The 46,141-nt window shown below is 64.9% G+C and carries 42 protein-coding genes and 1 pseudogene; 18 read left to right on the plus strand and 25 right to left on the minus strand.

Annotation, left to right across the window (positions count from 1 at the left end; all coding sequences use genetic code 11):
- Positions 1-17: 17 nt before the first annotated feature.
- Complete coding sequence (locus AC07UK_RS35720) at positions 18-260, minus strand: hypothetical protein (RefSeq protein WP_494687961.1); 243 nt, start codon at positions 258-260, stop codon at positions 18-20.
- Between the two features lie 3 nt (positions 261-263).
- Complete coding sequence (locus tag AC07UK_RS35725) at positions 264-1,352, minus strand: MBL fold metallo-hydrolase (protein ID WP_494687962.1); 1,089 nt, start codon at positions 1,350-1,352, stop codon at positions 264-266.
- A gap of 510 nt (positions 1,353-1,862) precedes the next feature.
- Here AC07UK_RS35725 and AC07UK_RS35730 point away from each other — a divergent pair.
- Positions 1,863-3,035 (plus strand): porin, encoded by a 1,173-nt coding sequence (locus tag AC07UK_RS35730; RefSeq protein WP_494687963.1) that lies wholly within the window; start codon positions 1,863-1,865, stop codon positions 3,033-3,035.
- A 375-nt stretch (positions 3,036-3,410) separates the two neighbouring features.
- Positions 3,411-5,147 (plus strand): gamma-glutamyltransferase, encoded by a 1,737-nt coding sequence (gene ggt, locus AC07UK_RS35735; RefSeq protein WP_436224247.1) that lies wholly within the window; start codon positions 3,411-3,413, stop codon positions 5,145-5,147.
- Between the two features lie 312 nt (positions 5,148-5,459).
- Here ggt and AC07UK_RS35740 read toward each other — a convergent pair whose 3' ends face one another.
- Positions 5,460-6,122, minus strand: coding sequence for a DUF4397 domain-containing protein (locus AC07UK_RS35740; protein WP_494687964.1), 663 nt, complete (start codon positions 6,120-6,122; stop codon positions 5,460-5,462).
- Between the two features lie 265 nt (positions 6,123-6,387).
- Between AC07UK_RS35740 and AC07UK_RS35745 the strand changes: the two genes are divergently transcribed.
- The 3 genes from AC07UK_RS35745 to AC07UK_RS35755 all read left to right on the plus strand — a co-directional run bounded on the left by AC07UK_RS35745 (position 6,388) and on the right by AC07UK_RS35755 (position 9,795).
- The gene (locus tag AC07UK_RS35745) at positions 6,388-7,581 is read left to right on the plus strand and encodes an acyltransferase family protein (RefSeq protein ID WP_436224249.1); all 1,194 of its coding nucleotides are present in this window, start codon (positions 6,388-6,390) and stop codon (positions 7,579-7,581) included.
- A gap of 645 nt (positions 7,582-8,226) precedes the next feature.
- Positions 8,227-9,207 carry a CAP domain-containing protein gene (locus AC07UK_RS35750; RefSeq protein ID WP_436224250.1) on the plus strand — a complete coding sequence of 327 codons (981 nt, stop codon included), beginning with the start codon at positions 8,227-8,229 and terminating at the stop codon, positions 9,205-9,207.
- Positions 9,208-9,330: 123 nt separating this feature from the next.
- Positions 9,331-9,795: a YaiI/YqxD family protein gene (locus AC07UK_RS35755; RefSeq protein WP_436224251.1), complete on the plus strand. Its 465-nt coding sequence runs from the start codon at positions 9,331-9,333 to the stop codon at positions 9,793-9,795.
- 87 nt (positions 9,796-9,882) lie between these two features.
- On the opposite strand, the gene AC07UK_RS35760 is transcribed toward AC07UK_RS35755, so the two are convergent.
- Positions 9,883-10,809 (minus strand): LysR substrate-binding domain-containing protein, encoded by a 927-nt coding sequence (locus AC07UK_RS35760; protein WP_494687965.1) that lies wholly within the window; start codon positions 10,807-10,809, stop codon positions 9,883-9,885.
- Between the two features lie 134 nt (positions 10,810-10,943).
- Between AC07UK_RS35760 and AC07UK_RS35765 the strand changes: the two genes are divergently transcribed.
- Complete coding sequence (locus AC07UK_RS35765) at positions 10,944-12,374, plus strand: FAD-binding oxidoreductase (RefSeq protein ID WP_494687966.1); 1,431 nt, start codon at positions 10,944-10,946, stop codon at positions 12,372-12,374.
- A gap of 1 nt (position 12,375) precedes the next feature.
- On the opposite strand, the gene AC07UK_RS35770 is transcribed toward AC07UK_RS35765, so the two are convergent.
- Both AC07UK_RS35770 and senA read right to left on the minus strand, forming a co-directional pair.
- Positions 12,376-12,765, minus strand: a complete 390-nt coding sequence (locus AC07UK_RS35770; RefSeq protein ID WP_436224254.1) for a cupin domain-containing protein — start codon at positions 12,763-12,765, stop codon at positions 12,376-12,378.
- 262 nt (positions 12,766-13,027) lie between these two features.
- On the minus strand, positions 13,028-14,242 hold the full coding sequence (gene senA, locus AC07UK_RS35775) for a selenoneine synthase SenA (protein WP_494687967.1): 1,215 nt from the start codon (positions 14,240-14,242) through the stop codon (positions 13,028-13,030).
- Between senA and senB the strand changes: the two genes are divergently transcribed.
- The 6 genes from senB to phnE are packed head-to-tail and all read left to right on the plus strand — an operon-like array spanning position 14,229 to position 19,591.
- Positions 14,229-15,224 (plus strand): selenoneine biosynthesis selenosugar synthase SenB, encoded by a 996-nt coding sequence (gene senB / locus AC07UK_RS35780; protein ID WP_494687968.1) that lies wholly within the window; start codon positions 14,229-14,231, stop codon positions 15,222-15,224. The genes senA and senB overlap by 14 nt on opposite strands.
- Before the next feature lie 13 nt (positions 15,225-15,237).
- Positions 15,238-16,293 (plus strand): selenide, water dikinase SelD, encoded by a 1,056-nt coding sequence (gene selD / locus AC07UK_RS35785; protein WP_436224255.1) that lies wholly within the window; start codon positions 15,238-15,240, stop codon positions 16,291-16,293.
- A complete protein-coding gene (locus tag AC07UK_RS35790) occupies positions 16,277-17,128 on the plus strand; it encodes a putative selenate ABC transporter substrate-binding protein (RefSeq protein WP_436224256.1) in 852 nt (283 codons plus the stop codon). Before selD ends, AC07UK_RS35790 begins: the two co-directional genes overlap by 17 nt.
- A 10-nt stretch (positions 17,129-17,138) precedes the next feature.
- Positions 17,139-17,981: a phosphonate ABC transporter ATP-binding protein gene (locus AC07UK_RS35795; protein WP_436224257.1), complete on the plus strand. Its 843-nt coding sequence runs from the start codon at positions 17,139-17,141 to the stop codon at positions 17,979-17,981.
- Complete coding sequence (locus AC07UK_RS35800) at positions 17,978-18,799, plus strand: PhnE/PtxC family ABC transporter permease (protein WP_436224258.1); 822 nt, start codon at positions 17,978-17,980, stop codon at positions 18,797-18,799. The genes AC07UK_RS35795 and AC07UK_RS35800 overlap by 4 nt, the downstream gene beginning before the upstream one ends.
- Before the next feature lie 3 nt (positions 18,800-18,802).
- Positions 18,803-19,591 carry a phosphonate ABC transporter, permease protein PhnE gene (phnE, locus tag AC07UK_RS35805; RefSeq protein ID WP_436224259.1) on the plus strand — a complete coding sequence of 263 codons (789 nt, stop codon included), beginning with the start codon at positions 18,803-18,805 and terminating at the stop codon, positions 19,589-19,591.
- 163 nt (positions 19,592-19,754) lie between these two features.
- Here the strand turns inward: phnE and ilvD are convergent, their stop codons facing one another.
- On the minus strand, positions 19,755-21,614 hold the full coding sequence (gene ilvD, locus AC07UK_RS35810; protein WP_436224260.1) for a dihydroxy-acid dehydratase: 1,860 nt from the start codon (positions 21,612-21,614) through the stop codon (positions 19,755-19,757).
- Positions 21,615-21,838: 224 nt separating this feature from the next.
- Between ilvD and AC07UK_RS35815 the strand changes: the two genes are divergently transcribed.
- Both AC07UK_RS35815 and AC07UK_RS35820 read left to right on the plus strand, forming a co-directional pair.
- On the plus strand, positions 21,839-22,174 hold the full coding sequence (locus tag AC07UK_RS35815; protein ID WP_436224261.1) for a DUF3175 domain-containing protein: 336 nt from the start codon (positions 21,839-21,841) through the stop codon (positions 22,172-22,174).
- Between the two features lie 85 nt (positions 22,175-22,259).
- A complete protein-coding gene (locus AC07UK_RS35820) occupies positions 22,260-23,282 on the plus strand; it encodes a class I fructose-bisphosphate aldolase (RefSeq protein WP_436224262.1) in 1,023 nt (340 codons plus the stop codon).
- Positions 23,283-23,296: 14 nt separating this feature from the next.
- On the opposite strand, the gene AC07UK_RS35825 is transcribed toward AC07UK_RS35820, so the two are convergent.
- A complete protein-coding gene (locus tag AC07UK_RS35825; RefSeq protein ID WP_494687969.1) occupies positions 23,297-24,193 on the minus strand; it encodes a LysR family transcriptional regulator in 897 nt (298 codons plus the stop codon).
- A 114-nt stretch (positions 24,194-24,307) separates the two neighbouring features.
- On the opposite strand from AC07UK_RS35825, the gene AC07UK_RS35830 reads away from it, so the two are divergent.
- Complete coding sequence (locus tag AC07UK_RS35830) at positions 24,308-25,252, plus strand: NAD-dependent epimerase/dehydratase family protein (RefSeq protein ID WP_436224264.1); 945 nt, start codon at positions 24,308-24,310, stop codon at positions 25,250-25,252.
- A 60-nt stretch (positions 25,253-25,312) separates the two neighbouring features.
- Here AC07UK_RS35830 and AC07UK_RS35835 read toward each other — a convergent pair whose 3' ends face one another.
- The 9 genes from AC07UK_RS35835 to AC07UK_RS35875 all read right to left on the minus strand — a co-directional run bounded on the left by AC07UK_RS35835 (position 25,313) and on the right by AC07UK_RS35875 (position 33,869).
- Positions 25,313-26,311, minus strand: coding sequence for a Gfo/Idh/MocA family protein (locus AC07UK_RS35835; RefSeq protein WP_494687970.1), 999 nt, complete (start codon positions 26,309-26,311; stop codon positions 25,313-25,315).
- A 91-nt stretch (positions 26,312-26,402) separates the two neighbouring features.
- Entirely contained in the window at positions 26,403-26,735 is a 333-nt protein-coding gene (locus AC07UK_RS35840) for a Dabb family protein (RefSeq protein ID WP_114135191.1), read from the minus strand.
- 56 nt (positions 26,736-26,791) lie between these two features.
- Positions 26,792-27,094 carry a YciI family protein gene (locus tag AC07UK_RS35845; RefSeq protein WP_436224267.1) on the minus strand — a complete coding sequence of 101 codons (303 nt, stop codon included), beginning with the start codon at positions 27,092-27,094 and terminating at the stop codon, positions 26,792-26,794.
- 13 nt (positions 27,095-27,107) lie between these two features.
- Positions 27,108-27,989 carry an intradiol ring-cleavage dioxygenase gene (locus AC07UK_RS35850; RefSeq protein ID WP_436224268.1) on the minus strand — a complete coding sequence of 294 codons (882 nt, stop codon included), beginning with the start codon at positions 27,987-27,989 and terminating at the stop codon, positions 27,108-27,110.
- A gap of 30 nt (positions 27,990-28,019) precedes the next feature.
- On the minus strand, positions 28,020-28,988 hold the full coding sequence (locus AC07UK_RS35855; protein WP_114135188.1) for a sugar ABC transporter substrate-binding protein: 969 nt from the start codon (positions 28,986-28,988) through the stop codon (positions 28,020-28,022).
- A 64-nt stretch (positions 28,989-29,052) separates the two neighbouring features.
- Positions 29,053-30,018, minus strand: coding sequence for an ABC transporter permease (locus AC07UK_RS35860; RefSeq protein WP_114135187.1), 966 nt, complete (start codon positions 30,016-30,018; stop codon positions 29,053-29,055).
- Positions 30,015-31,004 carry an ABC transporter permease gene (locus AC07UK_RS35865; protein ID WP_436224269.1) on the minus strand — a complete coding sequence of 330 codons (990 nt, stop codon included), beginning with the start codon at positions 31,002-31,004 and terminating at the stop codon, positions 30,015-30,017. The genes AC07UK_RS35860 and AC07UK_RS35865 overlap by 4 nt, the downstream gene beginning before the upstream one ends.
- A gap of 1 nt (position 31,005) precedes the next feature.
- Positions 31,006-32,514: a sugar ABC transporter ATP-binding protein gene (locus AC07UK_RS35870; protein WP_436224270.1), complete on the minus strand. Its 1,509-nt coding sequence runs from the start codon at positions 32,512-32,514 to the stop codon at positions 31,006-31,008.
- Positions 32,515-32,528: 14 nt separating this feature from the next.
- Positions 32,529-33,869: an amidohydrolase family protein gene (locus tag AC07UK_RS35875; protein ID WP_494687971.1), complete on the minus strand. Its 1,341-nt coding sequence runs from the start codon at positions 33,867-33,869 to the stop codon at positions 32,529-32,531.
- 216 nt (positions 33,870-34,085) lie between these two features.
- Between AC07UK_RS35875 and AC07UK_RS35880 the strand changes: the two genes are divergently transcribed.
- Positions 34,086-35,000: a LysR family transcriptional regulator gene (locus tag AC07UK_RS35880; protein WP_436224272.1), complete on the plus strand. Its 915-nt coding sequence runs from the start codon at positions 34,086-34,088 to the stop codon at positions 34,998-35,000.
- 39 nt (positions 35,001-35,039) lie between these two features.
- On the opposite strand, the gene AC07UK_RS35885 is transcribed toward AC07UK_RS35880, so the two are convergent.
- From AC07UK_RS35885 to AC07UK_RS35910, 6 genes are all read right to left on the minus strand, one after another.
- The gene (locus AC07UK_RS35885) at positions 35,040-35,912 is read right to left on the minus strand and encodes an NAD(P)-dependent oxidoreductase (RefSeq protein WP_436224273.1); all 873 of its coding nucleotides are present in this window, start codon (positions 35,910-35,912) and stop codon (positions 35,040-35,042) included.
- A gap of 43 nt (positions 35,913-35,955) precedes the next feature.
- Positions 35,956-37,029, minus strand: a complete 1,074-nt coding sequence (locus AC07UK_RS35890) for a maleylacetate reductase (protein ID WP_436224274.1) — start codon at positions 37,027-37,029, stop codon at positions 35,956-35,958.
- A 339-nt stretch (positions 37,030-37,368) separates the two neighbouring features.
- Positions 37,369-38,781 carry a TolC family protein gene (locus AC07UK_RS35895; protein WP_436224275.1) on the minus strand — a complete coding sequence of 471 codons (1,413 nt, stop codon included), beginning with the start codon at positions 38,779-38,781 and terminating at the stop codon, positions 37,369-37,371.
- A gap of 44 nt (positions 38,782-38,825) precedes the next feature.
- Positions 38,826-40,004: an HlyD family secretion protein gene (locus AC07UK_RS35900; protein WP_436224276.1), complete on the minus strand. Its 1,179-nt coding sequence runs from the start codon at positions 40,002-40,004 to the stop codon at positions 38,826-38,828.
- The gene (locus AC07UK_RS35905; protein WP_494687972.1) at positions 40,005-40,499 is read right to left on the minus strand and encodes a DUF3302 domain-containing protein; all 495 of its coding nucleotides are present in this window, start codon (positions 40,497-40,499) and stop codon (positions 40,005-40,007) included.
- 52 nt (positions 40,500-40,551) lie between these two features.
- Complete coding sequence (locus tag AC07UK_RS35910) at positions 40,552-40,881, minus strand: hypothetical protein (RefSeq protein ID WP_436224278.1); 330 nt, start codon at positions 40,879-40,881, stop codon at positions 40,552-40,554.
- Positions 40,882-41,149: 268 nt separating this feature from the next.
- On the opposite strand from AC07UK_RS35910, the gene AC07UK_RS35915 reads away from it, so the two are divergent.
- Complete coding sequence (locus AC07UK_RS35915) at positions 41,150-41,596, plus strand: hypothetical protein (RefSeq protein ID WP_494687973.1); 447 nt, start codon at positions 41,150-41,152, stop codon at positions 41,594-41,596.
- A gap of 195 nt (positions 41,597-41,791) precedes the next feature.
- Here the strand turns inward: AC07UK_RS35915 and AC07UK_RS35920 are convergent, their stop codons facing one another.
- Positions 41,792-44,710: an ATP-binding protein gene (locus AC07UK_RS35920; protein WP_494687974.1), complete on the minus strand. Its 2,919-nt coding sequence runs from the start codon at positions 44,708-44,710 to the stop codon at positions 41,792-41,794.
- Positions 44,710-45,360 (minus strand): response regulator, encoded by a 651-nt coding sequence (locus AC07UK_RS35925; RefSeq protein ID WP_436224281.1) that lies wholly within the window; start codon positions 45,358-45,360, stop codon positions 44,710-44,712. Before AC07UK_RS35925 ends, AC07UK_RS35920 begins: the two co-directional genes overlap by 1 nt.
- 485 nt (positions 45,361-45,845) lie before the next feature.
- Here AC07UK_RS35925 and AC07UK_RS35930 point away from each other — a divergent pair.
- A pseudogene (locus AC07UK_RS35930) lies at positions 45,846-45,994 on the plus strand (DUF1697 domain-containing protein); the annotation flags it as partial.
- Positions 45,995-46,141 lie beyond the last annotated feature (147 nt).

Raw genomic sequence — 46,141 nt, forward strand, 5'->3', positions numbered from 1 at the left:
GTCAACTTCACCCGAAGTTAACACCGTCCAATCCCGTTTACAACCTTTCCTATCGAGATGTGGGTAAAGGCAAGCGCGAATGGAGGGGAGCGGACGGTACGCGGCGGCGCCACCGATTCCGCCTCGCGCAGGTCCAGCGCACAACGGGCGAGTTCCAGCAGCAGACGGTGCCGGTCATGGATCGATGCGCCCGCCGGCGGGCGCTCCAGCTGCCGCACCAGCGCGTCGCGCCGCTGGAGCAAGGTCGATTGGTTGTGCATGGCTCAAGCGGCCGGGCCGGACTGCCTGGCGCAGTACCACGCCACACCCGCCTCATCGATGCGCACGTCGAGTTCGCCGCGCGCATGCAGGTAGTTCAGGTGGGCCAGCGCTTCACCTGTGGCGAGCGCATACTGCAGCGCGTCGTCGCCGGTCACCGGGACGGCAAACAGCACGGCGAACAGGTCGACGACGCGCCGCGGTTCGCGCAGCGCTTCACGCAGGCGGGCCAGGTTGCGCCAGAGCGATTGTTCGAAGCGGTCGATGCGCGCATGCAGCCCCTCGAACGGATCGTTGTGGGCCGGGAGAACCAGCACGTCTTGCGGCACTATCCGCCGGATGCGCGACAAGGACGCCTGCCAGCCGGCCAGCGGGTTCGCGTCAGGCTCCATCGGATGCACCGAGACATTGGGCGAAATGCGCGGCAGGACCTGGTCGCCGGCAATCATCACGAGCAGATCGGGCGAGTACAGGCAGGCATGCTCCGGCGTATGGCCTTGCCCCGTGATGATCTGCCAGTCGTGGGTGCCGATGCGAAGCACCGCGCCATCCTCGATGCGGCGGTAGCTGCGCGGCAGGCGCGAGATCATTCTGCCCGCGCGGCCAAAGCGGTTGCGGTAGCCGTCGAGGGCCGCTTCGTCCCAACCGGCGCGCCGGCAGAATGCAAGGCCTTCGGGCGGCACTTCCTGGCTGGTCTCGGCGACAGTGGCAAGGCTGTACAGGTACTCCAGGCGCGTCATCCAGAGGCGGCACTCGAACCGCTCCACCAGCCAGCCGGCCATGCCAACGTGATCGGGATGCTGGTGCGTGACGATGACGCGCGTCACCGGCTGGCCGGCCAGCGGCCCTGCCAGCAGCGCTTCCCAGGCGTCGACGCATTGCGGCGAAAACACGCCGGTATCGACGATCGCCCAGCCATCGCCGTCCTCGATGGCCCAGACATTGATGTGCGCCAGCACGTTGGGCAAGGGCAGCCGCATCCACAGTACGCCGGGTGCGATCTCATAGGCTTGACCGGGTGCGGGTGCGTCTCCACACGGATAGTGCAGCCTCGCAACCGGCTGGGCGAGTTGCTCGGAATCTGGACGATACATAGGTGTACTCCCGCAGTCGAACCTGCGTCAGCCGGCTGGCGGGGCCAAACGGATTCCAGGAAAAATAAGCTGGCACGTTTCGCGGACATGGCCACAGCCGTCCTTCTGTGCTCGGAGTGAAAGGTAGCGCAGCGCCGGTCGCCACACCCCTCCCTTTCAGGCAGGGGGTTGTAAGCAATGCACTGCGCGGCGCCGCATCCGCCGCTTCCGACCACCGATGTTGTGCCGCGTTGACATCGGTGTATTCCCTCACGCCCGCTGCCGGCATTCCTGCGTGCGCCGCCACAGGTCGCCGCTTGCGGGGGCATGTCCTGCCATCTTGCGCGCCCCTGCCCCTTCCCCCTCCCTTTTTGATAGGCGAACAGGGGTGGCCGCCCTCTCTACTGTCGAAGCGCGCCAGCCACTCGACGGCCGGTCAGGCCCGACACGGCAGCGTCATGGCCGGCCCGTGACTGGCGCAAACATGGGTCGGCATGACACATTGATAACGACAAGAGGAGACTTCCAAGCATGAAGAAATCGCTTATCGCCCTGGCAGCGCTCAGCGCAGCGGCAGGGACGGCGAATGCCCAGACGAGCGTGACGCTCTATGGGGTGATTGACACTGGTATCGAATACGTCAACCGGGTTGCCACGGCACCAAAGACGCTTTCCCCGACCCTGGCCGGCGAGGCCCCTGTCGGCAAACGCTTTGGCTTGTCGGGCAACGGCGGCTTGTCTGCCTCGCGCTGGGGCCTGCGCGGCGTGGAAGACCTGGGCGGCGGCCTGAAGGCCTACTTCACGCTGGAAAGCCAGTTCACTCCCGATACCGGCCAGTTCGCTGGCAATACCGGCCTCTTCAACCGCCAGGCCTACGTTGGCCTGGGCAATGCGTACGGCAAGATCACCTTCGGCAAGCAGTATTCAAGCCTTGCCGAAGGCATGCTGAACTTTTCTCCGACCCGCGCCGCGCCCGCCTATGAGCCGGGCGTCTGGTGGCTGGGCATCAACTACCGGCCGGCCAACACCATCAAGTACAAGGGCGAATTCGGCGCGGTGTCCGCCTCAGCCCACTATTCATTCGGCACCGGCGTCGGCCTGACATCGCTGAGCCCGAGCGGCGTGCTCTACAACGGAGGCACCGGTGAAACCCCGGGCGCCCCGCGCGACAACACGGCCTGGGGAGCTTCCGTGGCCTACCTGGACAACCAGTTCGGCCTGGGCATCGGCTATGACCAGTGGAATCCCGCATCGACGGTCGGCAATCCTGGCAAGGTCCGCAAGGCCGGCATCGCTGGCAGCTACAGCGTTGGAGCAACCAAGCTGATCGCCGGCTACCGCTGGGGTGACCAGACCTACGCCAACGGCCGTAACGCCATGCGCGACGACTACTGGTTCGCCGGCGTGAGCTACCGCGTCAATGCGGCGCTTGACCTGCAACTGGCCTACTTCTATTCCAACATCAAGCAGATTGCGCTGAGCGACGGCAGCACATCGGTCAACCCTGCCAATCCGCAGCAGGTCAGCTTCGTGGCCGACTACGCATTTAGCAAGCGTACCGACGTCTACCTGACGACCGCGTGGGCGCATAACGGCAGCCTGGCCAATGACGGTCCCTTCACCGGCTACCTGTTCAACTACGCGCACGCGCCCGGACAGAAGAACATGATCGGCGCGATGGTCGGGATTCGCCACATCTTCTGAGCGCTACGCGCCACAGGCCAGCCGAAGCGAGTGCCGCAAGCCTGCTGGCCTCGCTTCGGCCAGGCGCGCCGGTCCGCCGCCGATCGTTGGAACGGTCTGCGATGCAGTTCGGCGGAGTGCATGTAAACACTGAGGGCCGGCCCGGCCGGCCAGGCCATCATCATCAGATGTCGAACCGAATCTGTCCCCTTGGAGCGGAGGGAACCTTTATGAGAAGATTGTGCGCCACAAGCGCCGCGAAAGTTAACCGGGTGCCGTGTTGCGCCCGGTGCTTCTCACACTTGCCAAAACCAAACCATAGGCAAGGTTGTTCATTGGCGTCTTGAGCGATGTCGTTAGCAGGGTTCGCTTACGCAGCATTCATCAGGAGACTCCATGAATCCGAAGTCAGGATTGCGGTGGTACACCGCGATTGCATCCCTTTGTCTGACGACGAGCTTCGCGCCGTCGTCGTACGCCGCCTCCGTGGCGCCGGTCGCCGCCGAGAACGGCATGGTCGTCACCGCGCAGCACCTGGCTACCAGAGTTGGAGTCGATGTACTCAAGCGCGGTGGCAACGCTGTCGACGCCGCGGTGGCGGTGGGTTACGCGCTGGCCGTGGTGTATCCGGCCGCGGGCAACCTCGGTGGCGGCGGATTCATGACCATCCATCTGGCTGACGGCCGCAAGACATTCCTTGACTTCCGGGAGGTCGCGCCAAAGGGTGCCACCGCGAACATGTACCTGGACAAGGACGGCAACGTCATCAAGGGCGCCTCCACCAAGGGACATCTGGCCGTGGGCGTGCCCGGCACCGTGTCTGGCATGGAGTACGCTCGCCGGAAGTATGGAACGATGAAGCGCGCGGACCTGATCGCCCCTTCCATCAAGTTCGCCGAGAACGGCTTCACGCTCGAGCAGGGCGACGTGGATATGCTGCTCACCGCAACCAAGGACTTCCAGGAAGACCCTGCCTCCGGCGCAATCTTCCTGAACAAGGGGCAACCGTTCCAGGTGGGCCAGAAGCTGGTTCAACGCGACCTGGCCAAGACGCTGCGCGCGATCAGCAATGGGGGAACCGAAGGCTTCTACCAGGGCTGGGTGGGGAAGGCGATCGTCGCCTCCAGCCAGGCTGGGAAGGGCCTGATCACGCAGGCAGATCTTGATGCCTACAAGACGCGCGAACTGGCGCCGGTCGAGTGCGACTACCGCGGCTATCACGTCGTGTCGGCACCGCCGCCGAGCTCGGGCGGCGTGGTCATCTGCGAGATGTTGAACATTCTGGAAGGCTACCCGCTCAAGGACCTGGGCTACCACTCCGCGCAGGCCGTGCACTACCAGATCGAAGCCATGCGCCACGCCTATGTGGATCGCAACAGCTACCTGGGCGATCCGGATTTCGTGAAAAACCCGCTGGACCGCCTCCTGGACAAGAACTACGCCGCCAGGATTCGCGCGGCGATCGACCCGAAGAAGGCAGGCGTTTCGAAGGAGATCAAGCCCGGCGTGGAGCCGCATGAAGGCAGCAACACCACGCATTACTCGATTGCCGACAAGAACGGCAACGCCGTTTCCGTCACGTATACGCTCAACGACTGGTTTGGCGCGAAGGTCACTGCGGCTACGACAGGTGTGGTCCTGAACGATGAGATGGACGACTTTACCGCCAAGGTCGGCGTGCCGAACCTGTATGGCCTTGTCCAGGGCGAGGCCAACTCCATTGCCCCAGGCAAGCGCCCGCTGTCCTCGATGAGTCCGACCATCGTCACCAAGGACGGCAAGCCGGTGATGGTGGTGGGCACGCCAGGCGGCAGTCGTATCATCACGGCTGTACTGCAGACCATGGTCAACGCCATCGACTACAACATGAACGTGCAGGAAGCCGTGGACATGCCGCGCTTCCATCAGCAATGGCTGCCGGACCTGACCAATGTGGAGGACTACGCATTGTCCCCTGATACGCGCAAGATCCTGGAGGACATGGGCCATCGCTTCGGCCCGCCACAGCCTGCCAACCACCTGGCGACGATCATCGTCGGCGCACCGGCTCTCGGTGGCAAGCCGGTCGGCAACAACCGCTTCTATGGCGCCAACGACCCGCGCCGCAACACCGGGCTGGCGGCTGGTTATTGATTCGGCATTGCACGTTGGTTGCCCGCTTTGGCGGGTAAGAGAGATGCAAACGGCGCGAGACCAGTCGGCTCACGCCGTTTGCTTTTCAGCGCCGCTCATCGCTGGAATCCGTTGATGCCACGCTAAGGGTGCTTTCCTATAGCGGCCATTGCCATTTGACGCCGCGGCGTCAAATGGCCGAGAAGGGTCGGTCAGAGACGGCCGCAGCCTCGCGGCGAGCGCGACCGGGATTGCCCCATATTTCGAACAACGATGGAGTCCACGTTCACTGTGGAGTGGGGAATTTCTGACCGACCAGAGGCAGGCAGTCTTCTAGCCATCCGTCAGGACTTTGAGTGCGAGGGGATTTGTCGCCGCAGTCCGGATTGATCCAATCGCCACCACGCTGTAGTTGAACGCGGCATTGGCGGTCAATGTCGTCTGGATCATTGTCGTCGACGTCCCCGCAACATTGACCTTGACGTCATACGTACCGGTCGCCAGGTTCACATAGCCACTATTCGCCCCGAACAGCATGTTGGCGAACACCACCTGGCCGTTGACCAGCACATCGACGGGCCCGGCATCAGGCGCCGCATGGATCACACGCACAGCCGCCTGTCCTGCCGGTGGCGCCAGGGTCTGGTCCGTGACAGTTAGTCCCTGGATACTGGTCGCGAAATTCGCTGCGATGATTGTATAAGCCGCCGCGTTCGCCAGATCCTGCGATACATGGATTAGCGTCGTCGCCGTACCGGCCACGTTGAATGTGATCCGGTGCGTACCCGTGGGGAAGATTAAGTAAGCGGAAGCAGCCGAATAAGGCACGTTCGAGAGTACTCGCGCGCCGTCGAAGAGAACATCGAGGTTCGGTGCATCTGGAGAAACATGAAGCACACGAACGCGCGCCGTGCTGTCGTCGCGCTCGTCGGTAACGCAACTGCCGAGCTGTGCAACAAGCAAGACGGATAACAGAAGACCGATAAGGCGCCGCATCCTCGCCTCCTCGCAAGGTCGCCACTCTTCAAGATAGTGCGACGATCACCCTATCGTCATTGAAAGTTGCGCGTATCTTTTAAGCCACTTCCGGCCTTTCTCTCGCCGCTTCAACCGGTCACTAGTAAGTGGTGACTCATAGCCCCATCCAGTGTGTGCGCGCCCGCACGGATGCCGGCGTGGCCATGGCTTAAGACTTTCCAATATCCCGGTGTGCCTCGGGCAAACCTGTCGGCAGATGTTGCATCGCACCACAAGAGCGTCAATGTTCACGGGGGAGATGATGCGTCAATTCAAGTCACTCACCAGCCTGCGACTGTTTCTCGCGCTGTGGGTGCTGTGCCTGCACTGGTTTCACGACTACGATGGCGACGGCACATACTTCGACATTGGCTTCACCAGCACCTTCTTCGACCACGGCTATCTCGGCGTGGACGGGTTCTTCATCCTAAGTGGGTTCATCCTCGCTTACAACTACGACCCTCCTCCCGGCGAACGGCTGGACTGGAAGAATTTCATCGTGGCGCGAATCGCCCGGATTTATCCGGTCTATGTCGCCTGCCTTATTTCGTTCGCGGCTTCCTTGATCGTTCGCGACTTCGCCTTTCACAAGCAGATGTTGGGCACCGGCGGCTACACAGCTTCAAATTTCTGGTGGGAACTGTTCCTTTTGAGCGCATGGCGGTATGCCGGGCCACCCGGATGGAACGACGTTGGTTGGTCGGTCAGCGCCGAGTGGTTTGCCTATGTCTGGTTCCCAGTTTTCCTGTTGGCAGCGCCTCGTCTAAGCAAGACTCGCATCGTGCTGGTGGCGACCCTCGCGCTGGCGGCATTGGCCGTGGTAGAGGCGACCTCGCCCAATCATCTCTCACTCAGCGGTGGCATAGCCCGTTTGATTCCCGAATTCATGTTGGGTGTGCTGCTATGTCGCCTGCGAGAAGCAATGGTCCACTACCGTGGCTTGGTGGGGGGCGCTCTACTGTCCATAATCGTCTGCGCCCTTGGTGTGAAGTCTGGCATCGATACTCTATTTGTCGCCGGTGCTGCTGGACTCGTTTTCTCGCTTTCCTATGAAACGGACGCACTCAATCGGGTGCTCTCATTGGGGCCGCTGGTATTTCTTGGCGAGGTTTCGTACTGCATCTACATCGTGCAGCGAATCCCCCAATATCTGTTCTCCTTCGCGAGGTCTCGGCTGCCCGACCTTGCCGCGATGCCAGGTGCCGTGCAGGCTTTGATCCTGTTGGCGCTGACGGTTGGCGCCTCCATATGTCTTCACTACGTGATCGAAAAGCCGATGCGGTCCCGGATCAACCGCCAATTCGGTTCGAGGCGCAGGCGGGATGAGTCACTGGCTACACCTGACGAAAAACGATCAGACACCCAGCCGGAGGTGCTCAATGCGGGATTCGCCGGGCGAAAGGAGATCGCAAGGCGTTCGGCAGACCGTCTGCTCTGACAAGCGAACAGCGTTCTGTCGTGGCCAAGGTCCATTTGCGCTTCCTCGACTATTGGCAATGGCCTGTACTATCCAACGGTCGCCGAACCTTGCATCGTCGACTCTCTGCGGAAGACACAAACTCTGATCTTCTCGGCTTCTCCAGCCCCAGCGCCTTCGCTTTGGTTCAGAAAACACTTTGGCATGACCGTGTCGGGGGGCAAGCCTCGCAAGTCGCGGAAAATCCACCGTCGAACCGCGGCTGACCCACTAGTCTCAGACGTTGAGCCGGTTGCATTCCGGATGCCTGCTCATCGTCCCAAAGCAGCCATCCAAAGCACGCGAGTCGAACGGCCGAGAAGTGTTGACATGCGACCTTCGTTCTGCCCGCAGGTCGGCAATGCACCTATTTTGTGTCGCCGGCCAAGCAGGGTCGAACACTAATACTCAGATCGCTCTTCGTGAGCCACCGGCGGCGCCCCCCACTCACTCGCCCCAAGCTTGCTGCCCCCAAGGCGCGCATGCTCCTGTCCACCAATCTTCGCAATATCGCGTTAAGCCTCCGGAAGCGGATTTGCCAGGGTCACCCGCAGATCGCTGGCTCCGCTTATACAGACCTAAAATAACCGGAAAAACGTGAAAAATTGCCCCTTCGCAGTCGCCGCGATGTCTACTTTCGTCGCGATCTGCTGCAGCATTGGTAACGCGGGTGCCACCCCTCCAACGATCGCCTCGATCACGCCACGCACACCGACCATCAGGAAGGAGCCGTCTTCTTTTGGTCCCACCGCGATCGCGCCCAGATCCACCTACTCCAGAACCGACCCGCGCCTCGAATTTTTCAATGCTCTCAACTCCCTGCGCGTCGCAATGGGTGTAGGCGCGTTGCGGCAAGACGCCGCCCTGGACGCTGCGGCCGAAAACCACCTTGAGTATATGAAGTTCAATGCGGTGATGAGCCACACGGAGATCCCTGGGAATCCTGGTTTCACAAGCGCCGATCCGTACCAGCAAGTGCTTGCTGTCGGCGGCTCGCACAAGCAATGGGTTGGGCAGAATGCATATAGTGGCGAGATTGCCCGCTGCCTTGGTTCGATGGTGAACTCGGTTTACCACCTGCAAGGGATTACCAGCAACCAGGAAACCATCGGCCTGGCCATGCATGACAACTACTGCGTGGCGAACTTTGGTGTGATGACCGCAGCCGGGGCCGGCGGCTATGGCCTCGCCCAATGGGGCGGGCAACAACTGCCTCCCGGCACTGGCGCCCACTACCCGGCCGACAATGCCAACGTCCGCGGCTTGTTCATTCCAGGTGACGAGATCCCGAATCCAGCGCCCGATCTGGCCAGAGCCGGTCCCCCGATCATGTTCCGCGTCAATGTTGAAAAGCCATTTGACGTGCTGACGGTCTCGAACTTCATCCTGACGGGACCTGGCGGCAACTCCGTGCCCGCCCGCATCCTGGTGCCTGCTGAATCCAAGGCCGGCTCGGTTGCTTCTGCTATTGAGGACGCGAGCTTGTATCGAGGCGTGGTATTTCTGCTCCCCACGCAGCCCATCGCTGCCGGCACATACACAGCGACTTTCGCCGGTGCAAGAAATGGTGTGGCGATCAACAAGTCATGGCGCTTTACAGCGTACTGATCAGCATCTTCCGCGTCTAGGGAGGCCGCGAATACATCAAACGGACATGGTCCGGGATACTGACCACTTCAACACGTGCAGGCAGTAATATGAGCGTTCCCTCCCTCCATTGGAAGTACCGTGATGCAAGTACTGGTTGACGCAGACGCCTGCCCGGTTGTCGTCAAGGAAATGTTGTATCGGGCCGCACAACGTGTCGAAGTGTGCGTCACGCTGGTTGCCAACCAGTACATGCGCACGCCGCCTTCGCGCTTTATCAAGGCACTGCAAGTGCCTGCGGGCTTCGACGTCGCCGATGACCGTATCGTCGAGCTGGTCAGCAGCGGGGACCTCGTGATTACCGCGGACATCGTTCTTGCCGCCGCCGCCCTTGACAAGGGCGCCTATGTGCTCGACCCGCGAGGAAGCTGGTTCAGCCGTGAGAACATCCAGGAGCGCCTGACGATGCGCGAGGTAATGGAACAACTCCGCAGCTCGGGCGTGGATACCGGCGGACCGGCAGCGTACGCCCAGCAGGACAGCAAGGCGTTCGCTGGCCAATTGGACCGCTTCCTGGCACGCCATGCGCCGCCGGGTTCCGTCGCCTGAGGCGTGCTAGCCACAGCAACGCAGTAGTGGGCCGACCTTGGGACTCAAGGTGGCACCATTGGGTACGGCTGGCAGTGCGAATCGGCGCTACATCAGCCCGGTCTTCAACGCCGTCGACCGGATCCAGCCCGCGAAGGCGTCAATTGACGCCTGCCTTGGATGATGTGCGGTTGCCACCAGGTAGAAGCCATAGCCTGGCAAGGAAAGGGGATGTGCCTTGACCAAGGTCCCCGTGCGCAGTTCATTGCCGACCACAACGTCACTGCATATTGCGATTCCCTGTCCGGCAACCACTGCGTCAATGGCATGCAGTTCCTCGCGGAAGCTCAGGCCACACTTGACGGTGAGGTTCATCAACATGGGGTCGATCATGCCCGCGGTAGCCAGCCATTTGTGCCACGTGGGGGCGTCCGGATCCCGGTTCATCCAGTCGAAATGGATCAGCGGAAAGCGCAGCAGATCCGCGGCGCGCTGAACGGGCCGGCCATCCGTGGCGAGCAATTCCGGCCGGCAGATGGGGAAGAAGGCGTCCCGGCAGATCTCCTGCACGAAATGATCGGCCGGCGAAGTTCGCGCGTAGCGGATCGCGATATCGGACTCGCCTGCCCGCAAGTCCAGGACAGCATCGGTGCCGATGATTTCCAACGCGATCCCGGGGTGCAATGCACGCCACTCGGGTAGCCGGGGAACCAGCCATCGGCTCGCGAACGCGTTCGAGCTCGTCACGCGCAGCGGGAGTTGACGGTCGGTCGCCGCGATCGATGCCACGGCGCTCGCCAGTGCATCGAAGCCATTGCGCAGCGCCGGAAACAGCTGCGCGCCTGCGCCAGTCAGGGCCAGCGGGCGGGGACGCCGCTGGAACAGCGTCTGGCCGCAGGTTTCCTCCAGCAACCGGATCTGATGGCTGATGGCAGTCGGCGTCACACCGAGCTCCGCCGCAGCAGCCTTGAAGCTCCTGTGCCGGGCCGCGGCCTCGAAAGCGCGCAGCGAACGTAGCGGTGGCAGTTTGCGCATGAACTGAGTGTAGATGAGCAGAGCTCATCTGCCAGATGAGTTCTTCGAGCTTGCTTCGTTTCCTGCTTGCATCAAGCATGTATGCGGAAGCCGCGGTGCAGAGGTCGCTGTGCCGGACATGGAAAGGGGGCAGCATGGATACGCGTCTCATCCCCGGGAGTGCCGGAAGCGGGCCGGAGCACGCCGGCTTGAGCCTGGAACGATTCCGCCAGAGCCTGAACGGCGAAGCGATCCTGCGCGGAGAAGACGGATACGACAGGGCACGCCAGGTCTGGAACGGCGCGATCGACAAGCGGCCGGCGATGATCGTCTTTTGCGCCGATGCCGCCGATGTCAGCCGTGCCGTGACGTTTGCCCGGTCAGGCGGCTATCTGGTGGCGGTGCGCAGCGGAGGCCATAACGTCGCCGGCTTGTCCGTCTGCGACGATGGCATCGTGATCGATCTGGCGCGCCTGAAACGGATCGAAATCGATCCGGTACACCGCATCGCACGTGCGGGTGCAGGCCTGAGCCTGGGCGAATTCGACAGCGCAACCCAGTCGCACGGGCTGGCGACGACGATGGGGGTCAACAGCGATACGGGCATCGCCGGGCTGACGCTTGGCGGCGGCTTCGGCAGGCTAGGCCGCAAGCATGGCCTGGCCTGCGATAACCTGATCGCGGCCGAGATCGTGCTGGCCGATGGTCGCATGCTCAGAGCCAGTGCCACCGAGAACACGGACCTGTTATGGGGCCTTCGCGGCGGCGGCGGGAACTTCGGCATTGTGACGGCATTCGAGTATCGGCTTCATCCTGTCGGGCCGATGCTTCTGACCGGATCCGTGCTGCATCGCTACGACCAGGCGCGGGACGCCTTGCGGTTCTACCATGCGTTTGCGAGCCAGGCGCCGGACGAACTCAGCGTCGACGCAGCCCTCGTGACCAAGCCCTCTGGCGAGCGCTTCCTGAGCCTCTCGGCATGCTATGTCGGACCGATCACGGAAGGTGAGCGAGTGCTCGCGCCGCTCAGGGACTATGGAGCCCCAGCGGAGTTCCGGTTTGAGGCGACCCCTTACCTGCAGATCCAGTGCGCCGGCGACTCCATCTTTCCCCGCGGGCGCCGCTACTACTGGAAGGCACAGTTCCTGCGCGAGCTCGCGGACCCGGCCATCGATACGCTGCTCGATGCCTACGCGAACGCGCCTGGCGGCATGCCACTGCTGGTCTTGCAGCAGGTTGGCGGGGCGATTGCCCGGGTCCCGAGAACGGAGACACCCTACGTCAACCGCGATGCGCTCTACGACTGCTTCCCCATCTCGATCTGGGACGATCCGGCAGACGATGAAGCGAATGTACGGTGGGCGCGCGAAACGTGGGACGCTATCCGGCCGTTCTCGACGGGCGGGGTTTATGCGAATAATCTGGGCGAGGAGGGAGAGGGCAGGGTACGGGCCGCCTATGGGGAAAACTACCAAAGGCTCGTCGAGATCAAGAACAAATACGACCCGGCCAACTTCTTTCGTCTGAACCAGAATGTCCGGCCCGGGCCGGTGCGCGGGCTCAACATCGAATCCACCGACATCTGACTCACGGCGCCGGCGATGCCAGCGGCTTCCCCTTCTCGACCACGTACACGCCAAGCACCCGCGTCGCCGTGCTACCGCTGTTGTGGGCGTCATGCACCACGCCGGCAGGCACTACGAACGATTCACCGGCCTTGACCGTGCGTGGCGACTGGCCGTCGATCAGGAGTTGCGCCTCGCCTTCCATGACGTAGCTGATCTCGTCTCCGGGATGCGTATGACGCCCGGCATAGGCGCCTGGCGCCACCTCCACGCGCGCGACCACGGCTTCGCGACCTGGCACGGATACGTCGGCCCGTCCGACCAAGGTGCGGGTCAGGCCCGAACTCTGCGCCAGCGCGCTACCTGCCATCAGTGCCACGGTGCCGAACATGGCCAAATGCTTGTAGTGCATGATGTCTCCTCGAGAGTTATTTCGGATTTTCGGAGATGGCTATCCCATCTAGTCCCAGCGGACTTTCATATACAGCGATTCGCGAACGTGATGCATGTCTTGGTCCCTGCGTCGGCCTGGCAGCGGCGAAGGCGTCAATTGCGGAGAGTCTTTTCGCCAAGGCCCTCATGGTATGTACGAAACCGAACGGAATTGGCGACGCAACGTGAGCCCGTAGCGCTCAGCGCAAGCATTGATATCACCGTGGAGACGCCCTCCCTCCTCAACCGCAGCAGCGGAATCCGACAAAGAGGTCCCCGCGGTGCGGCAGGTAGAAGTTCCGGTAGCGAGGATGCTGCATGCGGGCATGGGTGGCGAACGATCCGCCGCGAACGGAGCGATGCGTGTGAAACCAGGGGGCGGAATATTCCTGGTAGGGGTCGGGCGAGAACCCTGCATAGGGCACGAAAGGATCAGCCGTCCATTCCCACACGGCGCTACCCCAGCGGATCAGGTCATGCGTTGCCGCATACTCCCATTCGGCTTCCGTGGGCAAGCGCTTGCCGGCCCAGCGGCAATAGGCTTCCGCCTCGTAGGCATTGATATGACACACCGGCTGTTCGGGCGGCAGCGGCACCCACTGCCCGAACCAGCGCAACGCCCATTGCCCCGCGGTGCCGCCGGCTGTCCGGCGCCAGCGCAGCGGATGCGCCAGCCCGCTCTGTTGCAGCCATGCGCGTCCGTCGTCGGACCACCATTGACGGTCGCGGTAGCCGCCTGCGGCCACGAATTCCGCAAATGCGGCATTGCTGACGCAAGTGCGATCGATGCGGAACGGGGCGATGTGGACCGGGTAGGACCACTTCTCATTGTCGAAGACGAACCCGTCGCCTCCGACGGGTGACCCCATCTGGAACGTGTCGAAGCCTGCGGCTGCAGAGCCGGCGCCTGGCGCAATGGAGGGCATGCCGAGCGGGGCATGCAGCGGATAATCGAGCGTCTGGCGCATATAGGTCAGCGCCTCCGCATGCATGTCTTCGTGGAACAAGGCGAGCCGGAAGAAATAGAGCGCAGCGTCGGTATCGTCCGACGTGGCGAGCCTGGCGCGAACGTGCTCCAGCACGGCGGCGGCGTAGTCGCGAATCTCGGGGAGCCGGGGCAGCGCAAGATGCCATCGATCCCGGTGGGCGACGCGCATGGAATCGAAAAGGCGGTCGGCGTCCGCCAGCATGGACGGGAGGCTGGCCACCCAGCGGCCGTCCTGACCGGCACGCGGCTCCCGCAGCACCCATAGCTCCGTGAACCAGGCGATATGGGCATACTCCCACAAGGGCGGATTGATTCCTGCATCGTAAGGAACCTGCCATTGGGACGGCGATAGCTCCTGAAGCAGGCCCCACGTACGCCGGTGCGCATCGGCAAACGCCGCATCCAGCTCGAACTTGTTTATCCTTCTTGCTGCTGCCCCCTCAGAACCTATCGTCATGCGTCCTCCCAAGGCCACCGTCGCAATTATCAGTCCGGCGCTGCGCAAAGCCAACAATGGCAACTGGCAAACCGCCAATCGCTGGGCCCGGTTCCTGCAGGGGGACTACGATGTCACACTGGCCGCTGAATGGTCGACGGCCAGCCTGGGTGGCGCCCTGCCCGACTGCCTGATCGCCCTGCACGCCCGACGCTCGGCCGAGTCCATCGCCAGGTTCGCCGAGGCTTGTCCGGATCGTCCGCTGATCGTCGTGCTGACCGGCACCGATCTGTATCGCGATATCCGCACCGATGCATCAGCCCAGCGCTCGCTCGACCTCGCCACCCATCTGGTGGTGCTGCAGGACGAAGGGCTCGCCGAACTGGCGGCCGCGCATCGCGCCCGGTGCCGGGTGATCTACCAGTCTGCCCCGGCATGCGCACCCGCGGCGCCCAGCCAGGATCACTTCGACGTCGTGCTGGTCGGCCACATGCGGGCGGAAAAAGACCCGCTGACGCCCATGCGCGCCCTTTCGCTGCTTCCCGACGATTCGCGCGTGCGCCTGATCCATATCGGTGGCGCGCTGGATGACGCCTATCAGCAGGCGGCCCTGGCGCTGGAAGCACAAGCCTGGCCCGGCGTGCGGCGCTATGTCTGGCTCAGAAACCTGCCCCATGACGAAACCCGGCAGCACATCCGGCAAGCACGGGCCATGGTGATCTCCAGCGCCATGGAAGGCGGCGCCAACGTGATCATCGAGGCCGTCGTCAGCGGCGTGCCGGTGCTGGCCAGCCGCATCCCGGGCAACGTCGGCATGCTGGGCCGTGACTACGAAGGCAATTTTCCGTTGGGTGACGCCGCGCAACTGGCGCTGGTGCTGGAACGCACCAGCCGGGATGCCGGGTTCCTGAACCGCCTGCGGCAGCAATGCGCACTTCGCGCGCCGCTGTTTGCGCCGGCGCGGGAACGGGCGGAAGTGAGTAAACTTGTCGCCGACGCCTTGAAACCAGAATAACCGGAGCCCCGCAGTGGACCAGCCAGACAACGCAAAGATCAAGCTCACCGCCTTCTCCCACGGCGGCGGGTGTGGGTGCAAGATCGCCCCCGGTGTGCTTTCCGAAATCCTCAGGAATTCGGTCGGCTTCCCTGCTCCGGCAGCACTGCTGGTCGGCAAGGAAACCAGCGACGACGCGGCGGTCTACCAGCTCAATGACAACCAGGCCCTGATCGCCACCACGGACTTCTTCATGCCGGTGGTGGACGATCCGTACGATTTCGGGCGTATCGCCGCCACCAACGCCATCTCCGACGTCTACGCCATGGGCGGAACCCCGATCATGGCGCTGGCGCTGGTCGGCATGCCTATCGAGAAGCTGCCGCCTGAGGTCATCGGCAAGATCCTCGAAGGCGGGGAATCGATCTGCGCCCAGGCGGGCATCCCGGTCGCGGGCGGCCACACCATCGATTCGCTTGAGCCGATCTACGGGCTGGTGGTCCTTGGTCTGGTGCACCCGAATCGGGTCAAGAAGAACAGCGGCGCCAAGGCGGGCGACAAGCTGATCCTCGGCAAGCCATTGGGCGTGGGCGTGTTGTCCGCCGCGGTGAAAAAGGACAAGCTCGACGCGGCCGGCTATCAAGACCTGATTGCCTGCACCACCAAACTCAACACGCCCGGCCGACTGCTGGCCGAAGTGCCGGGTGTCCACGCGCTGACCGACGTGACCGGCTTCGGCCTGCTCGGCCACCTGCTGGAGCTGTGTCGTGGCGCGGGCGTCGGCGCCCGGCTGGACATGGGGCGGATTCCGCTGCTGCCGCGGGTTGAGCGCATGGCCGCCGAAGGGCTGGTGACCGGCGCATCAGGGCGCAACTGGGTCAGCTACGGCAGCGAGGTGGACCTGTCCACGTCGGTCACGCCAAGCCAGAAGGCACTACTGACCGATCCCCAGACCAGCGGCGGCTTGCTGGTGTCGTGCGCACCGGAAGCCGTGGACGAGATCCTGGAGATCTTTCGCCGGGACGGCTTCGCAGACGCTGCGGTGATCGGTGAAATGACGCAAGGAGCCGCCCGTGTTGCCGTTGCTTAAGCGCCTCGCCGCGCTGACCCTGCTTGGCTTTGCCGGCCTCGCCGGTGCCCAGGCTGTCCTGAAGGTCTCGGCCATTCCCGACGAGTCCCCCACCGAACTGCAGCGCAAGTTTGCGCCGCTTGGCAACTACCTGGAGAAGGAAACCGGCATGAAGGTGAAGTTCGTGCCCGTCACGGACTACGCTGCGGTGGTCGAATCGCTGGCCACCGGCAAGATCGACATGGCGTGGCTGGGCGGCTTTACCTATGTACAGAGCAAGATCCGGACGAAGGGAGCCACCATCCCCATCGTCCAGCGCCAGGAAGATGCCGCGTTCACCAGCAAGTTCATCACCGCCAACAGCGCGATCAAGTCGCTGGCCGACCTCAAAGGCCACACCTTCGTCTTCGGCGCGCCGTCCTCTACCTCCGGCCACCTGATGCCACGGCACTTCCTGCTGCAGGCCGGCATCGACCCGGACAAGGCCTTCAAGACGGTGGCCTATTCGGGCGCCCACGATGCGACGGTGGCTTTCGTGCAGGCCGGCAGGGCCGACGCCGGCGTGCTCAATGCCTCGGTGTGGGACAAGCTGGTTGAGCAGCATAAGGTGGATCCCGCCAAGGTCAGGGTATTTGCCGTCACACCGCCCTACTACGACTACAACTGGACCGTGCGCGGCGGGCTCGATCCGGCCTTGCGCAAGAAGCTGACCGAAGCGTTCCTGCGACTTGACCCGGCCAATCCCGAGCAGCGGGAGATCATGGCATTGCAGCGGACCGCCAGGTACATCCCCACCCGGCCGGAAAACTACGCCGGCATCGAGGCCGCAGCCCGCGCTGCGGGCCTGATCCAGTGATACCGGTCTGATGAGCTTCCGCCTGGATGCCACCAGCGTCAGTTACGCCAACGGACAGCGTGCGCTCAACCAGATCACGTTGGCGGCCAGCCGCGGCGAGCCCATCGCCGTCATCGGTCCGTCCGGAGCCGGCAAGACCTCCTTGCTGCGCTTGCTGGCAACGTCGCTGCGACCAAGCGAGGGCCGTGTGGAGGTGCTGGAGCAAAGCCCCTGGGCGGTGTCCGCCGCACGCCTGCGGCAATTGCGCTGCCGCATCGGCATGGTGCACCAGGCGCCGCCGATGCCGCCGCGCCAGCGCGTGATCACCGCCATCCTTGCCGGCCGCCTGGGCATCTGGCCCGGCTGGAAATCCTTGCTGTCGCTGGTCTATCCGGCAGACATCGATGGTGCCGGCGAACAGCTCGCCCGCCTTGAGCTGGCCGACCGCCTGTTCGACCGGTGCGACCAGCTCTCGGGCGGCCAGCTGCAGCGCGTGGGCGTCGCCCGCGTGCTTTACCAGCGCCCGGAATTGATCCTGGCGGACGAACCGGTCTCGGCAATGGACCCGGTGCTGGCCAACCTCACCCTGGGCGAGCTGCGCAGGGAAGCGGATACACGCGCGGTGCCCCTGGTCGCCAGCCTGCACGCAGTGGATCTGGCGCTGCGCTGGTTTCCCCGCATCGTCGGCCTGAAGGCGGGCGAGATCGCCTTCGACCTGCCGGCCGAGCGCGTGACCGACGCGCTGCTGCGCGAACTCTATGCCTCCGAAAGCGCGTCACCCCCGGTACAAGGCAGCCAGGCCCTGATGCGCATCGCGGCAGGTGCGAGCGCCGCCATCGGTGGCGATACCCCATCCAGGCCGGCGTGCCGATGACCGCCCACCCGCGCGATCCCCAGGCGCTGCGGCGCGCAAGCGGCCTGGTGCTCGCGCTGCTTCTGCTGTGGCCATTGTTGCGGCTGTCCCGGTTCAGCCCTTCAGCCTTGTTCGACACCGAAAACCTCAAGGTGATGGGCGCCTTCGTGCGCAACTTCCTTCCGCCCGAGGTTTCGCCCGGATTCCTCGGGCTTGTGGTCAACGCCACGCTGGAAACGCTGGCGATCGCCACCGCGGGCATTGCGATCGCCTTTGTGATCGCAACACCTCTGGCCGTGGCCATGACGCGCAGCCTGTCGGTGTCGCGCATCGGCCCCGGCCAGGGACGCAAGCCGCGCATGGCGGTGCGCGCTGGCGTGCGCGCCCTGGTGCTACTGCTGCGCGGGGTGCCGGAACTGGTGTGGGCGCTGGTCTTCGTGCGTGCCCTCGGCCTGGGGGCGGCGGCGGGCGTGCTCGCTCTGGCCATCACCTATGGCGGCATGCTGGCAAAGGTCTATGCGGAAATCCTCGAATCCAGCGACAAACGCGCCGTGGATGCCCTGTTTGGCAGCGGAAGCGGGCGCCTGGCGGCACTGTTCTATGGGCTGCTTCCCCATGCCGCGCAGGAGCTGGTCTCGTACACCGTCTACCGCTGGGAATGTGCCATCCGGGCTTCCGTGGTCATGGGTTTCGTTGGCGCCGGCGGGCTTGGGCAGTTGATGGACCAGGCCATGAAACTGCTCAACGGCGGGGAAGCCGCGACCATCCTGCTGGTGTTCCTGCTGCTTGTCCTGCTGGCGGACGCGCTCAGCGCGCGCCTGCGCAAGCTGATCGACTGAATCATGGCGCACAAGGTCAAGGCCGCTCAATTCTGCATGCGCTGCCTGCTCACCCTGATCGCGTTGGCCGCCGCGGTTTCGGGCAGCTTCGCGTATCTGTCGCTCGACCTGAGCCAGCTCTTTTCTGCGGACGCTGCAGCCGAGATGGGGCGCTTCCTGCTGACGTTCTTCCCGCCGGAGCTCTCATCCGCTTTTTTGGCCAGAACCGCTGGCGGCATGCTCGAAACGCTCGCGGTTTCCGCCGTGGGCACGCTGTGTGCGGCGGTGCTGGGTTTTGGCCTGGCACTACCGGCTTCCGGGCTCTACGGCGATGCGCTGCGCACGTTGTCGCGCTTGCTGCTGAACGTGTCGCGCTCGATTCCCGAGCTGGTATGGGCAGCCCTGACCGTGCTCGCCGTCGGCCTTGGACCGTTTGCCGGCACCCTCGCCCTGGCACTGCATACCGCGGGCGTGCTCGGCCGCCTGTTCGCCGAAGCGCTGGAGAATGCGCCGCGCGCACCCGCGCGCGCGCTGACGGAAGGGGGCACTCCTGCCGTGCTGGTCTTCATGTATGGGACGCTGCCCTGCGTATGGCCCCAGTTCCTGGCCTACATCCTGTACCGCTGGGAAACGAATATCCGCGTGGCGGCAATCCTTGGCTTTGTCGGCGCCGGCGGGCTTGGGCAGATGCTGTATTTCGAGCTGTCCCTGTTCCATCTGCCCCAGGCTTGCACGGTGATCATCGCCATGCTTGCCCTGGCGGCCGTGGTCGACACAGCCAGCGCGATCATGAGGGCTGGCCGGCATTCGTGAAGAGCGCCGGCGACGCTTGCGGTTACTTCCTGCGTCCAGGAATCCATGCCGCTCGCGCCTGGAAAAATTGCCAGCTTCCACCGCGCAGATCGGCGAAGGACAAAAAAAAAGCCGCTCCTAAGAGCGGCCTTCTCGGCAAACGGACTAGCGCTTCACCCCGGGATCAGTCATCCAGCAACGACAAGTCCCGCACCGCGCCCTTGTCCGCCGACATCACCAGCTTGGCGTAGGCCTTCAGCGCAGCAGACACCTTGCGCGGACGCGCCTTGGCCGGCTTCCACCCCTTGGCGTTCTGCGCCTCGCGGCGGCTCGCCAGTTCCTCGTCGGACAGCAGCACGTTGATCGTGCGGTTGGGAATGTCGATGCGGATCTTGTCCCCATCGCGCACCAGGCCGATGGCGCCGCCTGCCGCAGCTTCGGGCGAGCAGTGGCCGATGGACAAACCCGAGGTGCCGCCGGAGAAGCGGCCGTCGGTCAGCAGCGCGCAAGCCTTGCCCAGGCCCTTGGACTTGATGTAGCTGGTGGGGTAGAGCATCTCCTGCATGCCGGGGCCGCCCTTGGGGCCTTCGTAGCGCACGATCACCACGTCGCCGGCCTTGACCTTGTCGTTGAGGATGTTCTCAACCGCCTCGTCCTGCGATTCGGTGACGTGGGCCGTGCCTTCGAACACGAGGATGCTCTCGTCCACGCCGGCGGTCTTCACCACGCAGCCGTCGAGCGCGATATTGCCCGTCAGCACCGCCAGGCCGCCTTCCTTGGAGAAAGCGTGCTCGTAGGAGCGGATGCAGCCCTCGGCGCGGTCCAGGTCCAGGCTGGGCCAGCGCGTGTTCTGGCTGAACGCCACCTGGGTGGGAATGCCCGCCGGGCCGGCCAGGTAGAAGTTCCTGACGGCTTCGTCCTGGGTGCGGCTGATGTCCCACTGCTCCAGCGCGTCCTTGAGCGTGGGCGCATGCACCGTGGGCACGTCGGTGTGCAGCTTGCCGGCGCGCTCCAGCTCGCCCAGGATGGCCATGATGCCGCCCGCGCGGTGCACGTCTTCGATGTGGTACTTGTTGGTGTTGGGGGCCACCTTGCACAGCTGCGGCACGACGCGCGAGAGGCGGTCGATGTCGGTCATGCTGAAGTCGATGCCCGCCTCGCTCGCGATCGCCAGCAGGTGCAGGATGGTGTTGGTGGAGCCGCCCATGGCGATATCAAGGGTCATGGCGTTCTCGAACGCCTTGAAGCCCACCGCGCGCGGCAGGATGCGCGCGTCCTCCTGCTCGTAGTACTGGCGGGCCAGTTCCACGATGCGGCTGCCGGCGCGCTTGAACAGCTGCTCGCGGTCCGCGTGGGTGGCCACCACCGTGCCGTTGCCGGGCAGCGACAGGCCCAGCGCCTCGGTCAGGCAGTTCATGGAGTTGGCGGTGAACATGCCCGAGCACGAACCGCAGGTGGGGCAGGCGGAGCGCTCCACCTCGGCCACGTCGGCGTCGGAATAGGCGCTGTCGGCGGCGATCACCATGGCGTCCACCAGGTCGAGCTTCTTGAACTCCATGGCCTTGGTGACGGGGTTGGCCAGGCGTGTCTTGCCGGCTTCCATCGGGCCGCCGGAGACGAAGATCACCGGGATGTTGAGCCGCATGGCGGCCATCAGCATGCCGGGGGTGATCTTGTCGCAGTTGGAGATGCACACCATGGCGTCGGCGCAGTGCGCGTTGACCATGTATTCCACCGAGTCCGCGATGATGTCGCGGCTGGGCAGCGAATAGAGCATGCCGTCGTGGCCCATGGCGATGCCGTCATCGACCGCGATGGTGTTGAACTCCTTGGCAACGCCGCCCGCGGCCTCGATCTCGCGCGCGACCAGCTGGCCCAGGTCCTTCAGGTGCACGTGCCCGGGCACGAACTGGGTGAAGGAATTGACCACCGCAACGATGGGCTTGGAGAAATCTTCGTCTTTCATGCCGGTGGCGCGCCACAGGGAGCGCGCCCCCGCCATGTTGCGGCCGGCGGTGGAGGTTTTGGAACGGTATGTGGGCATTTTATTGCTGAAGAAATATCGCAGAAAGGAAGCGGGCCACAGGAATAAGGGCCCTTGCGCGCCCGTGCGAACAACCTCTTGAGCTGCGCCCTGGGCAAAAGCGCAATTATCCCACACCGCCCGGGCTGTCTTGCCACCGCGCACCGGTCCCGCCTGAGTCCCCCAGGACGACGAGAAGTTGCCTAGGCTAGACGGATCCCGATAAAGCTATGGGAGGACCGGAAATGGCTGCCGCGAAATCCACCCGCCGGCCGGCAAAGGGCCGCGCCAAAGCTGGCGCCAGCAAGGGGCGGCGCTGGTCGCAGCAGGTAACAGAGCGCAGCGACGCGCTGGACCTCGAGCCGCACATTTTCGCCTCGGACAACCCCGAGGAAATTGCCGCTTCGCTCAAGCGTTCCGCCGTGAGCAGCCGGCGCCGCAAGGGCACGGCGTTCCAGTCGGCGATGTCGATGCTCAATTTCTACATCAATCGTGCCGGCCGTCATCTGCCCAAGGCGCGCCGCGCCACGCTGGAAAAGGCCAAGGGCAAGCTGCGCGAAGCGTTCGGGCGGCCACCTTAGGCAGGCACTGCTCGCCCCGCGTGACTTGCGCGACGGCATTTTCGCGCCAATGCTTGTTCCTATGTCACCTGCACGGAGCCTGATCATGGACAGAAAAAGCGAACTGCAAGCCACCGTGGACGCCCTGGCACAAGCGGGCAAAGGGTTGCTGGCAGCCGACGAGAGCGGCCCGACCATCGCCAAGCGGTTCGAACGCATCGGCGTGGAGTCGAGCGAGGAAAACCGCCGCGCGTGGCGCAACCTGCTCTTGTCGACTCCCGGTCTTGGCGAGTTCATCAGCGGCGTGATCCTGTACGAGGAAACCCTGGGCCAGCGCGCCGACGATGGCACGCCGCTGCCGGAACTGGCCGCGCGCCAGGGCATCGTGCCCGGCATCAAGGTGGACAAGGGCAAGATCGCACTCGCCCTGGCACCCGGGGACGAGGTCACCGAGGGTCTCGACGGGCTGGCCAAGCGGCTTGCCGGCTATCGCCAGCAGGGCGCGCGCTTTGCCAAGTGGCGTGCGGTCTACAACGTGTCGGACAAACTGCCGGGCTGGGCTGCCATCCAGGCCAATGCAGAGGCGCTGGCGCGCTATGCCGCGATCTGCCAGGAATCAGGCGTGGTACCCATCGTCGAACCCGAGGTGCTGATGGATGGCGCGCACTCCATGGCACGTTGCGCCGAGGTCACCGAGGCGGTGCTGCATGCAGTCTTTCATGCCTTGGACCGGCATGCGGTGGTGCTGGAACACATGCTGCTGAAGCCAAGCATGGTGCTGCCCGGCAAGGAGGCCGGGCACGCGGCGCCGGCCGAGGTCGCGATGCAGACCGTCCAGGTGCTCAAGCGCACGGTGCCGGCAGCGGTGCCGGGCATCTTCTTCCTGTCCGGCGGCCAGACGCCCACCGAGGCCACCGTCAATCTGGACGCCATGAACCGGCTTGCCCCGCTGCCCTGGCGGCTGTCCTTCTCCTACGGGCGCGCCTTGCAGGAACCGCCCCTGCTGGCCTGGCGTGGCGATGCCGCCAACGCGGCGCAAGCGCAACGGGCGCTGCTGCAGCGCTCACGGCTGAATGCCATGGCCTGCCTGGGGCAATACGACGCGGCGCAGGAGAACGCTGCGGGCTGAGCTTGCCGATGCGCCTACGCCCCTTCGGCGTAGGCGCGCAGCCCCGCAGCCAGCGCGGCAAACGTCACCGCGCATCGCGCGCTCTCGCGCAGGTCCTCGTGCATCGCCACCCAGGTATCCATGGTCATCGAAAACTGGTTGGACAGAACCCTGACCAGCCGCGGGTCCCGCGCCGCCAGCGCTGACTGGCACACGCCGATGCCAAATCCCGCGCGTATCGCGCCCAGCTGGGCCAGGTCGCTATTGGCACGGAAAGCCAGGGCGTCGCGCGAGAAGGCTTTGAACCTGGCCTGCAAGCGGCGGATAAAGGCGTTCTCCTGATCGAAGCCGATCAGCGCAAACCGGGACAGATCCGCCAGCGACTTCGGCACGCCACGGGATGCCAGATAACTCTCGTGGGCATGCAGGCCCAGTTCGATCCCGCCGACGCGCGTGGCCACCAGCGCTGCCTGCTCCGGGCGGAACATCCGGACCGCGATATCCGCCTCGCGGCGCAACAGGTCGTCTGCCTGGTTCGACAGCACCAGCTCGATTTCCAGTTCCGGATGCTCGTTGTGCAGCGCCGCCAGTATCGGCGGCAACACTTCGACGCCGATGACTTCGCTTGCCGACAGGCGCACCGTGCCACGCACGCCCGCACCGTGGCCGCTGGCGACCCGCCGCATCGCCGCGGCCGTCGCGGCAATGCCGGCGGCATAGGGCTTCAGCTCATGCGCCGCGTCGGTCGGCGCGAATCCTTCGAATGAGCGGGTGAACAGCTTCAGCCCGAGGGCGGCTTCGAGACTGTCGATGTGCCGGCCGACGGTCGGCTGCGTCAGGCCCATTGCCCGCCCGGCTGCGGACAGCGAGCCGGTCTCCAGCACATGAAGGAAGGCCCGGTACCACTCCCAGTCTGGTTCGCGCTCGGGCATGGCTATGCATTTATTTATAGCAACCAGCCGATTATAGGCAATTTCCTTTTAGCCACAGAGCTTGCAGACTGAAGCCGCTTTCAGCCCTGGTGCCAACTCAAAAGGAGATTCGCCATGTCCAAAGTCGCTCTCTTCGGCGCAGCCGGCGCGATCGGTCAAAGCGTGGCCGCTGCGCTGCGCGGCAAGGGCCGGCCCTATCGCGTGGTCGGCCGCAACGCGGGCAGCCTGCACACAGCCTTCGGGACGGACCCGCTCGCCGAGGTCGTCACCTGGAATCCCGATTCGCCCGAGTCGGTGCAAGCCGCCGCCAGCGGCATCGAGACGCTGATCTACATGGTCGGCGTCAACTACTGGCAGTTCCAGCTGCACCCCGAGCTGATGCGCAAGACCCTGGATGGCGCCGTGGCCGCTGGCGTCAAGCACTTCATCCTGATCGGCACCGTCTATCCCTACGGCCGGGTCCAGACCGGCAACCCGGTCCGCGAAGACCATCCGCGCGAGCCGCACACGTTCAAAGGCCGCATGCGCAAGGCCCAGGAGGATCTGCTGATGCAGGCCGATGCCAGCGGGCGGATCCGCGCCACGGTGCTGCGGCTGCCTGACTTCTATGGCCCGGGCGTGCAAGCCAGCCTGCTGCACCGCGCCGCGCAGGCAGCCGTGAATGGTGGCACGGCTGACATGATCGGGCCCCTCGACCAGCCGCACGAATTCGTCTACGTGCCCGACGTGGGGCCGGTGGTGGCGCGGCTGATCGACACGCCGGCGGCCTTCGGCAAGATCTGGCACCTGGCGGGCGCCGGTGTCACGACGCAGCGCGAGCTGGTCTCGGAAATGGAACGGCAGACCGGGCGCACGCTGAAGCTGCGCGTCGCCGGCAAGACGATGCTGCGCCTGCTGGGCCTGTTCAACCCGTTCATGCGCGAACTGGTGGAGATGCATTACCTGATGACGGACCCGCTGGTCATGGACGACTCGGCGCTGCAGCGGCTGATCGGGCCGACTCGCAAGACGCCCTACGACAAAGGTATCCGCCAGACGCTGGCTGCAGTGCGTTGCTGAGAGATCTGTGCGCCAGTCCAGACAAGCTGCAGAGGAAACGCCAAAAAATCCTGCTCGTCCTCACAGCGCGACGGCTTCGCCGCCCCGTTCGCTTGATTGCACGATGGCCTCGAACAACTTGATGTTGTCCACCAGTTCGCCAGCCGTGAAAGGATATTGCCCCAGACCTGCCACGGCGTCGGCCCACGCCTCGAAGTTGGCCAGCACGGCGTCATTGGCTTCATAGACGCACTCCATGGGCGGCACCCCGGTACCGCTGCAATGCGTCAGGCGAGTGGGCAGGCCCTGGTCGACGTTGCCTTGGGATACGATCTCCACCCAGCCCTTGTCACCGAACACAGCGATACGCCCGTGGAACGGCGTGACCGAAAGGAAGCTGAGGGTGGCCTGCACACGCGAGCCAAAAGCAATGGTGGCCGTGGTGAAGTCGCGCACGGGCTCCGGGAAGACCAGCGACTCGGTACGCGCCCGTACGCTGCTCGCGCCGCCGGCCAGGGCGACAAAGATGTCGGTGATGTGGATGCCCACCGCCGTCATCATGCCGGCCGGCGCATGCTTCTGGTCCAGGCGCCAGTTCGACGGATCGAGTTTGCGGAACAGGTCATGGCTGACATTGGCCTCCATATGCAGCAGGCGACCCAGTTCGCCGGCACGCACCATGCGCATCAGCTCGACGATGGCGGGTTCGAAGCGGCGCTCGTGCCCCACCCCGAGCACCTTGCCCTGCCGCGCGCAGGCATCGACGATACGCTGCGCGCCGTCCGCCGTCATCGCCAGCGGCTTCTCGCAGAAGACATGCTTGCCGGCCTCGAGTGCCGACAACACCTGCTGCTCATGCAGCGAATGCGGGGTGGCGAGGATCACGCCTTCGATATCGCTGCGCCCCAGCACTTCGGCCAGGTCGGCGGCGAGTTCCACGCCCGACTCGCGCGCGAACTGCCGCCCGTCATCGGTCACCATCGGGTCGACGGCCACGACCACCTTGAACTTGGTACTGTTGCCCAATGAGCGGATGATCTGCTTTCCCCACCACCCCAAACCGGCCACTGCGACTTTCACAATCCGTCTCCTTTGAATGCTGGCCTGCCGGTCAATCGACGCCACCAATGTCGAGGCCGGTCATGCCTACCTGAATGAATGCGCTACGTGGTCAGTGATCTGGTTCAGCGTGCGGCCCGGCGCCGTCGTAGTCGACCTGATACCTGGCGATACGCAGGTCGCCGAGCTCACGCTTGACGCGCTGGTGCTCGGGATGGCTGGCATAGCCCTCGAGCGCGCTGCGCGAGTCGAACTCCGAGTACAGGACCACGTCGCAGGCATAGTCGACGCGACTCGAGTCGACGCCGATCTCGATATGCCGCAGGCCGGGAATCCTGCCGCGCAGGCCCTCGAAGGCACCCTTGAGCCGTGCGATAGCATCCCGCTTCTCTCCTTCGTTGTCCCCGCGCAAGTTCCACATCACGATATGTTTGACGATGGGCAAAATGGCCTCCCTGGCTGAAGCGTTGTCTCTCTTTGTTTCTGCGAATGTCCGGCGCCTCAGGCCACCGGAAAACCCGTCTTTTGCTGCCACATATTGTTGAAGGCGTGAATCGCGCTCGTGGCGTAGACTCCGGCCCGCGTGAACGGCTCTTCGGCCAGCCAGCGACGCGCGGCCTCGATGGATGCAAAGTCGATCACCAGCAGGCTGCCGACCATGGTCTCGCCGTCCTCGGCCAGCAGCGGGCCGGCGAAGGCGATCTGGTTCTCCACGGCGCGCAGGTAGACCTTGTGTTCTGGGCGCACGCGCAGGCGCAGTTCGCCTACGCCGGGCTTGTCGATCAGGTGAAATACGTAAAGCATGGGGCTTGCCTCGTTATCTGTTGGCCTGGGTGGGCTTGACGGGATTGAGCACGAAGTCGTAGTCGAGCGTGTAGAACGGCATGTCCGACTTGCCGCCGTCAGGGGTGTTGCCAGCCTCGTGGCGGACCCAGTCGGCCACCAGCGAGGTGCGCACGCCGAATACTGCGTCGGAATCCAGGTACCTATCGCCGTCACGGAACACATGGGTGACCAGCGTCTCGTAGCCGGGCGCCGAAATCATGAAATGCAGATGCGCCGGGCGCCACGGGTGGCGGCCCATGGCGTCGAGCATGCGCCCGACCGGGCCGTCGTGCGGGATCGGATAGGACTGCGCCACGATGGACCGGAAATGGAAGCGCCCGTCCGCGTCGGCGTGCAGCGTGCCACGTCCCTGTGCGCAGCTACGCTCCGGGTCCTGCACATCGTAGAAGCCCTCGGCATCGGCCTGCCAGACTTCCAGCTTCGCGCCGGGCACGACCTCCCCGGTGATGCTCCTGACCTGGCCGCTGACAAGGCACGGCTCGCCATTCATGCCGTTGCCGACGTCGGCGCCGAGCTCGTACTCGGGCGCGTCATCGACATAGAACGGGCCGAACACCGTGGCCTCGGTGCAGCCTTGCGGCTTGCGATGGTTCTGGGCAGTCACCAGCGTGGACAGGCCGAGCGTGTCCGACAGCAGGATGAACTCCTGGCGCGCGGGGTTGCAGGTGTGGCCGACCTCCGTCAGGAACTGGATGCCGGCGGCCCACTCCTCCTCGGTCAGCTTGATGTCCCTGGCGAACGCATGCAGGTGCTGGATCAGGCTGGTCATGACCTCCTTGAGCCGGCGGTCTGTCATGTCGGCGTTGCGGGCCAGTACCGCCTGGGTAATGGTCTCTTCATCGAGATTGCGCATGATGCTGTTCCTTGAGATTGCGTGCAGCCGCTATGCCTTGGCGCCGTCTTCCCAACGCGGGCATGCACGCTTTTCGACGGGTACGTCGAGCGGCTGGTAGTTGGTCTTGTCGACCACCGTGGCAGGCAGCACGATGTCCTGCTTCACCGGCAGGCCGCGCAGCTTGCGGATCGCCGCCATGGTGCCGAGGCAGCCCTGCGCAAAACCGTTGTAGTCGCCGGTGGCGAGCATGGTGCCGGCCTTGATCGCGTCGACCGCTTCCTTGGTGCCGTTGATGCCGGATACCAGCGCCTTGCGGTTGGCGCCCTGCAGCGCTTCAATGGCGCCGATCGCCATGGCATCGTTGGCGGCGAACACGCCGTCGATCTTCGGGTAGGACTGCATCAGGTTCTCCATCACCTGCAGGGCCTGCAGGCGCTGGTAGTTGGCCGGCTGCGAGGCCAGCAGCTTGACGCCCGGGAAGGCTTTCAGTGCATCCTGCACGCCACGCACGCGATCGACATTGGTCAGCGAGCCCTTGACCCCTTCCAGCAGCACCACATTGCCCTTTCCGCCCATTGCCTTGAACAGGTGGCTGGCGGTCTTGAGGCCGAGTTCGTAGTCGCTGGCGCCGACGAAGGAGACGAAGGTGCCGACATCGCTGCGGTCGGTGACGTTGACCACCGGGATGTTCGCCGCGTTGATCTTCTTCACGCCCGGGCCCATCGCCTTGTAGTCGACCGGCACGAACACCACGGCGTCGGCCTTCTTGACGATGACGTCCTCGATCTGGCTCATCTGCTCCGGAATGCTGTCCGGCTTGGTCGGGATATAGTGCGTGACCTTTGCATTCATACTTTTGGCCGCCGCGTCCGCGCCCTGGCGCAGTACCTGGAAGTAGGGGTTGGTCTGGTTCTTGGTAAAGACGGCGATCCGTTCGCCATCGGCATGGGCGGCTGGCATGGCCAGCACGCCGAAGGCCAGCATGGCGGCGATCTGCTTCAGGTTACGCGCTTGCATCTTGTGTCTCCTTGGTTTTGGAATATCGCCGGCGCACTCCGGGCCGGTGTTGCTTCTGGATGGCTTACCGCGTGCCGAGCCGGCGCCGCGACAGCGTGTCGAGGAATACCGCGAGCACCACGATGATCCCGGTGACCAGCGGCTGCCAGTTGGCGCTGACGGTCAGCAGGTTCATGCCGTTGAGCACCAGCGTCAGGATGATGGCGCCCACGAGCGTGCCGGAGACCCGGCCCACGCCGCCGAACAGCGAGGTGCCGCCGATCAGTACCGCGGCAATCGCCGGCAAGGTCAGCGTCTCGCCGATATCGCCCTCGGCCGAATTCAGGCGCGCCAGGAACACCAGGCTCGCCAGTCCGGCCATCGCGCCGCTCACGACATAGACCAGCACCAGCCGGCGCGTGACCGGTACGCCCGACAGCCTAGCCGCGACGGGGTTGGCACCGATGGCGTAGATCTCCTGGCCATAGGTGGTCTTCTGCGAGATCGCGGACCCCGCGACCAGGAAAGCCAGCATCAGGAACACCGGAATCGGCACGCCCCACAGATAGCCACTGCCGATTGCGCGGAACTCGGGCGAAAAGCCGTGGATGGTCTCGCCGGCCATGAACCAGTAAGTCAGCCCGTGCAGCACCCAGAGCATGCCGTAGGTGGCGATAAACGGCGGGATGCGCAGCGCCGCCACCAGCAGGCCGTTGCCGAGTCCGATCAGCACGCCGCTGCCCAGGCCGACGCCCACGCCAAGCGTGGTCGAACCGGTGGCCTTCATCACGCTCGCGGCCAGGCACGCGGACATCGCCACGTTGGCCCCCACCGACAGATCCAGGCCGCCGGTCAGGATCACCAGCGTCAGGCCCGACGCCAGCAGGAACAGCAAGCTGGCCTGGCGCAGCACGTTGAGCAGGTTGTTCAGCGTCAGGAAGGCATCTGACGCCAGCGCCAGCGCCGCGCACAGCAGGCCCAGCGCAAACAGGCGGTAGGCAAACGATCGGGCATCCGTCGACAACGGGGCCCATGCGGTTAAGGTATTCATGCTTTCCCCTTGATGGATTCGATCAACAGCACCACCAGCACCAGCAGGCCGATCGCCGCGACCTGGATCGAGGACTGCACCCCGACCAGGTTCAGGCCGTTGCGCAGGACGCCCACCGCCAGCACGCCAAGCACCGTGCCCGGCAACCAGCCATTGCCGCGATCGAAGGTGGTGCCGCCGACCGCCACCGCGGCAATGGCGTCGAACTCCAGCCCGATCGCCGCCGTCGGATGGCCGGCGTTCATGCGGGCGGTCAGTAGCAGCGCGGCAATGCCAGCCATCACGCCACCCAGCGCGTACACCGTGACCAGCCAGCGGTTGATTCGCACGCCGGCGAACTTGAGCGCCTCACGGTTGCCGCCAAGCGCGAACACATAGGCACCGAAGCGGGTGCGATAGAGCAGCCAGTGAAACAGACCATAGAACGCCACGGCGAGCCAAAGCGGCAGCGGGATGCCGAGCAGTTCGCCCGAGTAAAGCAGCGGAATGATGTCGCCGATGCCGACCACGCTCTGGCCGTCGGTGAGCACCAGCGCGAGGCCCTGCGCCACGCCGAGCGTGCCGAGCGTGGCCACGAATGGCGGAATCCCCAGGCCGGCCACGAGTGCGCCGTTGAGCATGCCGAACACCAGCCCGACGCCAAGCGCCACCGCCAGCGCAAGCAGCAGCGAGCCCGTCGCGACCATCACCATGGCCAGCGCCACGCCGCACAGCGTGAGCACGGCGCCCATCGACAGGTCCAGCCCCTCGGTCATGATGATCAGCGTCATCGGCAACGCGATCAGCAGCAGGATGCTCGACTGCGTGCCCACATTGAGCAGATTGGACACGCTCAGGAAGCCCTGCCCCGTCAGCGCGAACACCAGCGTCAGCAGCAGCAGGACCCAGACCGATCCGGGCAGCCTGCCGAGCGCCGGCTTCAGCGCGGTCGTGAGCGCAGGCAGCGAGGCGCGCGGCAGCGCGCGGGTACCGTGCATATCAGGCATGTCAGGCATCGTTCATCCCCAGTTGCAAAATGCTTTCCTCGGTCATTTCGGCATGCGCGAGTTCGCCGGCGATGCGGCCTTCGCGCATGACATAGGTGCGGTCGCAGACGTTGATGATTTCCGGCAGCTCGGAGCTGATCAGCAGCACCGCCGCGCCCTCCTTCACCAGCCCGTCGATCAGAGCGAAGATCTCGGCCTTGGCGCCGACATCGATGCCGCGCGTCGGCTCGTCGAAGATAAACAGCTTCGATTCGGCGACCAGCCACTTGCCGATCACGATCTTCTGCTGGTTGCCGCCCGAGAGGAATTGCGCAAGCTGGTCGCCGCCAGGCGTGGCAATGCGCAGCCGGGCGATCTCGCGCGCAGCCAGCGTGTCGGCCTTGCCGCTGCGATACCAATGCGCGGGAAATGCGCGCCGCAGTCCGGCCAGCAGCAAGTTGTCGCGCACGGAGCGGATCAGCGCCAGGCCCTCGGTCTTGCGGCTCTCCGGAATCAGTGCCGCGCCGAGCGCGCGCGCCTTGTCCGGGCCGCCTTTCATCGGCTTGCCGAAGATGTGGATCTCGCCCTGGCGGATCGGGTCGGCACCGAACACCGCCCTCGCCACCTCGCTGCGGCCCGAGCCCACCAGCCCCGCCAGGCCGACGATCTCGCCGGCGCGCACGTGCAAGTTGATGTCTTCGATACCGCTGTCGGCGCTGACGCCGCGCACCTCCAGCGCCATCTCGCCGGAGGGGCCGCCGCGCGTACGGGCGTAGCTCATGTCGACCTTGCGGCCGACCATGCGCGCCACCAGTTCATCGGGCGTGGCGTCGCCGGGCAGATAGCTGCCAACCTTGCGACCGTCGCGCATCACGGTGATGCGGTCGCCCAGCGCGAATACCTCGGCCATGCGGTGCGAGATATAGATCATCGACACGCCTTCGGCCTTGAGCTTGCCGATTACCGTGAACAGCTTCTCGGTCTCGCGGTCCGAGAGCGCCGCGGTCGGCTCGTCGAGCACCACGATGCGCGCGTCCTGCGACAGCGCCTTGGCGATCTCAATCATCTGCTGCTGCGCCACGCCGAGCCGATGCACCGGCGTATGCGTGCTCAGGTCCATGCCCAGCAGGTCGAGCAGGCGGCGCGCCTCGGCATGCATCTTCGCGTGGTCGACGGAGCCCGGCACGCGCCCGCGCGGCTCGCGCCCGAGGAAGATGTTCTGCGCGATATCCAGGTAGGGCACCAGCGAGAACTCCTGGAAGATCACGGCGATGCCGAGCCGCATGGTGTCGACCGGGCTGGCCACGCTGACACGCTGGCCCTGGTGGTAGAACTCGCCGGCGTCGGCCACATACACGCCGCACAGTACCTTCATCAGCGACGACTTGCCCGCGCCGTTCTCGCCGAGGAGCATGTGCACCTCGCCGGGGTAGATTTCGAACGACACATCGTCGAGCGCCTTGACGCCCGGAAAGCCCTTGCAGATGCCGCGCATCTCGAACAGGGGGGTCACTTCGGTGATCGCGTTCATGGTCTCCTCGTCGGTTATGCGTGGGCCGGTGTGCGAAGCAGGCGCTCGCCCGACGCGCGCAACGCGTCCAGCGCGGCCGGCAGCCCGTCGACCAGCAGCCGGCCGTGGCGCTTGCGGGCCACGCCCGCGACAAACACGCTGTCGATATTGGCCAGGCTGGCCTGCATCACCACCGCGCTGACCGGGTCGTGCAGCGGCACCATGTTGGGCCGCCGCGCGTCGATCAGCACCAGGTCGGCCTGCTTGTTCGCGGCCAGCGAGCCGATGCGGTCTTCCATGCCGAGCATGCGCGCGCCGGCCACGGTGATCCAGGCCAGCGCCTCGCGGCAGCTCACTTCATGGCCGGCGGCGATCTCGCCGTGCTGCGCGCGGAACGCGGCATGATCCAGCGCGCGCTGCACGCCGAGCGCGATGCGCGCGGCAATGAACATCTCGCCGGACAGCACGGATTCGAGGTCGACACCGAGCGAAGGCATCGCGCCCAGCTTGCGCAGCCGTCCCGTGATCGGGAATCCGTGGCCCTGCGTCAGTTCGTTTTCCGGCGTAAGCGAGAAGCTCATGCCGGCGTCAACGAAGCGCGCCAGTTGAGCGTCGCTGAGATTGTTGCCGTGCACGATATTGATATGCGGCCCGAGCAGGCCGGCGGCTTCGAGCCGCTCCCAGCCCTCGGGCGTACGCGCGGCGCCCCCGCCCTGGTGCATGCTGGCGAGCAGGCCGAACTCGCGCGCCAGCGCAAAGTCGTGCAGCACCACGTCCATCGTCGAGTAGTGCGGACCGAGGATAGCCAGCCCCAGGCTGACCAGGCCGGAGCCCTGCAGCCGCCGCGCCAGGCGTTCAACCTCGCCGCGCGGATGCGGAGTTTCCCAGAACGGCGCGACGCCCGGCTTGGGATCGGGCTTGGGCGAGCCATGCAAAAACGCCGCGCGGATGCCGGACTGCTCCAGCGCGTCGAGCGCGGCGTCGCTATGCGCGGGGGTGGGATTATTGTGGCACCAGTCGACCAGCGTGGTCGTGCCGCAATCGAGCTGGTTCCATGCGCCGACGAGCGTGGCGATATGGACATCTTCCGGCGCAAAGCGCGTGGCCAGGCCGGCATGCATCTCGCGGAAATACCCGGTCAGCGTCCAGCCTGCGGCGACGCCGCGCAGCGCGGTCTGCCAGGTATGCATGTGGGCGTTGATGAAGCCGGGCGCCACGATAAAGCCGCGCGCGTCGATATGCGCGGCATCGGGGGCGTCGATATGCGGGGCGATCTCGGCGATGCGCTCGCCTTCGATCAGCAGGTCGCCGATGAACTCGCCATGGGCGGGTTCCATCGTGACGAGCGTCGCCCCGCGAATCAGGGTACGCGTCATGCTTTTGTCTCCTTGCGTCGTGGCGGGCGCTTGTGCTGCCGCCTTCGCTTTTTCAGCGTCTTGTCGTGGCGCCCGTCAACGTCATTTGCAAACGTTTGCGACCAGCGTGCAATGAAGTCTATACTGGCCAAAAATGGAAAAAAACGACGTACAAGGAAATCTTCTTTCCGCGCCACGGGAGAATCGGGCGGCCCGGAACGAAGCCGGAGACAAGGCATGGACCGCTGGACCGAAATTGAGTTGTTCGTACAAACCGCCGAACTTGGCAGCATCACCAAGGCCGCCGAAAGCCTGGAGATCTCGAATGCGGCAGCAAGCCGCTACCTGAGTTCGCTGGAGCAAAGGCTGTCCGCGCGGCTGGTCGAGCGCAATACACGCCGGCTCTTCCTGACACAGGTGGGCGAGGAGTTCCTCAAGCGCTGCAAGGGGGTACTGGCGGAGATGAAAGAGGCCGAGGCCGACGTCAGCGCCACCGTGCTGGAGCCCAGCGGCACGCTGACCATTACGGCCTCGGTGTCTTTCGCGATGAAGCACCTGGCGCCGCTGATGCCGGAGTTCACCTCGCTCTACCCGAAGGTGAACGTCAATATCCTGACCGCCAACCGCTACTACGACATCATGGACAGCGGCATCGACCTGGCGATCCGCACGCGTGAGTTCGAGCCGGACTCCAACCTGACCGTGCGCCGCCTGGCGCAGACGCGACGGGTGCTGGCAGCCTCGCCGCGCTATCTCGACCACAAGGGCACACCGCGCAGCGTGGAAGACCTGGTCAATCACGAGATGATGATCTACGCCTACGCCAACCGGCCCAACGAGCTGGCGTTCACGCGGGGCGACGAGCAACGCGTGGTGACGGTGCGGAGCAAGATGGAGTCCAACGAGGGCCAGGTGCTGCGCGCGGCCGCGCTGGAAGGCATGGGCATCCTGGTGCAGCCCAAGTACATCATCTACGACGACATCGTCGCGGGCCGGCTGATCCCCGTGCTCGACGACTGGGATCTGCCCAGGCTGACTGTCAATATCGCATTCCAGACCAGGCATCACCTGCCGGCACGGGTGCGCCTGTTCATCGAGTTCCTGGTCAGCCACTTCCAGCGCATGGATTACGAGCGCAAGTGGACCTCGTAGGCCGCCGGGGGCGGCTGGCCTACCGGCACCGGGCATTGACTAGCCAGGCTGCAAGCCCGCGGCCAGTCCCGCCGACTTGATCACGGCGGCATAGTCGTCGCCCGCCATACCCTGCGCGGCGGCGCCCTGCAGCATCTGTCCAAGCAACGCGGTCAGTCCCATTGGCACGCGCAGTTCCGCGCCGGCGTCGAGGATCAGCCCGACATCCTTGAGCATCTGGTCCACCGTGAAGGTGGGCGTGTAGTCATGCGCGACCAGTTGCGCGGACTTTGCCTTGACGATCGGCGAGGCCACGGCGCTCGCGGTGATCACCTCCCACATGGCGGCCCAGTCCAGGCCGCCCTTCTTGCCCAGCGTCAGCGCTTCGGCCAGCATGCCGCTGGTCAGGCCGATCAGCAGATTGACGACCAGCTTCATCAGGCGCGCCTCCTCGGCTTCGCCAAGATAGAACTGCGCCGGGCCCAGTGCAGCCAGCAGCGGCGTGACACGTTCGTAGGCCTCCTTTGGCCCCGATACAAGCGTCGTCAGCCGGGCCGCCTCGGCCATGTGGTTATTGCCCGACACGGTCACGCGCAGATAGCTGATGTCTCGCGCAACCAGCGCCGGCGCTGCGGCGGCAGACGTTGGAGGAGATATCGTGCTGGTGTCGATGTAGAGCGCGCCAGGTCTGGCCGCGGCAGCGACCTGGCCGGAAACGGCCGTGAACGCGGCATCGTTTGGCATGGAGCTGAACACCACCTCTGCCCCGGCAACCGCTTCGGCAAGCGACGCCGCAACGGAAAGGCCCGCCTGCTGCGCAGCCGCCACCTGCGCGGGAGCCACGTCGAATACCAGGACCTCATTTCCAGCCGCGGCCAGATGACGTGCCATCGGCAAGCCAATCTTGCCCGTTCCGATAAACCCAATTTTCATGGTCTCTCTCCAGTTTCTCGTTTGTGAGCTTGCATTCATGGGTTCATGCCGGACGCACGCCGTCATAGGCGGCCTGCAGCAGAGCCCGGATCGGCTCGCGCTCGATCGGGCGGGGATTCCAGTAGGGGTTGGCCAGGGCGATGTCGGTGGCGCGCTCGAGGTCTTGCTCGCGCATGCCGATATCGCGCAGAGCGACCGGTGTGCCATGGCGCGCGGCCAGGTCGAACAATGCCGCTGGCGCCGAAACCCCGGTCGCGCCGGTGGCCCGCTGAATGCGTGCCATCGCCTCCGGTGCTGCCGCCGCGTTATACGCCATGGCATGGGGCAGCACAATGGCGTGGGTCTCGGCATGCGGCAGGTTAAAGCTGCCGCCCAGCGTGTGGCACAGCTTGTGATGGAGCGCCATGCCGACGCTGCCGAGCACGGTGCCACACAGCCACGCGCCGTACAGGCACTGCGCGCGCGCGTCGAGATCGGTCGGTTCACGAAAGACCGCGGGGATGCCGGCGGCGAGCGCCCGGATGCCCTCCTCGGCCATCAGCGACATCACCGGGTTGGCGTCGCGGGCATATAGTCCTTCGGCGGCATGGGCGATCGCGTTCAGGCCGCTAGTCACGGTCAGCCCGACGGGCAGCCCGACCGTCAGTGCCGGATCGTAGATGACGGTGCGTGGCAGCACGCGCGGATCGCGGCCCGTCTTCTTCAGGCCTGCCTCCGTGAGTCCGTAGATGGGCGTCATCTCCGAGCCGGCGTAACTGGTCGGAATAGCCAGGATCGGCATGCCGGTTTCCAGCGCAATGGCCTTGCCCAGTCCGGTGGTCGAACCGCCGCCGATGGCCACCACGCAATCGGCGCCGGCCGCACGGGCACGTGCCACCGCCTCGCGGGCGCTCTCCACCGGCACGTGCATGACGGCGCCCGGGAAGATGCCGGCCGACAGCGAGTCCAGCAAGTCGGAAACGCGCTGGGCCTCGGCAACCTGGTTGGGCGTGCAGAGGACCAGGGCACGCCTGGCGCCGAGGCGCCCGACCTCGTCTGCAACCTGGTCCGACGTGCCGGCGCCGAACACGATGCGGACCGCATGCGCCTCATGGATGAATGGTTGCGACGACTGCATGGCTTCCTTCAGGTCTTGGTACGGATCAGCAGAACGCTATCCTTCCGTGCGCAGAAAGGAAACAGCGCGTCCGGAAAACACTCTTCAACAATGCGGAAGAATTGCCTGGCAGAACAGCAAGTCTGGTACGCATCCGCAGGTCCAGTACCGTGAATCGAGACAGTGTGTCCCTTGCAGACAGCATGACTTCGAGCCGATGTGATCGCCAGCTGCAGCTGCGGGTAGCGAGAGCTGAGCACTGGGGATTGCTGGCGTGAAGTGGACTCAAGCTCACATTCAAAATTATTCAATGACCAGTTTTATAGATTCGGCAGGAACGATGGCGTTCGGCGCGCCGACCTACATGGGCAGCGCCTCGGCGCAGTTCAAGGCGTTCATGGACGCCTCGTCCTTCCAATCACCACCCAACGCCAACAATAGCGCAATGCGCTGGTTAAGGTGTTCGGCCTGCACGTTGATAAGATCCATCTCGGCGGCCACGAGTACCTGCCGCTGCTTCAGCACGCTCCGCGTATCCGAGGCGCCGATGCCCGCGCGCGCCTCCTCTCGCTGCACCAGTCCACGGCTTTCATCCACCCGCTCCCGCAGTTGCCTGGTGCGTTCGGCATAACCGGATTCGGCCTGCAGTCCCGCCTCCACCTCGCCCAGTGCCTGCAGCGCGGTGTTGCCATAGGCGATCAGGGCGGCTTTCTCTTCGGCGCTGTAGTACTCCGCCCTGGCCTTGAGCTCTCCGCCCGTGAAGATCGGTGCGAAGAACGAACCATTGAGTCCCTTGATCGGGCTGCCGGCCTGGTTGAGCAGGAACACGTCGCTCCGGATGCCGGTGATGGCTGCGCTGATGGAAATGCGCGGCAGGCGCGCTGCCTCCGCCGACTGCCGCATATCGAAGGCCGCCGCAACACGGTGCGCCGACGCCGTCAGGTCGGGCCGACGCTCGACCAGGTTAGCCGGCAAGCCCGCAGCCGGGGCCGGGGGCATGGCCGGCAGTTCCGGCCCGGTCGCGATTTCTCCGGCGGGATAGCGGCCCAGCAGCAGTTCCAGCGCCTGCGCGGCCTGGCTTCGGGCCAGTTCGGCTTTCCCGATTGCGTCGCGTTGCGCGCGGAGCGCATTCCGCGCTTCCAGCAGCTCGGTCTCCGGCGCTACCCCAATCTCGACGCGCTGGCCGGTGATCCGCACCAGTTCATCCTGAATGGCGGCGGTCTGCCGCAGTCGATCCTCCAGCTTCGCGTTCTGGATCAGCGTGAACCATGCCCTGGCAGTGGTCGCCGCGACCACGCGCTGGGCCCAGAGATAATCGTCCCTCGTGGCCGCATATTGCGATTCCGCAGCGCGCGACTGGGCGCGGATGCGTCCCCAGAGGTCGATCTCCCAGCTCGCGCCGATCGACAGGATCTGTGTTTCCGAATTGCCCGCCCTGCCCTTCACGCCTGCGCTCGGGAGCATACCGCTGCGCTGGATGGCGACCAGCGCCTGCGCCTGCTGCACGCGCACCGCGGCCAGCCGGAGATCGCCGTTGTGCGCAATGGCCTCCCGCACCAGCCGCTGCAGCTCGGCATCGTCGAAGGTCGCGAGCCAGCCATTGGCGGCGGCGCCGGCCGTGGCCGCGTTCGCCCACGTGGCCTGTCCTTCGAGCGCCGGCACGGCCTGGCGTCGAAGGTCCGCGCCCTCGGGCGGTGTCTGCAGGGCGCAGCCGCAAAGCATGGCGGCCGGAAGCGCCAGCAGCAAGGTCTTCTTCAGTTGAAACGACGACACGGACTTCCCTCTTCCAAATCTCTGGCAAATCAAATCGAGTGAGCCTAGTGAAGCTTGAACACCAGGTAGTTCAGCTTGGAACTGACGCGCAGGAAGACCATGCGGATGATGTGAAACATCTCCATATGCTCCGTATAGATCGCGCCCGCTCCGACTGCCCCAACTGGAAGCATCAGCCCGCTGGATTGGTCGCGCAGATCGAGCTTGACCGCGAACCGGTTCGGCACCACATCGGTGGCGCCGGTGTTCGGGATCATGCCGCCCTGCGCAATCTGGCCTTGCGATTGTGCCCAGACGATCGAATTGACTTTCGCCTTGATGATCTCGCCCGGATTCGTCGGCAGATAGATCTCGGCGAGATCGCCCTCCTTGACGTTGTAAAGCTCGTTCTGGTTGTAGAAGGCAACAACCTCCTGCGAATCCTCGACAAAACTGAACGCCGCCGAGAACGGAAACGGCACGAGCATGGTGCCCACGCGCACCTGCAGGTTCACGACCTTGCCATCGGAGGGCGCCCGGTAGACGGTCTGCTCAAGCTCCCATCGGGCGTTCTCGAGCATGACTTCGGTCTCCGCCCGTTTCGCGCGTGCCGTTGCAATGGCGGCAAACTCCCCCTGGCTTCTGGCCGACAGCTTCTGCCGGACCTCATCCTCGGTGGCCTGCGCGCTGACCAGCTCGCCTTCCAGTTCACGCTGGCGGGTCAGTGCATCTTCCCGGTCGAACTTTGACCCGGCCCCCGCCGCAAGCAGTGCGTCATGCTCCTTGGCCCGCTGGCGGGCAAGCGACAGCCTGGCCTGCACAGTGCTGACCCGTCCGGCCGCGCCGCGCACCGATTCGCTGAGCTGGCGCGCCGACGCCTCGGCTTCAGCCAGCGCGGCGTCGTCGGCCATCAGCCTGCCTTCGAGTTGCCTGACCGAGGCCTGATAGGGAGTCGGATCGATCCGCAGCAGGACATCGCCCTTCTTGTAGCGCCGGTTGCCTTCGGCCGGCAGTTCGACAATGCGGCCGCGGACCTGTGGCACCACCTGCAGGACCTTGCCCACCACCCGCACGTCATGGGAGGACGGGGCCACCACGTTGAGCGTAAGGACCAGCATCGTCATCGCAACCACGGGAATCGTGATCACAATGACCATGGACGTCGTGTTCCAAGGCAGCCATTTGAACTTGAAGAAAACCAGCCAGACGGCGAGCGCGTAGACACCAAGCAGCAGCGCATCCATTCAGATCCGCTCCTTTCCGGCGCGCTTGCAGCTGGCGATGTCCATCGTCGTGGATGCCCGCAGGGTGACGATGTTCCTCGGCCCGTAACAGACTCCATGTCCCGCTACCTGCGTCGACGGCACCTTGTCATGGCCTGGCGCGTCATCGTCTTCCGGTGCCTTGTCGGTGCCGTAAGCGGCCCGGTAGAACACGGGCTTCGTGTGCGCCCAGAGCCAGGCCAGCGGCCACAGCAAGCCCCCAAAGAAGAGCGATAGCAGGCATAGCGAATGGATGGCCTCCTTTTGCGGATGGCGCTTGCGATGTGCGATCTTCTCGGGCCAGATATGCAGCATCCAGAACAGGTAGACCCCTGCCACCGGCACGAAGAACAGAACCACCCAGGAGATGGCATTGGCCGCGGTCTCCAGGGTCTTGCCACTGAGTACGGATGCGAAAGCAGGTTCGCTCGATGCCAGCAGGCCGATGCCCGCCAGCAGATAGGGGCGCAGTTTCATCGAATTTTTTGAGATGGAGCGTTGACGCTCGATTGCACAATGCACGGGCCGGTCAAGAGCCGGTTGCCTCGTTGCGCGGGCCGCCCCGGTAGGCGTCATCGCGCGCGTGTCCCGCGTGCCGGTGGGATGGTGATTCGTCCTCGCCTTCGTCCGCTGGCGCAGCGTCGGCGTACAGAAGGTTGTACTTGCTGCTGGCGGGCTCGCCGCCAGCGCGGCAGACCGCGGGCTTCGAGGCAAGTCCGGCTTGCGCGCACGCATCGGGCTGATCTCGCAGACCCTTTGACTCCAGTCCGCGCGGGAGCTGCGCATACGCTTGCCCGGCGCCCGCGATCAGCAGCGCAATGCCAAAGGCCCGCACGGCCGGGCGGCAGTTGTTGATCATGTCTGCAGGTTCCTTCGATTGGATTCGGATGCCGACGACGTGCACCGGCGCGGCCGGTCACGTCTCGATGAGGCCCACACCTTATGGCAGCGGGCCGGTCGCGGCTATCAAAGAACTTCGAAAGTCCGGGCGCGCGGCGTTGCTCCGCTCCCGGTACGGCGGCGCTTTTCGAATTCCTTTGATAGCCCCCACGGCGTGACCGACCTACCCTGTTCCCCGTCGTACATCGCTCGGGTGTAGTCCAGGCTCGCCCGACCCGCAGAGCCCAATGAATGCTGTTTCCCCTATCGTTGCGGGCCTCGTCGCCGTCGCAGCGGCCAGCGCCCTGTCCGGGTGCGCAATCCCAACCGCCGAGACCTTGAGCCCGTTCCAGGAGCCGTGGCCATGGACGAAGCTCGTCGCCGTCAATCGGACCGATCACGATGTGCTGGCGGTGCGCTCCGGCCATTGCGAGACCGGGCCCGCGTTGCGGCAATCGCAATCCGCGCCTTCGTTCTGCTTCCTCGGCAAGAAGTCCGAGCGGCCCATTGCAATCACCTGGAACGATGCCGGCGCCGGTGCGCAACACACCTCCACGGTGCCGCTTCCGCCCCTGTGGCCGGAAGATCCCCGCCCCGAGGACTTGACGGGCGGCTACCTGTGCGTGCTGTTGCGCAATGATGCGCGAGTGAGCCTGACAGTCACCGCCACCGCGCAAGCCTGCGCTGTCCTGTAGAGGATCGCGATTGCAGGGTTGCAGGGCTTCACAGGCTGGCGCATTGAGCCACCGTGGACCGGCTATTTCGGCACGGTCCAACTGACAACTGCGCTTACTGCACCGAGTAGCCGCGGTCCGTCATGCAGGCCCGCCAGGCTTGCCAGGACGACGTCATGTCCCAGTCAGAGGCAGGCTGGCGTGCCGGCAATGCTGCTAGGCAGCGGACAGGCACTGGCACAACTGCCTGAGGCTTTGTGCGATATACACGGACTGAAGCTCGATCTCGTCGTCCCAGCCATCCGCATCCGCGGTGTAGTCGCGCAGGTCTTCGCACACCTCCGCCAGTTCTGACGGCCCGACGACCGCCAGGCCGCCCGCGATGCGGTGCAGCAGTTGCGCCAGCCCAGTCATGTCCCGTCCGGCCCGAATCACGTCGTACTCATCGAGATCCGCTCCGGTCTGGGCGAGGAATGCTTCGACATAGCCGGCAGGAATCCGTGGCAACTCGGGGAGATCATCGTCACCGAACGATGCGGCTGCCTGCTCCAAGTCCTCATGGCCCACGCCCTCGTCACCGTGTGCAAGAACCGACGCCAGCGTGGCGAGAGACACCGGCTTGGTCAGATAGCCAGTGAATCCCCTCGCCCGCCCTTCGGCGACATCCTCGGGCCGCGCGCTTGCGCTCACGGCGTAGACGGGGATGTCGATGCCGGCGTGCCTCATTTCCCGAAGCAGGTCGAAGCCGTTCATGACGGGCATGTCGATATCGGTCAGGACCGCGTTCATGCGGTTCTCCCTCAGTGCCGCCATGGCCTCGCTGCCATTGCCCGCGACGATGACTCTCGCGCCCAGCGCGCGAAGCTGGTCGCGCAGCAGATTCCGGTTCAGCAAGTTGTCTTCCGCGATCAGCACGGCGTGGCCCACAAGCGGCGATGTGGGGCGCCCGACAAGGCCTTCCTCGCTCCGCTTCGGTGGCTGTGCTCCGGTGATGACCGCCAGCGCTGCTGCATGGATGCCTGCGAGGCTATAGCTGGAAACCTCGCGGCCGCCGTCCGGCCGTGTCGTCGCAACCAGCGGCCCCAACTGCTTCAGCCAGACGACCGAGGCCGGCTTCGGCCACCAGGCCATGACGTGCCTAGGATCAAATGCCTCGGTCACCAGCAGGCAGTCATAGCTGTCTGCATCCACGGGCTCATCCAGGTTTGAGCGCGCCGACGGCTGGCACGCGCCCCAGTCGAAGTGGTTCAGCAATCCCTCGATGCACTCGGGTTCGCGGGACAGCACCAGCGTCCGGTTCGGCGGCAAGCCTGGGCGCACCGGGGGCGGCACCGCGTCGGACACGCCCAACGGCAGACGAACCGTGACGCGCGTTCCCACGCCCAGGGTGCTGTCCAGCATGATGCGGCCACCCATCCGTTCCACCAGCCGCATGCAGATCGACAGGCCCAGCCCGGTTCCCCGCGCCTGGGCGATCCGATTGTCGGCGAACTGGGAAAACGGCTGGAAGAGCCGGTCCTGGTACTCATCCGGTATGCCGATGCCGGTATCGGCGATGACGATCTCCAGATCCCCTTCCAGCCATTGCGCGCGCAGGACGATCTTGCCCGCCTGGGTGAACTTGAACGCGTTGCCAAGCAGGTTGTTGACGATCTGGGTCAGGCGCACGGGATCGAGATCGAGCTGCGAGGGAATGCGGCTGCTGTACACCGGCAGGAAGCTCAGTCCGCGCTGCGCGGCAAGCGGGGCATGGGCGATCGCGATGCGGCCGAGAAGCTCCGTGACGGATACGGGCTGTACCTCGATGCTCAACGCGCCCACGTCGATCTTCGAGAAATCGAGCACGTCGTTGACGATCTGCAGCAGTCCTTCGGCCGACACCTGCATCGCGCCCACCCTCATCCGCTGCTCCGGCTCCAGAGGCCCCATTGCGACGAGTTCCATGTTACCCAGCAGCGAGGCAAGCGGCGTGCGAATCTCGTGGCTCATCGACGCGAAGAAGGCCACCCTGGCCCTGGCGGCCGCTTCGGTCGCGAGCCGGGCTTCATGCAGGAGCCGCTGCGCACGTGCCGCTTCCGCATAAGTGCCGGTCAGGAAGCGATAGTTCCAGTAGCGGTACATCGCGAACAGCAATGCAATCAGCACGGCTGTGATTGCGCCGATGACAATCAGTTCCTCCGTCATCCCCCGAATCTGATGCCCGATCGGGAGCGCGAAGATCAGGTGCCCGAAATCTGCCACGAGTGGCGGGCGGCGCACTGCCCAGCCATAGTCCGGGACCCAGTGGAATAATCCGTCCGGCCGCGCTTCCAGCCTGGCATTCAGGTGTTGCGCGTTGGCCCGTGCGCCGGCCGCGACCAGCGGAGTGCCAAGGCTGTCGAACACGATCGGTTCGGGGATCGACAGGTTGGGCCCGGCATCCCGCAGTAGCTCGTGCAGCGGGATGCGTGTCAGCACGACCGCGTAGAGCGTGTCGCCCTTCGCGACCAGCGATGCGCCAACCATCTCCGGATCGGTGCCTGCCGCACTGGCCGGGACGCCCAGCCATTCGACGCGCTTTTCCCTCGCGGCCTGCAGAACATCGATATCGCGGCTCCGGAAGCGATCAAGGATCGTCCTGGTGATCAGTGCCGGTGGCATCGGCGGCGGTATCGGCCGCGCCGCCGATCCCGGTGCATCGGGCGATTCATAACGATACGTCGCACCGCTGGCGATCGAGATCATTTCGATCGACGGCCTCTGGCTGGCGGCAATCAGCGTGCGGGCCGCCTGGTCGCAGCTCTGCTGCAGCACGTCGTCGGCCGGCGCGGACGGAAAAACCTGCGTGCAGAGGCCACCCTGGCTGCCCGGTGAGAGCGCAAGCGTGCCATTGGCACGCAGCTCCAGGAACAGGTTGCTCGCGGCCAGTGTGCTCCGGCGTTCGAGGACGGCATCGACGACACCCTGCTCATACAGGCGGGCCACCTGCTCCTGGGCGCGCAGCGAGCCATTGAGCCGAACGAACACGCCCGTGGAGGCGATTGCGACGGCCAGCAGCCCCAGCAACACAATCACCAGCGAGAAGACCCGGCGTTCCCGCTGCAGATTCCGCTCAACCGCGCGGAGGTCGGGCGACGGCTCGAACGTGCCCTGCATCAGGTCAGACCGTTGTCGCGCGCGTAGGCGACGAGGTCCGCGTTGCTGGTGATGTTCAGCTTGCGCATGGCCGAGCGCTTCTGTGTCGCCACGGTTGCCAGCGTGCGGTGGAGGTATCCGGCGATTGCGGTGACGGTGCTTCCGGCGGCGAACATCCGCACGACTTCGATCTCCTTCGGAGACAGCGCGCTGGCGCTTGCGCCTGCCAGCGCGCCGGCGCTCGACATCCTTGCCGATACCCCCGGCGACAAACGCGGGCCCTGGCCGGAGATCGCATCAATGCAGATCTGCCGCAGGATGCCTGGGTCCTCGTTCTTGCCCACGATGCCGGCGATACCGGTCTCCTGGATGCGCGTGAGCAGACCGCCGTTGGTCAGCATCGTAAAGACGACGATCGGCGTGTCGGGGCTGGACTGCTTGAGTCGCCGGATCAGGCGAAGTCCGTCATCGCTCTCTTCGGAACGTCCCATTGTGAAATCCGTAACAATGAGATCGGGCCGGTGCGCCTCCAGGGCAGCGAAAAGCTCCCTGCCGGAAGCGCACATCGCAGAAACCTGGACATTCGGGATCTCGCTCAGGGTGGTCTTGACGGCGAGTTGAATCACCGGGTGATCGTCCGCGATCACGGCGGAGATGATACGTGGTGGCATGCGCGTTAATTCTCCACACCCCGGGTCGGCTCCGGGAGGGTATCTGCTACTACAGCCTGCAATGGATGGTCCGGCCTTGAGGCGAGAAATGCCTTCGCTCGTTGAGCGGCACAATGAATGAACCGGGGTGGCGCGACCAGCCGGGGGACCAGCCTGCATAGGGCTCGCGATTGTATCAACTGGCCCACACGTCCATTTGACGAATCGGGTCAGTTGCTTGACTGATCGTCCCATGGGGCGCACAGGCCGCAAACCACTGACGGTGCCGACGGCGTCTTGGGTGACGCCCCGGTCCAGGTAAGCCTTGCTGCCGCGGCCTGCAGGATTGATGGGCAGCGGGGACCTCGCAACTACGGCGGACACAGCTCCATTGACGAGCCGCTGCGCTGGCCAATTGGCCAGCGAACGCCTTACTATCAACATCACCCCGCATTTACCGTTGACCGCAAGCCGTGTAGCGGTTCGCCAGCAATTACGAGATAGCCATGCCCCGATACGTTGCCTTTCTTCGCGGCGTCAGCCCGATGAACGCCCGCATGCCCGAACTCAAGCGCTGCTCGAGGCCGCGGGCTTCTCCGAAGTGAAAACCTTGCTCTCCAGCGGCAATGTCGTGCTCGACGCGCGCTCGTCGTCCGAATGGAATTGGCGCCCGTGACGATCCGAATGGCGGCGGCACATGGCCTCGCGCTGGCGGTCAGTGAATTGCCTTGAACATGTCTTCGACCACCTTCTTGGCGTCGCCGAACACCATCATGGTCTTGTCCATGTAGAACAGCTCGTT

Source organism: Cupriavidus sp. GW821-FHT07C08, from assembly GCF_059419025.1.

What these genes read in the sequence shown, in the direction of transcription:
- AC07UK_RS35720 (WP_494687961.1), bottom strand. Translation starts at nt 260, where the DNA reads ATGCACAACCAATCGACCTTGCTCCAGCGGCGCGACGCGCTGGTGCGG.
- AC07UK_RS35725 (WP_494687962.1), bottom strand. Translation starts at nt 1,352, where the DNA reads ATGTATCGTCCAGATTCCGAGCAACTCGCCCAGCCGGTTGCGAGGCTG.
- AC07UK_RS35730 (WP_494687963.1), top strand. Translation starts at nt 1,863, where the DNA reads ATGAAGAAATCGCTTATCGCCCTGGCAGCGCTCAGCGCAGCGGCAGGG.
- ggt (WP_436224247.1), top strand. Translation starts at nt 3,411, where the DNA reads ATGAATCCGAAGTCAGGATTGCGGTGGTACACCGCGATTGCATCCCTT.
- AC07UK_RS35740 (WP_494687964.1), bottom strand. Translation starts at nt 6,122, where the DNA reads ATGCGGCGCCTTATCGGTCTTCTGTTATCCGTCTTGCTTGTTGCACAG.
- AC07UK_RS35745 (WP_436224249.1), top strand. Translation starts at nt 6,388, where the DNA reads ATGTTCACGGGGGAGATGATGCGTCAATTCAAGTCACTCACCAGCCTG.
- AC07UK_RS35750 (WP_436224250.1), top strand. Translation starts at nt 8,227, where the DNA reads ATGTCTACTTTCGTCGCGATCTGCTGCAGCATTGGTAACGCGGGTGCC.
- AC07UK_RS35755 (WP_436224251.1), top strand. Translation starts at nt 9,331, where the DNA reads ATGCAAGTACTGGTTGACGCAGACGCCTGCCCGGTTGTCGTCAAGGAA.
- AC07UK_RS35760 (WP_494687965.1), bottom strand. Translation starts at nt 10,809, where the DNA reads ATGCGCAAACTGCCACCGCTACGTTCGCTGCGCGCTTTCGAGGCCGCG.
- AC07UK_RS35765 (WP_494687966.1), top strand. Translation starts at nt 10,944, where the DNA reads ATGGATACGCGTCTCATCCCCGGGAGTGCCGGAAGCGGGCCGGAGCAC.
- AC07UK_RS35770 (WP_436224254.1), bottom strand. Translation starts at nt 12,765, where the DNA reads ATGCACTACAAGCATTTGGCCATGTTCGGCACCGTGGCACTGATGGCA.
- senB (WP_494687968.1), top strand. Translation starts at nt 14,229, where the DNA reads ATGCGTCCTCCCAAGGCCACCGTCGCAATTATCAGTCCGGCGCTGCGC.
- AC07UK_RS35795 (WP_436224257.1), top strand. Translation starts at nt 17,139, where the DNA reads ATGAGCTTCCGCCTGGATGCCACCAGCGTCAGTTACGCCAACGGACAG.
- AC07UK_RS35800 (WP_436224258.1), top strand. Translation starts at nt 17,978, where the DNA reads ATGACCGCCCACCCGCGCGATCCCCAGGCGCTGCGGCGCGCAAGCGGC.
- phnE (WP_436224259.1), top strand. Translation starts at nt 18,803, where the DNA reads ATGGCGCACAAGGTCAAGGCCGCTCAATTCTGCATGCGCTGCCTGCTC.
- ilvD (WP_436224260.1), bottom strand. Translation starts at nt 21,614, where the DNA reads ATGCCCACATACCGTTCCAAAACCTCCACCGCCGGCCGCAACATGGCG.
- AC07UK_RS35815 (WP_436224261.1), top strand. Translation starts at nt 21,839, where the DNA reads ATGGCTGCCGCGAAATCCACCCGCCGGCCGGCAAAGGGCCGCGCCAAA.
- AC07UK_RS35820 (WP_436224262.1), top strand. Translation starts at nt 22,260, where the DNA reads ATGGACAGAAAAAGCGAACTGCAAGCCACCGTGGACGCCCTGGCACAA.
- AC07UK_RS35825 (WP_494687969.1), bottom strand. Translation starts at nt 24,193, where the DNA reads ATGCCCGAGCGCGAACCAGACTGGGAGTGGTACCGGGCCTTCCTTCAT.
- AC07UK_RS35830 (WP_436224264.1), top strand. Translation starts at nt 24,308, where the DNA reads ATGTCCAAAGTCGCTCTCTTCGGCGCAGCCGGCGCGATCGGTCAAAGC.
- AC07UK_RS35845 (WP_436224267.1), bottom strand. Translation starts at nt 27,094, where the DNA reads ATGCTTTACGTATTTCACCTGATCGACAAGCCCGGCGTAGGCGAACTG.
- AC07UK_RS35850 (WP_436224268.1), bottom strand. Translation starts at nt 27,989, where the DNA reads ATGCGCAATCTCGATGAAGAGACCATTACCCAGGCGGTACTGGCCCGC.
- AC07UK_RS35855 (WP_114135188.1), bottom strand. Translation starts at nt 28,988, where the DNA reads ATGCAAGCGCGTAACCTGAAGCAGATCGCCGCCATGCTGGCCTTCGGC.
- AC07UK_RS35860 (WP_114135187.1), bottom strand. Translation starts at nt 30,018, where the DNA reads ATGAATACCTTAACCGCATGGGCCCCGTTGTCGACGGATGCCCGATCG.
- AC07UK_RS35865 (WP_436224269.1), bottom strand. Translation starts at nt 31,004, where the DNA reads ATGCCTGATATGCACGGTACCCGCGCGCTGCCGCGCGCCTCGCTGCCT.
- AC07UK_RS35870 (WP_436224270.1), bottom strand. Translation starts at nt 32,514, where the DNA reads ATGAACGCGATCACCGAAGTGACCCCCCTGTTCGAGATGCGCGGCATC.
- AC07UK_RS35875 (WP_494687971.1), bottom strand. Translation starts at nt 33,869, where the DNA reads ATGACGCGTACCCTGATTCGCGGGGCGACGCTCGTCACGATGGAACCC.
- AC07UK_RS35880 (WP_436224272.1), top strand. Translation starts at nt 34,086, where the DNA reads ATGGACCGCTGGACCGAAATTGAGTTGTTCGTACAAACCGCCGAACTT.
- AC07UK_RS35885 (WP_436224273.1), bottom strand. Translation starts at nt 35,912, where the DNA reads ATGAAAATTGGGTTTATCGGAACGGGCAAGATTGGCTTGCCGATGGCA.
- AC07UK_RS35890 (WP_436224274.1), bottom strand. Translation starts at nt 37,029, where the DNA reads ATGCAGTCGTCGCAACCATTCATCCATGAGGCGCATGCGGTCCGCATC.
- AC07UK_RS35900 (WP_436224276.1), bottom strand. Translation starts at nt 40,004, where the DNA reads ATGGATGCGCTGCTGCTTGGTGTCTACGCGCTCGCCGTCTGGCTGGTT.
- AC07UK_RS35905 (WP_494687972.1), bottom strand. Translation starts at nt 40,499, where the DNA reads ATGAAACTGCGCCCCTATCTGCTGGCGGGCATCGGCCTGCTGGCATCG.
- AC07UK_RS35910 (WP_436224278.1), bottom strand. Translation starts at nt 40,881, where the DNA reads ATGATCAACAACTGCCGCCCGGCCGTGCGGGCCTTTGGCATTGCGCTG.
- AC07UK_RS35915 (WP_494687973.1), top strand. Translation starts at nt 41,150, where the DNA reads ATGAATGCTGTTTCCCCTATCGTTGCGGGCCTCGTCGCCGTCGCAGCG.
- AC07UK_RS35920 (WP_494687974.1), bottom strand. Translation starts at nt 44,710, where the DNA reads ATGCAGGGCACGTTCGAGCCGTCGCCCGACCTCCGCGCGGTTGAGCGG.
- AC07UK_RS35925 (WP_436224281.1), bottom strand. Translation starts at nt 45,360, where the DNA reads ATGCCACCACGTATCATCTCCGCCGTGATCGCGGACGATCACCCGGTG.